This is a genomic window from Pseudomonas sp. 1 (assembly GCF_056626735.1).
This window is the reverse complement of record NZ_JBWXMQ010000008.1, coordinates 168,265-223,908: the sequence shown is the minus strand read 5'-3', so window position 1 is coordinate 223,908 and position 55,644 is coordinate 168,265. Positions and strand designations below refer to the sequence as shown.

Sequence of the window (55,644 nt, the reverse complement as noted above, 5' to 3'; positions counted from 1 at the left end):
ACGGTCGGATGGCTGACCCCCAACAGCTTGGCGGCGGCGCCCAATGACCCGCTTCGGGCAATCGCGAGAAAGACCCGCACATCACTCCAGTCCATGCTCTGCCCCCGTACAAAAATGAACAGTGAGAGTGCAGCAATGGCAGTGCCGTAGCAATCCCGTGCCCGACATACTTGTCTGCATTCACCGTCGTCGAATACCAACCGGAGACTGCAAATGAAGATTGGTTTTATCGGAGTGGGAAGCATGGGCAGAGCGATCATTCCACTGCTCGTCCGCGCTGGCCATCACGTCTCTGCATGGAACCGCAATTACGCGGCGATCAAGGATCTTGAAGGCATCAGCGCTCTCGAATCCCCAGCCTCGGCGTTCCAGCAAGAAGTGGTCATCACTCTTCTGGCCGATGATGCCGCCGTCAGACAAGTGCTGCTCTCCAGCGCTGCTCTGGAAACTGCAGACAAAGCTTGCGTGCATGTCGTGATGTCGACCTTGTCGCCTTCGCTGATGTTGGAGTTGCAGCGCGAACATGACGCCGTCGGCATGCCATTGATCGCGGCACCGGTCTTCGGGGTGCCTGCCGTGGCGGCCAAGGGCGAGCTGAATATCCTGGCGGCCGGACCGCAGGCAGCGGCCTCGACCGTCCAACCGCTGTTCGACCTGCTCGGGAAAAACACCTGGTATCTGGGCGACCAACCTGAACAGGCCTGTATCGCGAAAATCGCCGGCAACATGATGATCACCCAAGCCATCCAGTCGCTGGGCGAAGCCAGCGGACTCGTTCAACGCCACGGACTGAGTCCTTCGATTTTCATCAATCTCATGACCCAGACCCTGTTCGCCTGCCCCAGTTATCAACGCTACGGGCGGAACATCGTCACCAGCAATTTTGAACCGGGTTTCAAACTGTCGCTTGGCCTCAAGGATATAAATCTGGCGATCGATGCGGGTCGTCTCAAGGGGCTGGAACTGCCAGCGGCGGATGCCGTGCGATTGAAAATGACGTCGGCGGTAGCCCGGGGGCATGGCGACAAGGACTGGTCGGTTTTCGCTCAGCAGACGAATCATTGAGAAGCTCTTTCGAACACCTGCCACGAGGTCATTCATGGAAAACTCCGACATCGCGCGTCAACTCACAACATTCAGGAAAACCATCGACAATATCGACGCCGCCCTCATCCACCTGCTCGCGGAACGGTTTCGCTGTACCGATGAGGTGGGCCTGACCCCGGCGCCACTTATCGAAGCAATCAGACGAGCAGAACCGCATGAAATGGCCAACGATCGAGCAAATTCGCAGCTTTACCGATTTACCCTCCGGCTACAGTTGGGATTACCTGAAACGTGAGGAGATCAATGTCGCGACAGATTTTTTTCGCGCATGGTTTCCCTCCATTTCGGTGGGGTTGGGAAGCCCATTTCTGGACCCGCAGTTCTACGCAGACAACGTGGTGCTCGAAGACGATCCGGAGCCAAGAATAATCGCCATAGTCGTTCGCCAGAACGATGAGATTGTCGCTATCGCCACTTGGGAAAAAATTGACGGTGCTGACGTTATTTTCGGGAGGGTCGGCGCGGTAGCCAAACCGCATAGGCAAGCCAGTCTGGCCGTTGCGGCGCAGGACCTGGGAGAAAAAATCGGCAGGTTCATCGGTGCGGGGCTGATCTATGGCATGGCAACAACCCGCACGCCATATATGCAACAAGCCCTGGAGCAAGCCGGTTACAAGGCCGTTGGGATAATGCCAGGCCTCGATCAGGAAGAAACAGCGCCCGGAATCGTGCGCAGGATTTACGAAGTGATCTACGTAAAACGCCTCGCCCCACACGCCGACTTTCTGATTCCTTCCGCTCATAACCTTACCCCTACAGTCGCGCGACTTTACGCAGAGATATTTCAAGGTGATGACGACACGAACTGACGAGCCAGGGAATCTGCTGGGGTTCGCGCTTATGCAAGTTCGCGACGACAGTTGACGGGTCTATTGACGGGGCTGCCCTGCTGGGTAACACCAAGCAAGCCGGTCGCGGCGCTGAACACCGCGACCGGGTAATCGAGCACCTTAGGCGAATGACGTCTCGTGCTCGCTTTCATGCACGTAAATCCACGAGATTCCCGACGGCGAGGCCGGGTCGAGGCGCATGGCCAATGCGTCGTACAAAGGTTTTATGGCGCCCTCCGATTGGGAAGCCACGCCGCGCGACCACGGAAAAAAGAGGTTGTACCATCGATACACTTCCGCTTCGACGAGCGCAGTTTTATCCGGGGTTTCGAGTAGTTGCTGGTGCTCAGGGCCAGGATCTGCGAGAACTCGAAACACTGCCCGCGACCACTCCAGCAAATCCATTTCCCAGGCTGCCGGGCCTGGGCTACACAACGATACATAACCTCCCTTGGCACGACACATCCCAGGTACATGCCGATGCAAAAGTGTGGGCCATCGGAACCTGACGTTCCGACTCCCTCACTCACTCAGGCAGAGCAATTCATGATCAATCAAATCGACACCGTGCTGTACACCGGCAAGACCCGCACAACCGGCGGCCGCGATGGCGCTTCGCGCAGTTCGGACGGCAATCTGGACATCAAACTGTCACCACCCGGTTCGCACGGCAGCGGCACCAACCCGGAACAACTGCTGGCGGCAGGTTGGTCAGCCTGCTTCATCGGCGCCATGGGCAAAGCGGCCGCGTCGCTGAAGCTCAAACTGCCGGTTGATGTGGCGGTAGAAACCGAAATCGATCTGGGCAAGACCGGCGATGCGTTTTTCCTGCGGGCCCGTTTGAATGTCAGCCTGCCGGGGCTGGAGCCTTCGGTCGCCCAGGCGCTGATGGAAGCCGCGCACCAGACTTGCCCCTACTCCAAGGCCACTCACGGCAATATCGATGTCACCCTGCGCCTGATCTGAAACAGGTCACGCCGGTTTCATCCTCAAACGCCCGAGGCAGTGCCTCGGGCGTTTTGTTTTTTCGCGAACGCGATTTCACATTTTTTTCACGAATCGCTTTGTCGCTGTAAAAAACCCTGACACAATTATTGGCAATGATTCTCAACTGCTCTTTATTTGCTATTTAAAATCAGGGAAATTTCATGTCGCGTCCTACCTCGCAACATCGTTTCAACCCGTCACGCAACCTTCTGTCCATGGCCATCTGCATGGCCGTCATGACACCGGCGCTGGCCGATGAAACGCGCGAGACGCAGGACACCGCTCCACCCGCCACCCTCGAACTCGGCGCAACCGCCATCACTTCCACCCAACTGGGCAGCACCACCGAAGGCTCCGACTCCTATACCACCGGCACCATGGCCACCGCCACCAAACTGCCGTTGACCCTGCGCGAAACGCCGCAGGCCGTCACCGTGATCACCCGCCAGCGCATGGACGATCAGGCGATGACCAGCATCAATGACGTGGTCAACGCCACGCCGGGGCTGTTCCTCAACTACTCCGACGGCCCCGGCCGGCAGTCCTACAAAGCCCGGGGTTTCGACATCGACAACCTGATGTACGACGGCATTCCGAGCGGCTACAACGGCGTGAAACTCGGCTCCCAGCCGAATCTGGCGATGTTTGATCGGGTCGAGGTCGTTCGGGGCGCGACCGGTCTGGTCACCGGTTCCGGCAACCCTTCGGCAGCGATCAACCTGGTCCGTAAACGGCCATTGGCCGAGCAGCGTGTCACCCTCACCGGCGCTGCCGGGACGTGGGACAACTATCGCGGCGAACTCGATGCTTCCAGCCCACTCAATGACAGCGGCACCCTGCGCGGCCGGGTGGTCACGTCCTATCGCGACGCCAACAGTTTTATCGATGACGTGGGCGAGCGACACAACCTGTTCTACGCCGTCACCGAAGCCGACCTGAGCGATGACACCACGCTGACCTTCGGTTTCTCCAACCAGAAAGACAAAACCAACTACTTCTGGGGCTCGTCGATGATCGGTCTCGACGGTCATCACCTCGATCTGCCGCGCTCCTACAACCCCGGCACCTATTGGGAGAACAAGGATCAGGAGATCAACACCGTCTTCGCCGAGATCCGGCAGCAACTGGCCAATGACTGGAAGCTGCAGGTCAATGCCAACTACTCCGAACAGGACGCGCTGTTCTCCGGTTCGTACCAGTCGCGCTGGGTCAACAACACCCTGGCCCGCACGGTTTACCAGTCAAGGGCCGATGAAAACCAGGCCGGTCTGGACGCCTTCTTCAGCGGCCCGTTCGAGGCCTTCGGACGTAGCCATGAATTGGTGGTCGGCGCCAGCAAACGCATCTACGACCTGACCACCCACAACTATTCGCCGTACGACACCAACTGGCCGATCAACGCCGGCAAGCCGGACTTCGTCCACACCAACAACACGCGTGAAGTCACGACTCAGGACGGCGTGTACCTGACCACCCGCCTGAGCCTGGCTGACCCGCTGAAGCTGATCCTCGGCGGACGTCTGGACTGGTACGACTACGACAACCGTGATGGCGACGGCGACTACAAGGTCACCCGCAACGTCACCCGTTATGCCGGCCTGATCTACGAACTGGACGACCATCACTCGATCTACGCCAGCTACAGCGACATCTTCACGCCGCAAAGCAACAAGGACACCTCCGGCAGCCCGGTCAAACCGATCGTGGGCAAGAACTACGAGGTCGGCATCAAGGGCGAATACCTGGGCGGCGCGCTGAATGCCAGCCTCGCCGTATTCCGGGTCGATCAGGAAAACCGCGCAGTGCAGGTGTTCGTGCCGAACTGCCCGCAGTCGTCCTGCTATGAAGCCTCCGGCGAAATTCGCAGCCAGGGTATCGACCTGGAACTGCAAGGCGCGCTCACCGACAACTGGCAGATCGGCGGCGGCTACACCTACGCCCGCACTCATACCATCAAGGACGAAGCGAATCCGCAGAACGTGAACAAGCAGTTCGACACTGACACGCCGGAACACCTGTTCAAACTGACCACCCGCTACGACTTCCAGGGCCCGCTGGAAAAACTGCGCGTGGGCGGCAACATTTCCTGGCAGAGCCGCATGTACAACGACATCGAACTGCTCGATGGCGGCAACTACCGCCTCAAGCAAGGTGCGTACGCCGTGACCGACCTGATGGCCGGCTACCGGGTCAATGAGAACCTCGATCTGCAACTCAACGCCAACAACATCTTCGACCGCAAGTACTATTCCGCCATCGCCAACTCCGTCAGTTACGGCGGCGACAGCTACGGCACCCCGCGCAACATGATGTTGACGGCCAAGTACAGCTTCTGACTTGTTCTGGCGCAGGGACGCGCCAACCCCGCCAGGATTCCTCCCGCCACGCCCTACATACCAAAGCGTTAATTTCGAAAACCCATGTCTGGTTTTCAGCGGCTCTCCTTTGCCCAAAGATTGCCTTCGGCCAAGGCAGCAGCCCTTGCCGCCTGTGCGACTTAAACAACTCAATGGGTGTTCAAAATGACTGACGAGAAAAACGGGACCACGCGTCGTGGCTTGATCACGACCGGGGCCATGGCCGCAACCCTGGCGATGGCATTGCCGGCGCTGGCCACACAGCAGACACCGACTTCCGCGTCAGGGGTCAGCAAAAGCGCCGGCAACGGCAGTGGCTCGGGAATGTTCACCGTCAAGGATGGCACGCAAATTTTCTACAAGGACTGGGGTCAAGGGCAGCCGATCGTGTTCCACCACGGCTGGCCCCTTTCCAGTGATGACTGGGATGCGCAAATGTTGTTTTTCCTCGGCAAGGGCTTCCGCGTCATCGCCCATGACCGACGTGGCCATGGGCGATCTTCCCAGACGGCCAGTGGCAACGACATGGACACCTACGCCGCCGACGTTGCCGAGTTGATGGCGCACCTGAACATCCGCAACGCCGTCCACATCGGCCACTCCACCGGCGGCGGTGAAGTGGCACGCTACGTGGCGCGTCATGGACGCGGGCGGGTGGCCAAGGCCGTGCTGATCGGTGCCGTGCCCCCCATCATGCTGCGCACCGCAAAAAATCCCGGTGGCCTCGCGATGGATGTGTTTGACGGATTGCGCAAAGCACTCGCGCAGAACCGCAGCCAGTTTTATCGTGACTTCCCGAGCGGGCCTTTCTACGGTTTCAATCGTCCCGGCGCCAAGGTGTCTGAAGCGATTGTCGAAAACTGGTGGCGTCAGGGCATGAACGGCGGGATCAAGGCGCAGTACGACTGCATCAGCGCGTTCTCCGAAACCGATTTCACCGATGACCTGAAAAACATCGAGGTGCCGACTCTGGTGTTGCACGGCGAAGATGACCAGATCGTGCCCATCGCGAATTCGGCCCATCTGTCCATCAAACTGCTCAAGCACGGCACGCTGAAAACCTATCCCGGCCAGCCCCATGGTATGTGCACCACGAACGGCGACACCATCAACGCAGACCTTCTGGCGTTTATCAATGCGTGATGCTCCGGGGCCGCGTCCTCACGACAAATCACGTACGACCCTCTAAAAAGAAAAGCTCCGACCCAGTCGGAGCTTTTTTATTGGGCGATTGACACAGCCATTGCCATTTCCTACCGGGCGATCGTCAACGTCTGATCGAGGGGCAACGCCTGGCGCAACCTGGGCACTACCTGCAACTCAAGCGGTGTGCCAAAAAACGCCTGGCAACGCGAACGCAGCCAACGTTGAGCACAATCGTTGTGCGCAGCCGCGCGCCAGACCATGGAAAGCTCCCGCGATGGCAGTAACAGAGGGGCCGGTTCGGCCCTGATATCCTCCACGGAGGCCATGGCCTTCGCCACATAATCCGGCACGATGACCAGCATGTCGCTTTGCGCCAACAGTCTTGGCAAGGCGCTGAACTGCGGCACCGCCAGCACCACTTTGCGCCGACGCCCCAGCAGATCCAGGGCATGGTCGGTGTCATCCTTGACCTTGCCCATGGACGACACGATGGCATGCGGTCGCTCGCAGAACTCATCGAGTGCCAGCAGGCCCGGCCGCGTGTCCGAGCGCAAAAGCATCGGCCGGATCAATCGCAGACTTTTGCGTCGCGCGTTGGCTGGCAGATCGAGCGTAGGGCTGATCCCCAGAGCGATCTCGCCATTGAACAGCCGCTGCGCCATCTGCTGCTCATCGACCCGTAGCACCACCAATGCAATGTTCGGTGCCTCGATACGAAGCTGGCGTAACAGTCGAGGAAGAAGCGCGTATTCGACATCGTCGGACAGGCCAACCTGAAATGTCGCTTCGCTGGTGCCCGGATCAAACGGCTGGCAACGGCTCAACGCCGCGACCACGCCATCCAGCGCCGGCGTCAGATTGGCGAAAATTTCCTCGGCCCGAGCAGTCGGCTCCATCACCCTCCCCGCGCGCACGAACAAGGGATCGTCGAAAAGCACGCGCAAACGCCCAAGCGCCGCACTGATGGTCGGTTGGCCGAGAAACAGCTTCTCGCCGACCCGGCTGACATTGCGCTCATGCATCAGCGTCTCGAAGACCACCAGCAGATGGATGTCGACACGACGGAGATCATTTCTGTTCATGAAGTTCACCACCCGGCACGCGGCCATTGAGATCGACGGAGAGCAGGTAAAGGTTAAGGGCGTGCCTGCCGGGCGTCTGTGGTACTTGGGGACAGCGAGATCATGCGTAAGGTGAGTGTTTTGATACTTGCGTATGAACCGTTTGAACCTGACAGCTGCATCGGGCTGCGAATAGACCGCTGCGATGGCCGTTTTTTCGGGTTTTTTGTCCTAGCTGACGGAGTGTTGCCCCTCTACGATGCTGAACCGTTTATCTGCTCCCCGCCCAAACCTGCGGCGTGACCGTGTCTTTGGTCGGGCATACACTCGAAAGAGCAAACACAGGTACCCGGGCCGAGGGATAGGCATATTTTTGATGGGGCTTCACCGATACCACGACGAGCTCCACAACGTCACAACCTCTTGGGAAAAAAGCAATGAACAACAATCCCATCAGCAATAACCCCAGCGAGCCAGTGGTATTCATCGTCGACGACGATGCAGCGCTGCGTGAATCCCTCGGCAGCCTGTTGCGCTCCATTGGCCTTAAAGTCGAACTGTTCGGTTCGGTCGCCGAGTTCATGAAACATCAACGTCCCGACACCGTCAGTTGTCTGGTACTCGACGTGCGCCTGCAAGGCAGCAGCGGGCTGGATTTCCAGAATGAACTGGCCGCTGCCGGCATCAACGTGCCGATCGTGTTCATCACCGGGCACGGCGATATCGCCATGACCGTGCGCGCCATGAAAGCCGGCGCGGTGGACTTCCTGACCAAACCGTTTCGCGAGCAGGACCTGATCGATGCTGTCTGCGCCGCACATTCGCGAGACAGGCAACGTCGCGAGTCCGGGCGACATGCCGATGAACTGCGCGCGCGCCATGGGACGCTGACACCCCGTGAGCAGACGGTCATGGCGCTGGCAGCCTCAGGCCTGATGAACAAGCAGATCGCCGGGGAGATCGGCCTCAGCGAAATCACCGTGAAAATCCACCGAGGCCAGGCCATGCGCAAGATGGGCGCGCGCTCATTTGCCGATCTGGTGCGCATGGCCGAGGTCATCGCGGCGCAGCCTGTCAATCGGTGACCACATGAACCAGAACGGGACGGCTCAAGGGGCCGGGATGGCGCACGTTTGTGCCATCAGGCAAGGCATCGAAAGACTCGGCACAACTAACACTTAGGTATATCCCGTTCATACGTAGTCATACTTCGATTGACCCAATGCAGCGATGCCAGAGAATAAGTCTTCGAATAACATCTTTATTCAAATCAATATTAATCAATACAACGATTGGTGAATGACAGACAGTCGCCAACAACGGTCATGCCTGAAAAACAAGTTCAGACTTTTCAACCTCTTCATTAATACGCCCTTCATAGCATTTGCCTGTTTCATCGAGAGAACACGACCTGCCGTCCGATAGCAAAAATCTGGAAGAATAAATGTCTATCATCAAACGTCGCGCACAACTTCTTTGCTCAGACGCCTTCGCCTGGCTTGCCGCCATTGCAGTCGGCAGCATGATCTATATCACCAACGCTTACCTTGATCTGGACGTTGCGCCGACGTTGTTCTATATCACGCTGGTGTTCATGTCCGCGAACATCTTCCCGGTTCCGGTATTCCTGGCCGTTGCGCTGGGTTGCCTCACGCTCCTGACGGCCGACTTCCTGATCGACCAAGGCTATCGCGATCACAGAAGCATCGCCGGATTCGTCAGGTGCGTGATCGCGCTGACGACCATTTCCCTGTTGGCGCTGCGCAGTAAACGCGCCACTGAAACGTTGCGGCGCAAGGAAGCCTTCTTTCTCGGCGCACAGAAACTCAGCCACACCGGCAGCATCGGTTTCATCATCGATAAAAAGGTCAGCGTGTCCTTGTCCTGGTCGGAAGAATCCTCACGCATTTTCGAGTACCCACCGAACGTCACTCCGACTCTCGCCCTGGTCAAGTCACGCACCCATCCCGATGATCTACCGGTGATCGATCAGGTGCTGGACCAATTTGCGCGCCGCCAGGAGCTCATCGAAGCCGAGCATCGACTGGTCATGCCGGATGGTCGGATCAAGCATGTGCAGATGATCGCCAGCCCTTTGCCCAAGCATCGCGGGCGCACGCAATACGCCGGCGCGCTGATGGAAGTCACCGCCAGCAAACAGTCCGAAGAGGCGCTGTTTCACTCGCAAGCCACCCTCGCCCACGTCACACGCCTGACCTCCATGGGCGAACTGGCAGCCTCCATCGCCCACGAAATCAATCAGCCGCTGGCAGCGGTCATTACCAGCGGCGAATCCTGCAAACGCTGGATCAACCGTCCCGAGCCCAATCTGGAAGAAGCACGCCGTTCGCTGGACCGGATCATTCAAAACTCGGTCAGGGTCTCCGACGTCATCGCCTGTATCCGGGCCTTGTCGCGCCACAGCGAGGTGCAGCGCAATGTCGAAGTGTTTGACGAGATCGTCAGTGACTCGCTGACGCTGATGCAACACGACATCTGCTTTCACGAGGTTCGCCCGCACGCACAACTGGGCACTCGCGGCGCCCTGATCAAAGGCGATCGGGTGCAACTGCAGCAAGTCATCATCAATCTGATCATCAACGCCTGCCAGGCCATGGCCAACGTGCAAGAACGAGCCCGGACGCTACGGATCAACACCTCGATTTTGCACAACGAGGCTGTGCTTGAAATCGCCGATTCCGGCGTCGGCATTGCCGCAGACATCCTGCCTTCGCTGTTCGACCCGTTCTTCACGACCAAACCGACCGGCCTCGGAATGGGCCTCTCCATTTGCCGGTCGATCATTGAATTCCACGGCGGGCGCATCTGGGTCAACAGTACCGAGGGCGTCGGTACGCAGTTCGTATTTGCAATTCCCTTGGCGGCGCCCCAACACGATCAATGACTGTCATCCCCCCCTGAGGTCGCCGGCCGGCGATATGGAGATCCGCATTGTCTACTCAACGCACAAACCCCGACCCCGAATCCGAAAATCCGCTACGAGAACGAACCGTGGTTTTCGTGGCGTATCCGCAAATGGGCCTGCTGGATCTGACCGGTGCCCAGACCGTCTTATGGGCGGCAAGCTGCAGACTGGCGCAACTCGGCTTGCCCGGTTACGCCTTGCACACCGCAAGCCTGCATGGCGGGCCGGTGCAGACCGGCGAAGGCCTGGTGGTGCAAACCCGGCGGCTGGATGAGCTAAGCGGCGAGCCGATCAATACGCTGATCGTTCCGGGCTCGGCATCCATTCGCCAGGCCATGCTCGACAACGCGCCGCTGGTGGACTGGTTGCGCGTCACCTCAGCCACGGCCAGCCGTACAACGTCGGTATGCAGCGGCGCATTTTTCCTGGCTCAGGCGGGACTGCTCGACGGCCTGCGCGTGGCGACACACTGGCTGATGGCTGACACGTTCGAGCGGCTGTTTCCAAAGGTCGAACTGGATCGCGAAGCCATCTTCGTTCGCCAGGCATCGGTGTGGACTTCGGCCGGGGTCAGCGCGGGAATCGATCTTGCACTGGCACTGGTCGAGGCCGACAACGGCCGTGATGTGGCCATGCAGGTTGCCCGGCGTATGGTCGTTTACTACCGGCGCCCGGACAACCAGGAACAGTGGAGTCCGCTGTTGCACTCACAACATTCAATCGCGCTCGAGCGCTAGCTGGAGACGGTGGTCATGAACGCACCGCACAAACTGCTCCTGGTCAGTCACCCGCCCTGCGTCAGCCGCTACGGCACGCACACATCGCTATGCACCGCTGAGCGCGTGGAGATCATCGACGCGTTGACGCAGACTCTTGGCGCTACGCTGAATATTCTGGCGCGACTCAAACACAGCCAGCAGACATTGCGCACCGTCAGTTTCTTACCGGTGCAGACACTGTTGCGCAGGTTGCTGAATGCCAATACCCGATACGCCGACTTTCTCGTCACCGGCATCACGGATCTGGGTGGCCATGCCCAGCGTGACGCGCTATACCGCCTCAATGACGCGGCAGAACCGTTGTGTTTCGCCGACTGCCTGAAAGGCATTGATCGCGCCATACGCCGGCTCGGGGCCGCCGACGCCTTGTTCCGCGACTGTCGCGCCAGTGCAATTGCCAATAACGACTACGCCAGCCGACAATTTTTTGAAGCCTGCATTCGGCATAACGGTTACTTTCTTTCGTTAATCAACAACCACTTGTTTGCTGAACATTAATTAACTGTCGCAACTAACAAAAAAACCGACCAAACATACCCACGTATACTATTCCACAACTTTTGAAGGCGTATCTTGCAAGTATGGCGGGCGCTACAGCCACCCGCAAAGACGCAAGGTTTCCCCATGTTCAACTCAGCTATTATTTCAGTTGTCGATGATGACGAACTTGTTCTGGTTTCACTGGACAGCTTGTTGCGGTCTTGCGGTTATACAGTCAAGACGTTCACCAGCGCGTTTGCTTTTCTTGAATCAAGCGCGCCAGAGCAGACCGGGTGCCTGATCTCCGACATTCAGATGCCCGGCATGTGCGGGGTCGAAATGTACGAGGCGCTGGCGGCCAGGAAGATCCACATTCCGACTATTTTCATCACCGGCAAGCCGGGCCTGCCCCCTGAGTTCAGCAGCCGTGTGAAGACGCCGGAGGGCTATTTCTCCAAACCGTTCCATACCGACGCACTGCTGGCCTGCATCGAACAGGCCCTGATGCGCCGACGTTGAGCGGCCCCCTCGAACAAGGCGATGCAGAGCTGCCGCTGCCCGATCGATAAACCTCAAAGCAAAAAAAGGCCCCGCAAGCTCATCACTTGCGGGGCCTGACTTTTAGCGAGGCCGGCCAAATGCAGCCGGGCCGCCGACAGCCGATCAGTAATCCCAGAACGCTGCAATCCAGCGGAACGCGTCACCATCGACCGCTACTCGGCCCACCGAAGGGAACGGCAGGTGCGTGGCGACAAACCACTCACCGCTCGCCGCCGCCTCGCGCATCAGACGCACGCGCACCCGCACCGATTCTTCAGGGTCATGCTCGAAGCCGTTGTGCCATTCCGGGTGTTCGAAGGCCACCGGAAACAAGGCATCGCCGGCAAAGGTCAGGCGTTCACCGCCGGAGTTGACGTAAACAATGCTGTGGCCCGGCGTATGCCCACCGGTCAGCTTCACCACCACGCCCGGCGCCACCTCGTATTCATCGTCGAAAGTGCGCACCCGGCTCCGGTAATCGTTGATGAACTGATTGGCTGTCGCGCGCAGAACGTCAGGCACCGGCGCCGGCATCTCGGTCTGGGTGAAGTCCGGAGTTTCCCAGAACTCGACTTCTTTCGCTGAAACATGGATCCGCACATCCGGACGCAGCCGGCTCTTCACTTCGTCGACCAGCAGGCCGCCGACATGGTCCATGTGCATGTGCGTGATCACGATGTCGGTCACCGCTGCCAGATCAATGCCGGCCGCTTCCAGCCGTTTCGGCAGCTGGCCGGCCCGGGGAAAGCCGGGAAACTGCCCGCCCAGTCCGGCGTCGACCAGGATGATCTGCTCGCCGCTGCGCACCACCAGCACGTTGAGTGCCCAGTCGAACGCGTCCGGCCCCAGAAACATGTCCTTGAACCAGGCGGCGCGAGCCTGCGGGTCAGCATTGGTCGACATGGTCGAGGTCGGCAGCGGCAGGACGCCATCGCTGATCACCACCACGTCGATGTCGCCGACCTGCAGTGCGTAGCGCGAAGGCACCAGCTCCTGAGCCTGGCCGAAATTCGAGGTGAATGGCAGGCTGGTGGCTGAGTGGGTTTGTTGGGAGTGATTCAGATAGGTAGACATGGTCGCTTTCCTGTTGGCTGAGTCGAAATTGCTCGGAGCAATGCCGCAAGAGCGGCATAAAGCTCCTTAAAAGCGAGTGTGCATCGCGACCCTGACGACCAATACCATACGCGGGTATAGGGATTGCGCCGGATCGAGCGAGTACGGCCGGCGCTGAAGTGGCTGCGTCCCATACCAATGTATATTCGCGCTGGCGCCCGCAAACGCGGACACTAGGGCACACCGGATCGTCGAAAACTGGCGGTCACCAAGCCCTCAAAGCCGTCATGAACTCAATTTTTCATCACCCCGACCCACTCACCTGTCTGCTCGCACAGCCGCGCACGCTGGTGTTCCTGGCCTATCCGCAAATGGGCTTGCTGGACCTGACCGGCGCACAGACCGTGTTCTGGGCAGCGTCCAAAGCCAGGGCCGAACGCGGCCTGCCTGGCTACGCGATGCACACCGCAAGCCTCGCCGGCGGATTGATCGCCACCGCCGAAGGGCTGGCGGTCAACACCGTCCCACTGAACACCTTTGACGAAACCGCAATAGATACCCTGATCGTGCCCGGTGCACCGAACATCCGGCAGGCCATGCTCGACAACGTTGCGCTGGTGGACTGGTTGCGCGCGGCGTCGGTTAAGGCGGGACGCACCGCTTCGGTGTGCAGCGGCACCTTTCTGCTGGCCCAGGCCGGGCTGCTGGAAGGGTTGCGCGCGACCACCCACTGGGGGATGTGCGACATGCTCAAGGGTGGTTTTCCCAGTGTCGATGTCGACCTTGATGCGATCTACATCCAGCAAGGCAAGGTCTGGACTTCCGCCGGGGTCACCACCGGAATCGACATGGCGCTGGCACTGGTCGAAGCCGATTGCGGCAGGGCCATAGCTCTACAGGTCGCGCGGGAGCTGGTGGTTTTTCTCAAGCGGCCCGGCGGTCAGGCGCAGTTCAGCCAGTTGCTGCAATCACAGATCGACGACCGCGGCAGCTTCGACGAACTGCACCTGTGGATCAGCGAAAACCTCGGCGACACGGGCCTGAACGTCGAAACCCTGGCCCGACAGGCACAGATGAGCCCGCGCAATTTCGCTCGGGTCTACAAACGCAAGACCGGTCGCACACCGGCGAAGGCGCTTGAGCTGTTTCGCCTGGAAGCGGCGCGACGGATGCTCGAAGACTCCCAGCGCAACATCGACCAGATCGCGCAGTTGTGCGGGTTCGGCGACGAAGAACGCATGCGCGACACCTTCTACCGTCATCTCTCGGTCTCGCCTCGGGAATACCGCAGCCGATTCTCGCGCTGACGCCACACACCGCAAGGGCATCGGGCTCGCAGGCGTTCAAATACTGTCGCTATACACACGTATAAGTACGCCGCCGGATCGAGCGGCGTATCGTGCGGCAATGGCGGGCGTCCTCGACGGGCTACCCGAGATCAGCCCTGGTAAAGCAATGTCCCACACCGCTGTTGTTTCGGTTGTCGATGATGATGAATCCGTGCGCATGGCGCTGGACAGCCTGTTGCGCTCTCACGGCTACAGCGTGCGGCTGTACCCGAACGCCGAGGCTTTTCTGGCGATGACCGCACCGCCCCGCCCCGGCTGCATCATCTCGGATATCCAGATGCCCGGACTGTCCGGCATCCAGATGTACGACGCACTGTGCGCCCGAGGCCTGCGCATCCCGATCATTTTCATCACTGGCTACCAGGGCCCACCGCCAAAGGTCAACGCAGCATTTCCCGAGCCGCTCGCCTACTTCCCGAAACCCTTTCCCTGCGGCGAACTCATCACCTGCATCGAAAGCGCGTTCAATCGCACCGTTTGAATGCCCTCTTCCTATACCTGTGTATACCCGCCTCACACCTAAGCATGTCGGCGCTGACCCTATGTAGAAGTGTTCCGCCGCGCCTTCCTCGATAGCATTTTCTCCAGCGAATCGAACCGGTTCTGCGGTTGCTCACAACAACCTGCTTCGTGCAGACCGGGAGACGGTCACGCGTGAACAGTCAAGTCGTTCAACGATCAGAATTTCTCAGGAGTCATCCGATGAAACAGCACATTTTAGTGATAGGCGCAGGATTTGGTGGAGTCTGGAGCGCCTTGAGCGCCGCACGACTGCTGGACCAGCATGATCGTAACGACGTGCAGATCACCGTCCTGGCGCCCCAGGCAGAACTGCGTATCCGCCCACGCTTCTACGAGCCGAACGTCCACAACATGAAGGCGCCGCTGGGTGAACTGTTCGATGCGGTCGGCGTGAGATTCGTCAAAGGCATCGCCGACAACATCGACACCCAAAGCAAGCAGGTGACCTACAGCGATGCCTTCGGCGCGCAAGGCAAGCTGAACTATGACCGGCTGGTATTGGCCGCCGGCAGTCGCGTGATTCGCCCACCGCTCAAAGGCATGATCGAACACGCTTTCGATGTCGACCAGATAGAAGAAGCTGCCCGCCTCGAAGCCCATATCAAATCCTTGAAGAACCAGCCGTCGAGCGCTGCGCGAAATACCGTGGTGGTCGCCGGTGGTGGTTTTACCGGGATCGAAACCGCCACCGAAATGCCCGCCCGCCTGCGTGCCGCTCTGGGTGACGATGCGCCGATCAGAGTCATCGTAGTGGATCGTTCGCCGCAAATCGCCGCGACGTTGGGTGAAGGCATTCGCCCTTCCATCGTGGAAGCTTCCAGGGAGCTGGGCATCGAATGGATAGTCGACGCCTCGGTCGCCTCGGTCGATGCCGGCGGCGTGACCCTGGCCGACGGCCAACGTATCGAATCCAGCACCGTCGTCTGGACCGTTGGTTTCCGCGCCAGCCCGCTCACCGAACAGGTGCCGGGCAGCCGTGATCCGCAAGGGCGCCTGCACGTCGACGGCCACTTGAAAGTGCTGGGGCATGTGGATGTCTTCGCTGCCGGCGACGTCGCTTATGCCGCCACGGATGATCTCGGAAACTACGCCGCGATGTCCTGCCAGCATGCGATCAGCCTGGGCCGTTATGCCGGCAACAATGTGGCGGCTGACCTGATCGGTGTCGCGCCGATGACCTACAGCCAGCCCAAGTACGTGACCTGCCTTGACCTCGGCGCCTGGGGCGCCGTGTTCACCGAGGGCTGGGACCGTCAATTGAAACTGGTCGGGCAAGAAGCCAAAGACCTCAAGACTCAGATCAATACCGTTTGGATCTACCCACCGGCCGCCGATCGTGCAACCGCACTGGCCGCTGCCGACCCGTTGATTCCGGTGGCCTGATCCCGCGACGCTTGACCCTTCTCTACTGCTGCGCGCATTCCCAGGCGCCCGCCACGGTTTTTTTGGCGGGCGCTTTTTTTCTGCTCACGGAAGCAGAACGGAATCGGCCGGCAAGACAAACTGCACGACGGCACCGCACGGCTGATTGGCCTCGATCCACAATTGACCGCCATGGGTCTCGATGATCGAACGGCAGATCGACAGCCCCATGCCCAGCCCCGTGGGTTTGGTGGTGTAGAACGGCGTAAACAGCTGCCCGATCGAATGCGCGCCGAACCCCGGCCCCGAATCGCTGACACACACCCACACCTGCTCCGCTTCATTGGCTTGCGTGCGGATGCGCAGCTCTCCTTTGACGACACCTGCACCGCTCATGGCTTCCAGTGCGTTCATCACCAGATTGAGCACCACTTGCTGCAACTCGACCCGATCGCCATCGACCCGTGGCAAACCGGCCGCCATCTGCGCCTCGACCGAAACCCCGGCCTTCTGCGCCTGGCTCCGGGTGATCTCGATGACTTCGCCAATCACCTCATTGAGGTTGACCGGCTCCTTTGGCTGAGGGGCCTTGCGAATCAGCCCGCGAATACGATCCAGCACCTCACTGCCCCGATGGGCATCCCTGACGATCCGCTCCAGGCACAGGCGGGTTTCTTCGAGGTTCGGTGGCGCCGCACCCGACCAGCGCAGCGCTGCCTGGGCGCTGGCGAGTGTCGAGGCCAGCGGCTGGCTGACTTCATGGGCAATCGAGGCCGCGAGTTGCCCCATGGTCGCGACGCGGCAGGCATGGGCCAGCTCAGCCTGTATCTCGCGATAACGCTGCTCGCTTTCGCGGCTTTTGACCTCGCGCTCGGCGACATCGCGGTACAGGCGTGCATTGACCAGCGAGATCGCCGCCTGTGAGGCGATCAGCCTCAGCGAGGCGATCCGTGAGGGGCTGAACACCCGCGAAGTCAGGTTGTTTTCCAGATACAGCACGCCGATCAGTTTCGCCTGATTGAGCAACGGCAGGCAGAGTACCGAGCGCACGCGATGCTGGCGAACATACGGGTCGGCCGCGAACGATGGTTCGGCCAAGGCATCAGCCAGTACCAGGTTTTCCTGAGTGCGCAGCACCTGGTTCAGGACCGACTCCGGCAACAGCCTCGCAGCCACCGGCGCATCGCGCAGATCCAGTTGCGTCGCGTCGTCACGAGTGATCGCCTCGGCGACGATCCGCTGCTTTCCCTGCTCCGTCAGGATCAGCACGCCACGCTGCGCGCCGGCCTGTTCGATTGCGGTGCGCATGATCATGTCGATCAGCTTTTCGAGGACGATTTCACTGGAGGCCGCTTGCGACACCTTTAACACGGTCGCAAGGTCCAGGTGCTCCACCGGCGTGGCGATGGTACTGGTGGGACCGGGCAGCGGTTTTTCGACCCGCAGGAACGTGTGCTCGGCCTCCAGTTGTCGCACTTTGCCCTCGGCGCCCCAGCGCTGATAGCCGTAGCGCGCATCCTGAAGATAGACCCGGGCAATCTTGTGCAGCCCGCGGTTTTCATAGAAACGCGCGGCGAGCTCGTTGGCCAGCGCTTCGATATGCAGGAAGCCGCTGCGCTGAGCTGATTCGATTGCGTGTTCGAAGCAATGCTCGGCCTCTGGCAGCCGGCCCTCCAGACGGGCAATTTCACCCGCCAGCAATGCGGCGTGGCTGGCGAAATTGTCCGGGCAGAGTTCGGCCCAGACCTGCAATTGCCGGTGTTGCGCGGTGATGACGTCGAGTTGCGCCTGCCGTTCACCGGCGGGCCTGGTGCTGCACAGGGCAGCGAGGGTCAAGGCCTGGTAGAAGCAATATTCGGCTTCCTCAAGAAACGAGTGCGATGACCTGAGCAATTGTCGAGCGGCGGCGCCGGCCTCTGCCGCTGCTTCGTAGTGGCCGGCGAAATAACAGGCCTGCATGGTGCGAATCCAGTGCCAGCAAATGGCAACCAATGAGGTCTGGTGATCCTCGCAGTGGCGCTCGGCAAATGCGCCCGGGCCGATGCTGCCGAAAGTTGGCGTCTGGCCCCGGAGCATCCGGATAAACGCCAACTGCGTTTCGATGAAGTCGATGACCACGCCGAACCCGATTTTTCTGGCGTAAGCCAACCCGCGCTCGGCCTCCTCATGCAATTCGGCCAGGGGTTCGCCGGTGGCCAACAGGTTGGAGACCCGGCTGTTGCCGGTAAACGCGGCAATCGGCAGATCACCAGTGCGGTTCGCCACTTCAAATATACGGGCCAAAGGCTCAAGGCAGGTTCGTATCGGTTGAGCCCAGCGTTTGGCAAACAACCAGAACGCCAGTTGCGTACGTGCCTGATAGCGTTCCAGATCGCGCCGTTCGACCAGTCGACAGCCCAGCTCGGCGAACGCCACGCCGGCCGGATAGTCCGCAAACCGCCGCCCGGCGATCCGCGACACGTTGGCATAGGCCACGCACGAAGCATCGCTGTTGCCGTATTCAATGCTCAGATTGATCGCCCGGCACATGGCCAGGCCCGGAAGATTGCCGTCCATATGGACCGCTGCAACGATCAGCTTGGTCAGGGCTTCAAGAGTGGCAAGCGCGGTTTCATCCACCATGGGCGGCAGATCGATCAATGCTTCGATAGGACGCTCGCCGAGCCTTTGCCCGATCTGCCGGTATTCGTCACGCACCTCGTCGTCATCGGGATGAGGCGACCACTCGATCCCCAGATAACGCAGGAAAGCCAGGCAGACCGTCACCGCGTTGTCGCTCTGATTCAGAACCAGGTAGAGATCCGCTTGCAGGCAGGCGACCCGGGTGCGTTCGATCAGCGTCAGCGCACGGCGTGACAATTGCCGCAGACGCGCTTCGGCGCTCCCCAACTGGCGGGTAAGGAATTCGCAAAAGGCCCGGCCGGACTCCAGCGCAAACATCAACTCACGCTGATGTTCCCAGCCGCCCTCGCCCAGCAGCGCTGCGCCCTGGGCGAAGTACGTCAGCGCCGAAGCATAGGCCGTTGACGCTCTGGCCCGTTCGCCCGCCAGCAGGTTCAATTGCGACAGGTGTTCGCGCTCCTGTTGTCGATTCATCAGCGCGGCACCTCGATTGAGTTGGCCGACCATCTCGAAAATCTTTTCTGCATGCTTGTCTGCCGGCGTCTTCTCCACCAGCGAACGTCCGATCCGCAGGTGATGCTGCGCACGGGCAGCCTCATCAATCAGCAGATACGCCGCTTCCTGGACCCGATCGTGAACAAACCCATAAGTGCTGTCCTGACGCGTGATCAATTCATGACGAACCGCCGGCCACAACACCCCGTGAACCTCTGCGACAGGCAAGTCCAGAACGGTAGACAGGGAGGCGACATCGGCGAGGTTGCCCAGGCACGCCAGTTGCTGCAACGCCTGCTGCGTTTCAGCGGGCAGCCGTGCCATCTTGTCGAGCATCAGGTCGACCACATTGTCGGTGTAGCCCCTGGTGTGTATGCGCTGTGCGTCCCAGACCCATTGCCGGCGGTCATGATCGAAAGTCAGCAGATCCTGTTCGACCAGGGTTTGCAGGAACTGAATGACGAAGAAAGGATTGCCCTGCGTCTTGTCCAGAATCAGCTGCGCGAGCGGCGCGATGTACGACGGCTCGGAGCGCGATGACTCGGCGATCAACTGCTCGATGTGCGATCGGGCCAGCGGCAACAGGGTGATCTCATGTACCCGCCCCCCAGCCGCTTTGATGGCGCTCAACCGGGTGGTCAACGGATGCGAGGCATCCACCTCATTGCTGCGGTAAGCGCCGATCAGCATCAAGTGCTGCAAGTGGGAATGCGTCAGCAGTTCCTCCAGCCAATTGAGTGTCGCGACATCCAGCCATTGCAAATCATCCAGAAACAGCACAAGTGGATGTTCGGCGCGGGCAAACACGCCGATAAACCGTCGCAATACCTGCAAGAACCGGCGTTGCGCCTGTGGCGGCTCCAGGTCTGCTACCGGCGGCGTATCGCCGATGATCAGTTTCAGCTCCGGAATCAGGTCGCTCACCAGCCGCGCCTCGGCGCCCAGCGCTTGTCGCAGCGCGTTGCGCCACTCGGCCATTTGCGAATCGCTCTGGCCCAGAAGCGTGCGCACCAGCCCTTGGAACGCCTGGGCCAGAGTCGAGTAAGGTACGTCGCGTTTGTACTGGTCGAACTTTCCGCTGGCGAACAACCCGCGCACCGGCACCAGGGTTTGATGCAGCTCGTGGACCACCGAGGATTTACCGATGCCCGAATAGCCGCAAACCAGCACCAGCTCCGGTCGGTGGCTGACGGCAATCCGTTCGAACGCGGCAATCAGCGTCTGGACTTCGGGCTCTCGGCCGTAGAGCTTTTCGGGGATCAGCAAACGGTCGCACGTCCCCTGCTCGTCCAGCGCAAACTCGTCCATATTCTGCAGGTGCCAGCCTGCCAGACAACGGCGCAGATCCTGCTCGACGCCAAGCGCAGACTGATAGCGCTCCTCGGCGGTCTTGGCCAGCAGCTTCATGACGATTCGCGACAGCATCTCGGGCACCGTCGCCACGCGCGCACTCGGCGACATCGGCGTACGCGCGATATGGCAATGCAGCCATTCCATCGGATCGGCAGCGCTGAACGGCAGCGACCCGGTGAGCATTTGATAGAGCGTGACGCCGAAGGCATAGAGGTCGCTGCGCGAATCCACCAAGCGGTTCATCCGGCCCGTCTGTTCCGGGGCCATATAGGCCAGAGTCCCGGACAACGTTTCTGGCGGTTCCGCGGGCTGCCGTTCCCGGGGCAGACGCGATGCGAGGCCGAAACCGGTGAGTCGGGCGTGCCCATAGGGGCAGTTCACCAGAAGGTGAGCGGGCTTGATGTCTTTGTGAATCAGGCCACGTCGATGCAACTTGCCCAGTGCAACCGCCACGCTGATGGCCAGCGGCAGAAACGTCGCAACGTCCAGGGGTGCCGTCAGCAAACGGGCCAGCGGCACGCCGCCCGGGTCTTCGAGCACCAGCTGCAGGCGGCCCTCGTCATGCAACAACTCAAGGGGACGGGCAGCCCAGTCGCTCTCCAACTGGTCTTTCAGGGAAAACTCATGGGCAAGCCGCTCGACGCTAGCGCCCGAAGGTTGCTCCGTAGCGAGCGAGGCGATCAGGACATCAACCTCATGACCGCCAGAAGCACGTCTGCCCCGCAGGAGAATGCGTTCTGCGTCGTCCCACAGCATCTGCATGCCTTCATTCATCGCCGTCGCAGCCGTTGGTAATCGCTGGATCATGGGGCACCGTTACCTGTATGCCGTTTGGCACCCTTTGCTAACCGTAGCTGAGGGAAAGGCAGGGAGAAAAACCAACGAAAATCTTTGCAGTAAAACCGACGCGCGGCAATCAAACGAAGGTGTTAAGGGAATGGACCACGACCGGCGCGACAAACCTGACCCACCGGCAACGCAGCGACAGTAAACGGCAATCTAGCGCTGACTCGATGGCTGCGCCGCCAGAATCTCTTCCAGAAAGTCGATGAACACATTGATACGACTGGAGCCCCGATGATTGGGCAGGTACAACGCATTGATGCAGCAGCTCGCATTACCGGGGTTGACTTCATACCCTGCCAGCAGCCGCGTCAACCGACCCGCCTCGACATCGGCGCGCACCAGCCAGTCGGCCAGCAGGGTCACCCCGCGCCCCGCCACCGCTGCTTCGCGCAGGATGTCGGCGTTGTTGCTTTGCAGGCGGCCGTGCACATTGAGCTGGATGGTTTCCTCGTCGCCCTGGAATGTCCAGTGCTGGTGCGAACCACCGTAGTCGAAGCGCAGGCATTGATGCTCAAGCAAATCGCGCGGATGCAAAGGCGCAGCGTGATGAGTCAGGTAATCCGGACTCGCCACCACCCAGCGCTGGAAGCCGCCCACGCGCTTGCTGACGATATCGTCACTAACCACCGACGATCCCAGTCGCACCGAGACATCGATCTGCTCGCTCAGCAGATCGCTGACCTGATCGCTCAACGACACACTGACTTCCAGCCCCGGATGGCGGTCGAGCAAAACCCCCAGTTGCGGTGCAATGATCTGGCGACCGAACTCGACCGGCACGCTGATGCGCAGCCGGCCCTGCGCCTCGCTGCCACGGTCGGCGACAACCGCGTCGGCCTCGTCGATGGCATCGAGAATGGCCACCGCTTTCTCGAAATAGGTTTGGCCGGCGACCGTCACGCTGGTGTTGCGTGTCGTGCGATTGAGCAGGCTGGCGCCCAGCTCGTTTTCCAGCCCCGCCACCTGGCGTGTCACCGAAGAGGTGGAGATGCCGAGTTTGCGCGCCGCCGAGGAATAACCACCGCAACGGACGGTTTCAACGAACATCTTCAGTGCCAGCAACTTGTCCATAAGTGGAGCCCGATCGAAAGGAAACGGTGATGATTGTGCATCACCGTTCGCCAATCGTCTTGTAAGACCGTGCTTGATCGGACCTACCGGTGTCTGAGGCTCAGGCATCGGTCTTGCGGCTCAGAAACATCGCCAGGGCCAGCGCCGGGAGCAACGCCACGGTCACGGCGGACAGGTTCCAGCCGAAATGCTCGTAGAGCGGACTTGCGACCAGCGACCCCAGCGCGCCGCCGACGAAGATGCTGGTCATGTACACGGCATTCAGGCGGGCCCGGCTGTGCGGATCGATGGCGTACACCTCGCGCTGACCCAGAACCATGTTCAGTTGCACGGCGAAGTCCAGCAGCACCGCGCAAACCACCAGCCAGACATAACTGCTACCCGGCAGCGCGGCGATCAGCAAGGAGGCTGGCGCCAACAACAGTGCAACGAGCGTCCCGCGCCGACCGTGCCCGGCATCGGCCAACCGCCCGGCAATCGGCGCTGCAACCGCGCCGACGGCGCCGACCAGTGCAAAAATCGCCACCTGTGCCTGACTGAAACCGTGGTGCCGCATCAGCTCGATCGGTGCGAGGGTCCAGAACAGGCTGAAGCTGGCGAACAGCAAGCCCTGATACAGCGAACGCTGACGCAGGACAGCGTGCCGACGGGCCAGTGCAAACACCGAACCGATCAGCGCCACATACGTCGCCTGATGAGTCGGGACGCGGCGCGGCAAGGCAATCGCCGTGACCAGGGCGATGACGGCCATCAGCGCCGCTGCGCTGAAAAACACCCCGCGCCAGCCGAACACTTCCACCAACAGACTCGACAGTGGCCGCGACAGCAGAATGCCCAGCAACAGGCCGCTCATGATGTTGCCCACCACCCGCCCGCGGCTCGCCTCGGGCGCCAGATGCGCGGCCAGCGGCACCAGGATCTGTACCGCCACCGAAGTGAGGCCGATCAGCAACGACAGGACAAGGAACATCGACGGCGAATGCGTCAGACCGGCGCACAACAGCGTCACACTCGCCGCGAGGGTGAAGCCCACCACCAACCGACGGTTTTCCATCAGATCGGCCAGCGGCACCAGCAACAGCAGGCCCAATGCATAACCGAACTGCGTGAGTGAAACGATCAGACTGGCATGGGCACTGGACAGGCCGATTTGCGGCGCGATCAGTTCGACGATCGGCTGAGCGTAATAAAGGTTGGCCACGACCGCGCCGCAGCAGAATGCCAGGAACGCGACCATCAGGCCGGAAAGAGAAGCGGATTGTTCGGCCTTGGCCGCCGCTGCCGGATTGCCCGTAAGCATGATGACACCTCGATGAGTTTGGAAAGTGACGCCAAGGCTAGGGGCTGCGCCGGCATTCGAGTATCCATCTGCCGGGCAATTGAGTGATGCGCCAAGTGCAACGGTCCCCAGGCGTTGCACTTGGCGCAACGTGCTATTGCGCGGTCTGGCAATACTCGGACGGATGCACCTTCTCTACCCTTGGGCACTTGGCGCAGGGCTTTGCATCGGCGCCCTTTCCCGCTCTTTCAAGGAGTTGTCGAGATGCCGAATCCGTTCTTCACGCCCACCGCGTGCCTCTTGGGCAAATGCTCATGAACGGCCACTTCATGAGATCCAGAGCGCTGTGGATCAGCGCGGCAGCCCTCGCGTCGATCGGTGCAATCGCGGCCCTGGCGCTGATGTGGCGTCCGGCAATCGCGCCGGTCGAGCGTCCGCAAACCTTCGACTCCGCCCAACTGCAACGCGGCGCGCGCGTCGTCGAGGCGGGCGATTGTGCGGTGTGTCATACGCGGCCCGGCGGCCAATACCTGGCCGGCGGACTGCCGCTGGTGACACCGTTCGGTACCCTCTACAGCACCAACATCACCCCGGATCCACAGACCGGCATCGGCCAGTGGTCGTTGCCGGCCTTTGAGCGGGCGATGCGTGAAGGCATCTCGCGCGACGGCCACTTCCTGTACCCGGCCTTCCCTTACATTCATTACCGGCGCATGAGCCAGGACGACATCGCCGACGCCTATGCGTACCTGATGAGCGGCCCCGCCGTGGACTCGCCGCCACAACAGAACCGCATGAACTTCCCGATGAACATCCGGCCATTGGTGTCGTTCTGGAACCTGCTGTTCCTGCACGCGAAGCCATTGACGCCGGTAGCGCAGCAATCGCAGGCGTGGAATCGCGGGAGTTACCTGGTCGAAGGTCCGGGTCACTGCGCGGGCTGTCATTCGCCGTTGAACCTGATCGGTGCCGAGAAGTCCGGCGAAAGCCTGGCGGGCGGCAGCGTGGATGGCTGGGACGCGCCGTCACTGCTGGGCATGGCGCACCGGGCAAACCCGTGGAGCCGCGAACAACTGGTGAGTTACCTGCGGGGCGACGTGGTCGACGGACACGGCACGGCGGCGGGCCCGATGCGCCCGGTCAGCCTCGGTCTGGCGCGCCTGCCCGCGGAAGATGCCCAGGCGATTGCCGAATACTTGCTGAGTCTGCCGGCGAAAACTGCAATCAGCGAGACTCCGAACGTCAGCGCCAGCACGGAACCTGCGGATCGCTCCTCTGGCGCGCTGCTGTTCGCCAGTGCCTGCGCCGGCTGCCATGCCCAAGGCGCGCCGATGCGTGAAATCGACGGTCGTCCGGCACTGGATCGAACCTCGGCGTTGCAAGCCGCCAGCCCGCGCAACTTTTTGAAAACCGTACTCGAAGGCATCCCGGCAGAACCCGGCCATCCGGGCCCGGTGATGCCCTCGTTCGCCGCCAGTCTCGACAACGCTCAACTCACTGTTCTGGCGACCTGGCTGCGCCATCAAGCCAACGCCGAGCAACCCTGGACCGACCTTCCTGCCACCCTCCAAGCGCTACGTCAGGAGACGAAATGACTCAGATCACCCTCAACGTCAACGGATCCTCCCAGGCTCTCGAGCTGGAACCCGACATGCCGCTGCTCTATGCGCTGCGCAATCACCTGGGCCTGAACGGCGCCAAGTATGGGTGTGGCCTGGGCCAATGCGGCGCCTGCACCGTCATCGTCGATGACAAACCGGTGTTTTCCTGCCTGACACCCTGCGCCGGTCTCGAGGGCAAAAAGGTTCGGACGGTCGAAAGCCTGGGAACCGCCGAACGCCCCGGTTCTCTGCAACAAGCGTTCATCGATAAACAGGCCGCTCAATGCGGTTACTGCATCGCCGGCATGTTGATGCGTGCGCAGTCACTGCTCGAAAGCAATCCGCATCCCGACGAGCAGACCATTCGCGAACACATGGCAGGCAACCTGTGCCGCTGCGGCACACACTTGCGCATCATAGAGGCGATCAGCCTTGTCGCCCGGCAGAACGGGAGCGCGCAATGACGACAATCAACGAGGTCGATCACAGTCGCCGTGCGTTCCTGCGCGGGGGCGCTCTGCTGGTGGCGTTTGCTCTGGTGCCGGTCGCGCGCCGCGCCCTGGCCGACACCGAAGTCGATACCCTGGGCACAGTCGTGCTGGCGCCGGACCTGCCCGGCAGCCTGCGCACCAACCCTTGGCTCGATGCCTGGATTCGCGTCGGCGCTGACGGCATCACCGTCTACACCGGCAAGGTCGAACTGGGCACCGGAGTCAAAACCGCGTTGCTGCAAATTGCCGCTGAACGCCTGGAGGTCTCGCCGACAGCAATCAACCTGCTCACCGCCGACACCGCACTGACACCGAACGAAGGCTACACCGCCGGCAGCCACACGATTTTCGACAGTGGCACCGCGTTGTTCAACGCGGCGGCACAGGTGCGCGAGATGCTGCTGGAATCGGCCGGGCGCAGCTGGAACGTTGCGCCGGCACTGCTGACGACTCGGGACGGTTTCATTCTCGGTCCGACCGGGCAGCGCATGTCCTACGCCGATGCGGTCCAGCATGTCGATCTGCACCGCTATGCAAAATCCGAGTCGCCCTCGATGCCGCCGAGTTCATTCAAGCTCATCGGCCATTCGCTGCCCCGCCTGGATATTCCGGGCAAAGTCAGCGGCGGCGCCGCCTTCGTGCAGGACATTCGCCTGCCGGGCATGCTCCACGCCCGGGTCATCCGCCCGCCGCGTCCCGGCAGCACGCTGGAAACCATCGATATTGAATCGATCCAGGCGCTGTCCGGCGTGGTGCAGGTGATTCGCGACGGCAATTACCTGGCCGTGGTGGCGCGGGACGAATGGCAAGCGATCAAAGCCATGCGCCACGGATACGCTTCAGCACGCTGGAGCGGCGGACAGGCGATCCCCGAATCGCGGGACATCCACACCTTGCTCAAACGCCTGCCATCACGGCGTTATCCGATCAGCCATGAAGGTACGTCCCTGGGCGCGACCGACATCGAATATCGCGCCCGCGTGACCAAGCAATATCTGATGCATGGCTCCATCGGACCGTCCTGCGCCGTGGCCTGGTTCAAGGACGGTGCCCTCACCGTCTGGACCCACACCCAGGGCGTGTATCCGCTACGTGCCGGGATTGCCGAAATGCTGCGGCTGCCACCCGAGCGCGTGCGCTGCATCCACACCGAAGGTTCCGGCTGTTACGGCCACAACGGCGCAGACGATGCAGCGGCCGATGCCGCGTTGATTGCGATGCGCGTGCCGGGCACGCCGGTGCGGGTGCAATGGATGCGCGAGCAGGAAAACCTCTGGGAGCCCTACAGCTCGGCGATGGTCACCGAAGTGCAAGCCAGCCTCGACGCCCAGGGTCGTCTGCAAGACTGGAACTATGAGCTGTGGACCACGCCACACAACGAGCGCATCGTCAACGCCGGGCGCTTGTTGCCCGCACGCCTGCTGGCCCGGCCGTTCACCTCCGCACCCTCGGTGCCGATCGCTCAGCCCGAAGGCGATGGCGATCGCAACGCCGTGCCGCTGTACACCGTGGCCTCCTCGCGGATCGACATGAACTTCGTTACCGAGATGCCGTTCCGCACTTCTGCCATGCGCTCGCTGGGGGCGCACATCAACGTCTTCGCCATCGAAGCCTGTATCGACGAGATGGCCGCCAAGGCCGGAGTTGATCCGGTTGCCCTGCGTCTGGCGCACCTGACCGATCCCCGGGCAAGGGCCGTTGTCGAGCAAGTTCGCGATGCCGTCGGCTGGCCACAAAAAAGCAGCGAACCCGGCGCGGGCATTGGCTTTGCGTTCGCGCGCTACAAAAACATCATGGGCTACTGCGCCATCGCCGTGCGCCTGCAAGTGCATCCGCAGACCGGCGAAGTGCAGATCGATCACGTCGTCACAGCGGTGGACGTGGGGCAGATCGTCAGTCCCGATGGCCTGCGCAACCAGGTCGAGGGCGGGATCGTTCAGTCCACCAGTTGGACGCTGTATGAAAAGGTCGCCTATGACGCCGGCGGCATCCGCAGCTACGACTGGAGCGGCTACCCGATCCTGCGCTTCTCGCAAGTGCCCAGGAAGGTCGACGTTCACCTGCTCGACCAGCCGGGGCAACCGTTTCTGGGGGCCGCCGAAATCGTTCAGGGCCCCATGGCGGCAGCCATCGGCAACGCCGTGGCGAACGCCACCGGACGGCGCTGGTTGAACCTCCCTCTGACCCGCTCACAACAGCCTTCCTGAGTCGCGCCCTGTTGCATTTCACGCAATGCAGCGTGGCGTCGCGGGTGGATTATCAAGCGCCGGACAGCCGCTTAACGTAGGGCCATCCGGTGCCGGAGCCAATGTCCGACACCGCCCTGCCGACCCATTTCGAAGACTGGAGAACACCCATGACGCAGCATCTGTTCCGCCCCATCGCCCTCGGCCCCTACACACTTCCCCACCGGGTGGCGATGGCGCCGTTGACGCGCTCCCGTGCCGGGCAGCCGGGCGATATCCCGACAGCCATGAACGCCGAGTACTACCGCCAGCGAGCGAGTGCCGCGCTGATCATTACCGAGGCGACGCAGATTTCCCGTCAGGGTCAGGGTTATGCGTGGACGCCTGGCATCTACAGCAATGAACAGGTGCAAGCCTGGCGTGAAGTCAGCCGTCAGGTACACGAGGCCGGCGGGTTGATCTTCATGCAACTGTGGCATGTGGGCCGGGTATCGCACCCAAGCTTTCAAACGGACAACGCGCTGCCGGTGGCCCCCAGCGCATTGCCCGTACCGGGCAAGACTTTCATCGTCGATGCCGAGGGCAATGGTGTCTGGGGTGACGTGCCAGTGCCGCGCGCACTGCAGGTTTCGGAAATCGCCGACATCATCAACGACTACCGCCGCGCCGCACGCAATGCGCTGAACGCCGGGATGGATGGCGTGGAAATTCACGCCGGCAACGGCTATCTGCTGGACCAGTTCATCAACAGCAACAGCAACCAGCGCACTGACGGTTATGGCGGCACCCTGGAAAACCGCGCGCGTCTGTTGCTGGAAGTCGTGGCGGCGGTGGTCGACGAAGTCGGCGCTGACCGCGTCGGCGTGCGCCTGACGCCCATGGGCCGTTTCATGGGCATGGGCGATGAATCGCCGCAAGCCACATTCGGCTACATCGTGCGCTCGTTGAACCGCTGGAAACTGGCCTATCTGCATCTGGTCGAGCCGGCCGTGGTCGGCACCGTCAAGGACGAGAATTTCGACCCGCGCTGGGACGCGATCATCGCTCAGTTGCGTGAAGCGTGGGATGGCGTGTTGATGATCGCCGGCGGCTACGACCCCGAGTCGGCGGAACAGGCCCTGGCCGACGGTCGCGCCGACATCATCGCGTTCGGCCGACCGTTTCTGGCCAACCCCGATCTGCCTCGGCGAATCCGCGAAGGCCTGGCGCTCAACACACCGGACCCGAGCACGTTCTTTGGCGGCGATCAGCGTGGCTATACCGACTACCCGGTGCACGCCCACTGATACGCTGAACAGCGGACGCAAAAAGGCCTGCCAGATCGGCAGGCCTTTTCGTTTAAGCGACCGTTACTGCTTGAGAATCAACAAGGGCTCGCCCTTCTTGACGATATACGTCGCCAGCTCCGAACCCTTCTCGTTGCCGACATTCCTGGCGATATGCGCCACACCCGCCGGGATGAACAGCGAATCCCCCGCTTTGAGCGTCACCGGCGCCTGCCCGTCGAGCCGGTACTCGAACGTGCCGCTGATCACGTAAGCCACTTCCACACCCGGATGCGCATGGTTGGGCGACGTGACGCCCGGTTCGAAATCAACGCGAGCCTGAATCACCTCGCGATCCGCAGCGCCCAGGTCCTGATGCACCAGATCGGTACGGCTCAGGCCCTGCTGCCAGCTTTTCGCCGGGGCGGCGGATTGGGTGTCAGCCGCGTGGACAAGGCCGGTCATCGAAACAAGTACGGCGGCAGCGGTCATCAGAAGTGTACGGCGCATGGTGTTGCCCTCTTGGAAGTAGTGATGTGTCGGCACCTACTTTGTGCGAGGCATGTACGCGGGATGTGTCCTGAGGACGGGATTTGTTACCCGATTGTGTATGGCGGCGAGATGGATACACGGTCATACAAAGGGTTGGGCCAGCACCTGTGAAAGCCAGCTTCTGAACGCCACGATCTTCGCCAGGTCAATCCGAAGGGCTATCTGGCCGCGCTGATGCTGGACAAAGGTGAGGTGCTGACCGTAGGCCCGGAGATTCTGCAATACCTTGCCGACCTCCGTCGCGCAGTCAGGCGCCCGACTCCGGGTCGCTCGCCGGCAGGCCACGCGCTTCGCTGACTTCATCATCCTTGACGGGGCTCTGCGGGTCGGCGTTGGCGCTTGCTGAGCGGTTGCCGTCGTGTGGATGTTCAACCGCCACTGAATCGGTGGCGGCCACATCGCTCATGTCTTCCTCCAATGGCGCTTCATCGTCCGGAGGCAATGGGACTGGCGATTCATCCTTGCGGGGATCATGGCCGGTTTCATTGTCGGTGGTGCGGGTCACGGCCTGTTGCGAGCGGTTGCCGGGTGCATCTTCATCGATTTCCATGGGGCTCTCCTTTCTGCTACGGGATATGCGTACCTGAACGTATGAAACAAGCGCGTGATGGTTAGTGCCCCGTTTTGGACGAATGGCGCCCCGATTGCCGAATGCCCCGGCGCTTCTATAGTGAAAAGGTTCAAGCCCTCCTCCATCGAGCGCCCCATGGCCAGCACCGATCTACCGATCATCTGTGAGCATTGCGACTGCGTGTACGAAAAAGTCACGCTGGCCAAGCACCAGAAGACTCTCTGCGTGCGCTGCGGCGGCGTGCTCCAGCGCTACAACGGCCTGAGCGTGGAGCAACGTCTGGCCCTGAGTTTCACGGCGGCGATGCTGTGGCTGTTCGCCAATTTCTACCCGGTAATGAGCATCAGCATGAAGGGCCTGAAAAACAGCGCGACTCTGTGGGATTCAGTGTTGGCCCTGAGTCAGGGGCCGATCACCTTCATGGCGATGGTTGCGGCGATCTCGATCATCATCGCCCCGGCCTTTCAGTTGGTTCTGTTGATTTGGGTCTTGAGCTTCGCCCTCGCCTCGCGCCGTTCGCCGGGGTTCAAGCTGTGCATGCGCTGGCTGGAAACGTTGCGGCCATGGAGCATGCTCGAGGTGTGCCTGCTCGGCGCCATGGTCGCGGTGTTCAAACTGGCGGGGATGCTCGACGTGATTCCCGGCATCGGCCTGTTTGCGCTGGCCGTGCTCAGCCTGTTGCTGATCCGCATCGCCGGGCGCGACGTACGTGAACTGTGGGACATCCTGTGAAACGACCACCGACGGCAACCGAACTCAACCTGTGCCTGTGCCACAGCTGCGGGCTGGCCTGCGACATGACCGGCGAACCGCACCAATGCCCGCGTTGCGACGCACCGCTGCATCGGCGCAAGACCAATTCGCTTGCGCGCACCTGGGCCTACATGTTCGCCGCGCTGGCGTTCTACGTGCCGGCCAATCTGCTGCCGGTGATGAACACCACCCTGCTCGGCAACGGCGCCGACAGCACCATCATGAGCGGCGTGCTGGAGTTCTGGGATCACGGCGCGTGGGACATCGCCCTGATTATCTTCATCGCCAGCATCGCGGTGCCGGGAGTGAAATTCGTCGCGCTCACTTTGCTGCTGGTGACCGTGCAACGGGACAGCCATTGGGCGCGCAAGGAGCGTTCGAAGCTGTACCGCTTCGTCGAGCTGATCGGCTATTGGTCGATGCTCGATGTGCTGGTGGTTGCGCTGGTGGCGGCGCTGGTGAAATTCCAGGCACTGGGGGATATCGAACCACGCGTAGGGATTCTGTTCTTCGGCCTGGTGGTGGTGTTCACCATGCTCTCGGCGATGAGCTTCGATCCGCGTTTGATCTGGGACAACGCGCCGGACGAAGAAACGGAAGAACCCCGGCACTCGACTGAACAGGTGCCGGGGCATCAAGCGACTTGACTCAGATCTGATCAGATCTGCGCGGTGCCGCCGTCGACGAACAACTCGATGCCATTGACGAAGCTGCTGTCATCCGAGGCCAGGAACAACGCAGCCTTGGCAATCTCGCTCGGCTCGCCCAGACGCCCGATCGGCACGATCGACGCCAGTTGATCAAACAACCCTTGCGTGTGTTCCGCCGGCACCAGCCCTGCCAGACCTGGGGTGCGCACCGGGCCAGGGCTGATGGCGTTGACGCGGATGCGCCGTGGTTTCAGGTCCAGCAGCCACGACCGGGCGAAATTGCGCACCGCCGCTTTGCTCGCGCTGTAGACGCTGAAATTCTCAGTGCCCTGCACCGAAGTGGTCGATGAGGTCAGCAGAATCGAAGCGCCATCGCGCAGCAGCGGCAGTGCTTTCTGCACAGTAAACAGCGTGCCCTTCACATTGGCGCCGAAAATCCGGTCGAAGTGCTCTTCAGTGATCGAGCCCAGCGGCAGCATGTCTCCGCCGCCGGCGTTGGCGAACAGGATGTCGAGGTGCCCGGCCTTCGCGGCGATCTCGCTGTAGATGCGGTCCAGATCCTCCAGTTTTGCCACATCGCCCTGAATGCCGATGGCCCGTGGGCCGATGGCGGCGACCGCTTTGTCCAGCTCGGCCTGACGACGGCCGGTGATGAATACCGTGGCGCCCTGGGCGACGAATTCCTGCGCCGACGCCAGGCCGATGCCGGTGGTGCCGCCAGTGATCAGTGCGATTTTGCCTTCAAGTCTGTTGCTCATGATGAATCTCCAGTAACCGTTTCGAGGTAGGTGACGGGTCTTAGGTGAGCCGTTGAAAGCGACTTTAGGCTGATCGATTGAATTGAAAAATCCGCTAAATCGGTTTTGTTTGTACACAGACATGCACAATACTCAGCGCATCTACACCACTGAGCCCGAACCGATGAATCAGTTAATGGCGATCCGCACCTTCGCCCGCGTCGTGGAAAGCGGTTCGTTCACCAAAGCCGCCGACTCGCTGAACCTGCCGAAAACCACGGTCAGCAAACTGATCGGCCAACTGGAAAACCACCTCGGCGTGCGCCTGCTGCAACGCACCACCCGCCGCCTCACCGTCACGGCCGACGGCGCTTCCTATTACCAACTGACCCAGCAATTGCTGCATCAACTGGACGACATCGATCAGGGTTTCAGCCAGGCGCAAGGCCTGCCGCGCGGCAAGATCCGCGTGGACATCGGTGGCTCGACCGCGACGATGCTGGTGATCCCCGAACTGCCGAAATTCTTCGAACGCTATCCGGACATCCAGATTGATCTGGGTGTCAGCGATCGCCCGGTGGACCTGATCAGCGAACGCGTCGACTGCGTGATTCGCGGCGGCCCTCTGACCGAACAAACCCTGGCCGTGCGCCGCCTCGGCGAAGTGTCCTGGACCACCTGCGCCACGCCCGATTATTTGCAACGCTACGGCACCCCGAGTCACCCGCTCGAACTGGCCAGCCATCAATTGATCGCCTACCGCTCGGCCTCCACCGGGCGCATCCTGCCGTCGAACTTCCAGCGCAACGGCGAACGCCATCAAATCGAAGGCAAAGGCCTGATCAGCGTCAACGAGAGCAACGCGCACCTGGCGGCCGGCCTCGCCGGACTTGGGATCATCCACACCTTCAGCTACACGGTGAGGACGGCGATCGAGCGTGGCGAACTGGTGCCGATCCTCGAGGACTGGCGGCCGTCGGCGTATCCGTTTCATGTGCTCTACCCGCCGAACCGACATTTGAGCAATCGGGTGCGGGTGTTTATCGATTGGCTGGTGGAGCGATTTGCGCAGGTTGATTAAGGCGTTGCGGCGCATTGCTGATTTTTACGCAAAACACCTTTGACCCAGGGCCGGTTCTTCTCATGTCCGCAGACCGGGATACTGACGGCCATCGAAATCATGGGAACCGCACAATGCAAACCGATTACGCAGCCTGGGCCTGGACGTCCGGCCAAGGGCTGGATGGCCTGACACTGACCCGCAAACCCCTCGTGCAACCCGGCCCCGGCCAGGTGCTGGTGGCCAATCGCGCCATCGCCCTGAACCCGGTGGACTGGAAAATCATCGAGTGGGGCCATCCCGCATGGAGCACCGGGCGTGTGCCGGGTGTCGACGGCATGGGCGTGGTGGTCGCGGCCGGCGCCGGCGTGACGCTGCAACCCGGCAGTCGCGTGGCCTATCACCAATCATTGGCGAGCGATGGCAGCTTCGCCGAGTACTGCCTGCTGGACGCCGCCACCGTGCTGTCGGTGCCCGCTGCGCTCGATGATGCGGCTGCCGCATCGCTGCCCTGCCCCGGTTTGACCGCGTGGCAAGCCGTGGAAAAAGTCCCTGCCGGCGATGCCGCTGATGTGCTGGTGATCGGCGCCGGCGGCGCGGTTGGTCTGCTGCTGGTGCAACTGGCGGTGCAACGCGGCTGGCGAGTCTGGGCGACCGCGTCCGGCGCGCATCATGCAAAACTCAAATCCTTGGGGGCGGTCGGCGTATTCGATTACCGCGAACCGGACTGGAAAACCGCACTCACGGCCAGTCTCGGCGAACGTCGCTTGCACGCCGTGTTCGACACGGTCAGCGGCGCTCACGCAGCAGAAATGGCCAGCATGCTGGGCTACAACGGTCATCTGGTGTGCATTCAGGATCGTCAGGAAACCGCGCCGGTTCCGGCGTTCAGCTCTGCGATTTCGCTGCACGAAGTGGCGTTGAACAGCTACCACACCCACGCCAGCCTGCAGGATCGCCAGACGCTGCGCCGCAATGGCGAACAGCTGCTGCAAGCCCTGCTCGACGGCAGCCTGATCGGCCCGGCGCTGCAAACGTTCGACTTCCGCGAACTGCCTCAGGCTCTGCGCGCCTTGAAGGACGGCGCCGGTGGCGGGAAATGGGTGGCGCGTCTGCCCGCCGTTTGAAGCGCGTCAGTCGAGGCCTTCCCTTGCGCCTTGACTGACCTCCCGGGTCAGACAATCAATCAGCGCCCGCGCCGATGCCGACAGCTGCCGATGTGGCGGGTAGATCACCGAGAACGGTCGGGAGCGCCCGCCCGACTGTTCAAGCAATCGCACCAGCCGCCCGCTTTCGATCCGCTCGCGAACGATGAAGTCGTAGGTCTGGCAGATGCCCAGCCCCTGTTCCGCCAGCGACACGATCCCCAATACATCGTCGGACACCTGGATATTGGCGCTGGGCAGCCATTCGCGATCTGCGTCCTGCTCACGAAACAGCCACGGCCCGACGCGGCCGGTGCTGGGCATCACGAACGGCAGGCACGCATGCCGCTGCAGATCGTCGACACTTTGCGGCGTCCCGGCCCGTTGCAGATAATCCGGCGCGGCAACCACACACAAACGCGCATCTTCCAGCTTGCGCCCGATCAATCCGCTGTCCGGCAGCGCGCCCAACCGAATAGCCAGGTCGTACCCTTCGGCCACCAGATCGACGTTGCGATTGCTGATACTCAACTCAACGCGCACTTGCGGATATTGCCGGGTGAATCGGGCAAGCATGGCCGGCAAACGATAGTGACCGTAAGTGGTCGGCACGCTCAGGCGCACACGGCCACTGAGTTCACCGTCCTGCCCCTGGATCGTGCGCTCCGCATCATCGATCAGGCCGAATGCGGCTCGCGATTGCTCCAGATACAACACACCGGCATCGGTCAGGCTCAAGCGCCGCGTAGTGCGCCGCAGCAACTGCACCCCCAGACGCGCTTCAAGTCGCGAAATCGCCCGGCTGACCACCGACGGCGTGGTTGCGAGAAACACCGCACCGGCGCTAAGCGAACCCTTTTCCACCACCGTAACGAACACTTCGACGTCAGCCAGATAATCGAATCGGCGGCTCATCTTGATCTCCAGAGAACAAATGCTTTGCTGTGGCGAGAGTTTATCGCCGCCATGAGCATCAATACAGTGAGCCGCACTTTCCTTCACGTTCTGGAATCGCCATGCGCTCATTCACTCGTCTTGCTTTCGCCTTGTCTCTCTCCGTTGCCGCGTTGAACGCCCAAGCCGCCAATGTGCTGGTGGTGCTGTCGGATTCCGACCATCTCGATCTGAAAGACGGCAAGGTATTCAGCACCGGTTTCTACCTCAACGAACTGATGCAACCGGTCAAGCTGCTGCTCGATGCGGGCCACACCGTGACCTTCGCCACTCCGACCGGCAAGGCGCCGACGCTGGACCGGTCCTCCGACGACAAGATGTATTTCAACAATGACGTCGCGGCCCTGCAGACCCACAAAACGCTGCTGGATCAACTGAAGATCACCTCGCCCGGCGAGTCGCCGGTCATCAGCCTCTCGCGGGTCGAGCAAGTCGGCTACGACCATTTCGATGCCGTCTACATTCCGGGTGGCCACGCACCGATGCAGGATCTGTTGCACAGCCAGGCGCTGGGCAAACTGCTGAACGACTTCCATCAAAAAGGCAAAACCACAGCGCTGGTTTGCCACGGCCCGATTGCGCTGCTGTCGACCCTGACGGATCCGATCGCATTCACCCGGCAACTGGAAACCGGCAAAGCCACAACGGCGAACGACTGGACGTATGCCGGCTATAAGTTCACGGTCATCAGCAATCAGGAAGAAGAGATCGCCAAAGGACTGCTGAACGGCGGCACGATGAAGTTCTACCCGCAGACCGCGCTGGAAAAAGCCGGCGGTGTATTCAGCAGCAACACATCGGCGTGGGCCAGTCATGTGGTGGTTGATCGTGAACTGATAACCGGGCAAAACCCGGCGTCTGCACTGGGTGTCGGCAAGACGCTTGTTGAACGGTTGAAGTGATTGCCGGTTCCGGGCCCGACACTGGTCGGGGTTTGTCCAGGCTGACGTCATCGTGAGCTGGCTCGGTCCCACACTTAAACGCGTACTCCTGTGGGACCGAGCCTGCTCGCGAAGGCGATGGTTCAAACACTGCAAACTCATGGACATCCCCAACAAGTCCCCCGTTTCGGCTAACCTGACGGTGCACACGATGACCTTTGCCCCAGTCGGCGCATCGTTCCTGAAGCCCACGAAACGGAGAATTCCATGCTCAAGCGAACCCTGGCACTGACCGCAGGTCTGGCCCTGTCCTTTACCGCCGTGCTGGCGCAAGCCGCCGACGTGTTGAAGGTCAGCGCAATCCCCGATGAAGCCCCGACCGAACTGCTGCGCAAGTTCGAACCGCTGGGTGCTTATCTCAAGCAGAAGCTGGGGATGGACGTCGAGTTTGTGCCGGTGGCCGACTACCCGGCAGTAGTCGAAGCCCTGGCCACCAATCGCCTCGACATGGCGTGGCTCGGCGGTTTCACCTTCGTCCAGGCGCAACTGAAAAGTGATCCCAAAGTGATTCCGTTGGTGCAGCGCGAACAGGACGCGCAGTTCACCAGCAAATTCATCACCGCCGACCCGAACGTCAAAAGCCTCGCCGATCTCAAGGGCAAGACCTTCGCCTTCGGCTCCGTATCGTCCACCTCCGGCAGCCTGATGCCGCGCTACTTCATGCTCAAGGACGGCATCAAACCGGAAACCTATTTCAGCCGCGTCGGCTACTCCGGCGCCCACGACGCCACCGTCGCCTGGGTGCAGGCCGGCAAGGTCGACGCCGGTGTGCTGAACGCCAGCGTCTGGCAAAAACTGGTGGACGCCGGCAAGGTCGACACCAAAAAGGTCAAGGTCTTCGCCACCACCCCGGCCTACTTCGATTACAACTGGACCGTGCGCGGCACCCTCGACCCGGCGTTGGCGGCGAAGATCAAAAAAGCCTTCCTCGACCTCGACCCGGCCAACCCCGAGCACAAGAAAATCCTCGACCTGCAAGCCGCCAGCCGTTTCATTGAAACCAGCCCGGACAACTACAAAGGCATCGAGGAAGCCGCCCGCGCCGCCGACTTGCTGAAATGACGCTGCGTCTCAAACACGCTTTTTTGCACCACACCAATGGCGTCGCAGCGCTGCGCGGTGTGGATCTGCAAATTGATGCCGGCGAGCAGGTGGCGATCATCGGCCCGTCCGGCGCCGGCAAATCCAGCCTGCTTAATCTGCTGGCGACCGCCATTCGGCCCAGCAGCGGCGACATCGAAGTGCTGGGCGAACGCGCCTGGCATTTGTCCGCCCGTGGGCGGCAACGCCTGCGCGCCCGCATCGGCCTGGTGCATCAGGCGCCGCCTCTGCCGCCCCGGCAACGGGTGGTGACGGCGGTGCTGGCCGGCAAACTCGGCCAATGGAGCCTGGGCAAAAGCCTGATCAATCTGCTCCACCCGCTCGACGTGCCCGGTGCCCGCGCCGCACTGGCGCGGCTGGATCTGGCCGACAAACTCTTCAGCCAGTGCCAGCAACTGTCCGGCGGGCAATTGCAGCGGGTCGGCATTGCTCGCGTTTTGTATCAGGCGCCGGAGGTGTTGCTGGCCGACGAACCGGTCTCGGCGATGGACCCGGTGCTGGCCGGACACACGCTGTCGATTCTGTCGCGCCATGCCCAGGAACATAACGTGACGCTGGTGGCGAGCCTGCACGCAGTGGAGCTGGCGCTGTCGCACTTCCCGCGCGTCGTCGGTCTGCGCGAGGGGCAGATCCTGTTCGACTGCCCGTCCGCGCAGGTCAGCCGCGACATGCTCGACACCCTCTACGCCAATGAACAGTTGCAATCGCCGGCGCCTGCCGTCACCCCACTGATTGTGCAGATTCCGCGATGCTGAGCGCCGACACCCGCGACCCCGCCGCGCTGCCACGGTTGCTGCTGACCGTGCTGGCGATTGCCTTGCTGTGGCCCGGCATCCAGCTCAGCGAACTGGATCTGGGCGTGCTGTTTCATGCTGACAGCCAGAGTGAAATGGGCCGCTTCGTGTCGATGTTCTGGCCGCCGGCACACGACGAAGCGTTCCTGCAGATACTGCTCAAAGCCACCCTGCAAACCCTGGCCATCGCCACCGCCGGCATGGCCCTGGCTCTGTTGTTGGCAGTGCCGGCCAGCCTGCTCGCCAGCCGCGCTTTGTCGCTGACCGCCGCCTCCCGCAGCGGCCGCCCGAGCCTGTTGGGCCGCCTGCTACGCTGGCCGGTGCGCGGGCTGCTGATCTTCCTGCGCAGCGTGCCGGAAATCGTCTGGGCGCTGCTGTTCGTCCGCGCCGTCGGCCTCGGCCCGGCGGCGGGGGTGCTGGCCATCGCCATCACCTACAGCGGCATGCTCGGCAAGGTCTACGCCGAAATCTACGAATCCGCCGACCAACGCCCGGCCCACGCCCTGCTCCAGGCCGGCAGCGGCCGCCTCGCCAGTTTCGCCTACGGCGTACTGCCCAACGTCGCGGCGGAACTGCTCTCCTACACCGTCTACCGCTGGGAATGCGCCATCCGCGCCTCGGTGGTCATGGGCTTCGTCGGCGCCGGCGGCCTCGGCCAACAGATCGACCTGTCGATCCGCATGTTCGCCGGCGGCGAAGTCGCCAGCATGCTCCTGACCTTCCTTCTGCTGGTGCTCGGCGCCGACCAACTCAGCCGCCTGCTGCGCTGGAGGCTGACATGAAACGCCTGATCAACACGGCACTGATCCTCGCCATCGTCGCCGCCGTCATCGCCTCGTTCACTTATCTGGGTCTCGACCTCAAAGAACTCGGCAGCCCGACCGGCCTGAAACACATGGGCTCCTACATCGCCCGCTTCCTGAGCCCCGACCTCAGCCCCGGCTACCTGACTGCCATCCTGCGCGGGTCGATGGAAACGCTGGCCATGTCTGCACTCGGCACCCTCCTCGCTGCCGTGCTGGGCCTGCTATTGGCGCTTCCCGCCGCTGGCCGGTTTGGCTGGTTTTTTCAGAGTGCTGCGCGTCTGGTGCTCAACGCACTGCGCGCGATTCCGGAACTGGTGTGGGCTGCGTTGATGGTGCTGGCGGCTGGGCTTGGGCCGAATGCCGGGACACTCGCGCTCGCCCTACACACCACGGGCGTGCTGGGGCGGTTGTTTGCTGAAGCGCTGGAGAACACGCCACCGGAGCCGGCGGATGCGATTCGGTTGCAGGGTGGGAATCCGGTTTTGGCGTTCTGCTACGGCACGCTGCCGAACCTGGCGCCGCAGTTGCTGGCGTATTGTTTGTATCGGTGGGAGAACAATATTCGGATGGCCAGCGTGCTGGGGTTTGTCGGGGCTGGGGGGTTGGGGCAGATGTTGTATGTGAGCTTGAGTTTGTTTCAGGAGGCGCAGGCGGGGACGGTGATATTGGCTATGCTGATTTTGGTGTGGGGGGTGGATTGGCTGAGTGGTTGGAGTCGGGGGCGGTGGGTTAAGGCTTAGGTTGGATGGTGTTTGAAGTCGGGTAACACAAGTATTTGTCGAGGCCCCAGCCGGCTAGGAGCGGACACTCGCATTTCGAATCGCATGAGCTATAGTCGACTAAAGATGCACTGTCTAAGACCTCGTAATTTCGGGAGTGCCCTTGTCGATTTTTCTCTTTTGCCCTATCGCTTGCTAAAGAGCGAGTCAACTAGCTCAAATGAAGATGCGTAGATAACGAACGTTACGTCACGCCATTTTTTAAGATACGCTTTGTTTGTCGCCAGCTTATCACAGGGAGTAAGTATGCAAATCACCACCAATTTAACTCTCAGCGCTGCGGAAGAAGCAGAAATATCCGCAATTTTAGGCTGTAATACTGCCGATCTTAACGATCGCTTGAATTCCTGCCTTGGTGCATCAATCAACGAATATTTGGCTATGTTCCGTGGGCAAAGGGTCTTCAAGCGTGGTAGCGACATGCTAGAGTACCGACTGCTGCTTCTCATCGAAACTGCATTCAACGGCGTCATTCCAGACGAGCGGACAGTCAGCAGTTTGTTTCAAACAACATTGACAGAAAGTCGGTCGCTTATTCGGTCGGTAATTTCAAAATATCAGTACCAACTGAAATCTCACGTTGAGCGCACTTTGAGTTCATCACTGACCGCAGCGAATCGACAAAACAACACTCAAGACTACACGGTGGTTATAAACAGTCAGAACGTTGTTGATGAGTTAAATAAAGCCCTAGCGGATATTGACGGCAGCCTCTCGCCAGTCGGAAAAAAGAAGGGTAGCGTTTCCACTTATGAGATATCCCCCTCCTCGTACAATCGTCTTTGTGCAAAATTTAACGTTCAGCCTAACCCATAACTTTCCATGAGTGATCTATTGTCAGCATCAAGCCTACTTATGGCTATCGCGGCAATACTCTTCAGCCTTTGGTATGCGGATATCTCAAAGGCTCTTGAGATAGAGCCAAAAAATCATAGAGAAGACAACGTCGCGGCAAAAAAAACAGTTACAGCAATACTTCTCAGCAAAGCATTACCTGTAGCAATAATGGCGCTCACAGTGACGTTAATTTTTCTGCCAGACGCCATTAAAATTGCTAAGCAATCTTTTATCATTTACGCGACCAACGACTTCGACCTCGTTAAGTACGATGCTGTCCGTGCAGCATACTGTTTCGTAACATTATTATCTGCTGTTCTCTCTATTTATATGTGGGGATTAATCTGGAAACTTGCCTCATTGCGCGCACGTCTGAGTTAATGGTGTCTAGCGGACGCTTTAATAACCCCTTTTTTAAGTTTTAAATACAGCTCACTTCAATTTTAAAAAAACAAAAAAAGGAATAAAAAAGGGGACACAACAAAAAAGGGTGGCAGATTTATTTTTCCAAAAAAATAAATCTGCCACCCTTTTCTGGTTGATCTTTTAATGGACCAAGCGCAAGGAAGAATATTTTTTAGAATTGAATCTTGACGGACACATGATCCATATCAATGGACAAATACCGCCAATAAGAAAACAGAAACTAATAAACCAAGGATACTTATTTACCGACCGCATACAAAGGTGACAGACTCTGTCACCTTTCACTTAAGCACGAATATCATTCAAGAAACACTTGATCTTTTCATACTCGTCAAACGTCACTTCGTACGTAACCAAAATTTTTTGCCCCGGCCAATCCTTCACAACTAAAAACCTCTGCAAAAAACCCCACGCTGACGCTAACAAAGTCAACACCCCAAGATAACTAATCAAATAAAAACTAAATACAAATATCAGTTGCCACCCCTCACTGAAATCCAGCAGCGACGCCAAATAAATCAAACAATTGGTAGCCACTACAAACAACAGAAGAAAAATCCACACACAAAAACCGTGCAACCCGACTTTAAGTTTCGCGCCTTTCATTTTTAACCTTTCAGATAAATATAGCAATCACGCCCAACGCGTTCGCATTATCATCTACAACTCGACGACTTGAACAGCCAACACTTTACTCTCGAGCTTAAATAACAACACTTTCTCGAAAAAAGAATTCGAACCATATAAATACAGAAACGTCCTACAGCTCACCCTTAACTCTATGCAGTAATCTCGCGAGGCTTTAGGAATTGAGAAGGTGAAAAGATATATCCTCAGAACATTAGTCCGCTTCTCTTTTGTTGATCGTTGAAGGCATTGTGATAGCATTCGTCCGCTCCCCCCGGAGAGGGGGATTTTTTCTACATCCCGCAAGGAATATGCCCCGTGAAAGACTTCGTCATCAGCGTCAACAACACCGTCCTCTATCTCTCCCTGGCATTCATCTGGCTGGTCGCTATCGTCGCGATTTTCACCAGCGGGTTCTTGCCGGCGCTGGGTATCTTCGTGGCCGGCACCCTGTGCTGGTGCATCATTTCCGGCTTCTGGTTCGTCCAGTCGGCGACCTACGAAGAACTGCGCAAGCTGAACGCAGCCAATAAAGGCTGAAACGTCAGGGTGGGGCCACAAGTGCCCCGCCCTACCCTGAGTGCTTGGTTCCGTGCCAAGCGTTTCTCTCTGCTGCGAACTACTCGCACGCCCCCGCCTCCTCCGACCTGCAAATAACTTCGCCCTTTCCCTTTCAGCCAATAAGTGACCGGACTGCTTATCAGAAAATGAGCCCTCACCTTTGAGCGCTTAAACAGGTTCGTTTAAAGCAACCCGCCGTAACTTCCTCGAGGCTACAACGCCTTGCGTCATTGCCTACGACTACGCCAGAATCCGCCGGCTTGTGCGTCTGGGGTGCGGCTTTTATCGTTCCGGGGTCACTGAAAAACAGTGATCGGGTTTGGTAGCCCGGTATTTCCAGGCGCATAGCGCCACCTCTTTGCAGGGATCGTTCTCGTCTCTGCTTTTTTATGGTGGCCGTGCGCAGGGCTTCTTCGGAAGCGCCGGGTTCCTGGACCGGTCTACCAACCTGAGCATGGCCACCACCTCACGTTTGGTAGCGAAGGGTGATGGCTCCTAAATTGCTTTCCAGGAGATACATCATGATCAAACCAACACCCAACCCACCCGAAACCGACACCACCTCTCCCTACGAATCCCCCAACTCCAAAAAACTCCACGACGCCGCAGAGCGCGCGCTGGATCACTACCTCTGCCCCGCCGCCGGGATCATGTCGTCCTGCAACGAACCCGAGCGGATGTACCTGGCCAATCCGAAGTACAACACCGAATGCTTGCTGGCCAACGCCAGCGAAAACCTTGGGGCGGCCAGTGAGATGCTGAGCAATTTCGCGGCAACGCTCGATCCGTCCCATCGCAAGATGGCGATCGGTATTGCGCAGGTGGTGATGATTGCCGAGCTGGCGGTGAATCAGGCGCTGGATCACGTCGAGGCCGCGTAATCTCACGATGGCTGCAGGAGCAGTCCGTGGCTACTTCTACAGCGAATCATCGCGGTCCGTATTGTGACTGGAACAAGTGCGACTGAGGCCGGCACGACATATCGTGCCGGCCTCAAAATCGGCAATGAAATGAGGCAGATCTGTTATCCGGTAGCGGGATAAAAGGTCTGCCTCATTTTTTGCGTTAATGCCTGCCTCAGGCTTCAGTGCGATAACGTGCAGCCGCCTTACTCGACGACAAATTGGGCATGAGCTTCTGACGCGCAGCCTCATAGGCATCCAGATCGGCAATGTCCGGAAGCGCCGGAATGGTGACGAACTCGCCCTGATCGAGGCCGGACAGTGCCGCGTCCACCATGTCTTCCGCGCGCATCACGATGGCTTCCGGCAGATGCTCCAGCGGTGTGCCGGCCGCGCCCCAGAACTCGGTGGCCGTCGCGCCGGGCAGGACTGCCTGAACGCGCACATTCTTGTCCGCCAGTTCATGACGCAAGGATTGGCTGAACGCCAGAACGAAGGCCTTGGAGCCGCCGTAAACGCCGTTCAACAACTCCGGAGCAATGCCCACGATCGAGGCGATGTTGATCAGTGTGCCGCCGCCACGGGTGACAAACCCCGGAACAGCCGCGTAGGTCAGTCGCATCAGCACATTCACGTTGAGCGTGAGCAAGTTTTCGAGTGTGTCGACGTTCGATTCCAGCAGCGGCTGAGTCGCGCCAATCCCGGCGTTGTTTACCAGCAGAGAAATGCTGGCATCGGTCTTCAGCCGCTCCTCGACCCGTGCCAGATCGGCACGGTCGGACAGGTCAGCGGCCAAGACTTCTATGTTGCGACCGGTTTCGTCACTCAGTCGTTTGGCGAGGGCATTGAGGCGTTCGCGATTTCGCGCGACCAGGATCAGGTCGTGGCCACGTCGGGCCAGGCGTTCGGCATAAACGGCACCGATGCCGGACGAGGCGCCGGTGATGAGGGCAGTACCGAGGCGGGATTGAGTCATGTCGAGTCTCCAGGGTGGTGGGAAGCACTGGACGACAGCATGCGACGGCTAGGCGATATCTCAAATGACGTATAAGGTAGTGATTCAGGACATTCGAGATAAATCATGCATCGCATCGGCTATTTGCTCACTGACGGCTTTCAGGTGCTCTCGCTGGCAACCCAGGCTGTTTTCGAGTTCGCCAATCAGGTCGCCGAGGAGCCCTTCTACAGCGTCGAGAATTTCTCGCCGGACGGCGGCATGGTGCGATCCTCGCTGGGGCTGGCCCTGGAAACGCGTCCGCTTCAGGCGCCCGGGCTGGCCGATACGTGGATCGTGGTCGGGGTCAACGACCCCGTAAAAAATGAGACGCCCACGGCGGTGCTCGATTTCGTACGCAAGGCCGGCAGCCAGGCCAGGCGCACCGTCGGTATCTGCACGGGCGGTTTCATCCTCGCCGAGGCAGGTTTGTTGAGCAACCGACGTGCGACAACCCACTGGGCCTACGCCCAGACCTTGCAGAAGCGCCATCCCGAAATCAGCGTCGAAGTCGATCGCATCTATATCGTCGATGGCCCTTTCTGGACGTCAGCGGGCATGACCGCAGGCCTGGACCTTGCGGTCGGCATGGTGGAAAAGGATCTGGGGGCCGAGGTCGCCCGCTCGGTGGCACACAAACTGGTGATGCACCAGCACCGGTCCGGCGGGCAGTCGCAGCACTCGGAAATGCTCGACCTCGCGCCCAAGTCCGACCGTATCCAGAGCGCTCTGAACTATGCGCGAAAACATTTGAATCGCGCGCTCAGTGTCGAAGAACTGGCCGGCGTAGCACACCTGAGCCCGCGCCAATTCACCCGCATTTTCAGCGCGGAAACCGGTCAGTCGCCCGCCAAGGCCATCGAAGGCCTGCGATTGGAGGCCGCTCGTTTGATGATTGAACAGAGCCGGCATTCCCTCGATGTCATCGCCAGCGAATCGGGTTTTCGTGATCGCCGGCATATGCGTGAAGCCTTCATCCGAGGCTTCGGCGTGCCTCCGCAAGCGGTGCGGCGCGATGCTCGTCGGGTTGTGCCGGAACTGCATTCCTGACAGGAATGCCCCCATAAAAAACATGAATTTTATTTAGGGCGCCCAATCTTTTAGCGTGGCCACTCCGCATATGGAGATGACGCTATGAATGATTCAAGCCTGCGCCTTTACGTCGATGCTCAATTCACCAGTCCCTACGCAATGTCGTGCTTTGTGGCCCTTCGAGAAAAGGGAATCGAGTTCGAAATGAGTACCCTGGATCTGGACAAACTGGAGAACCAGGCCAGCGATTACGCCCGTCTTTCGCTGACTCAACGGGTGCCCACCCTCGTGCGGGGCGACTTTGCGTTGTCGGAGTCATCGGCGATTACGGAATACCTGGAAGACGTGTTCCCCCAGACACCTGTTTACCCTGAGGCCCCACAGAAACGCGCAGCGGCGAGACAAGTTCAAGCGTGGCTTCGGAGTGATCTTCTACCGATCCGACAGGAGCGCTCTACGCTTGTCGTGTTCTACGGCGTCAAATACGGCCCGTTGTCAGCGTCGGCTGAGGCTGCCAGGCAAAAGTTGGTTGATGTCGCTCAATGGCTGCTGACCGACAATCCGGATTACCTTTTTGGTGAGTGGTCGATCGCCGATGTTGATCTGGCATTGATGCTGAACCGGTTGATACTCAACGGGGACACGGTGCCGGCTCAGCTGGAGGATTACGCGCAGCGCCAATGGCAACGCCCGACGGTGCAAGAGTGGGTCAAGCTGCAACGACCTCGAATCTAGGAAAAAACGGGGACTCAGTGAAAATGGGGACAGTGAAAATGGGGACAGATTTAATTTTTTCAGAAAATAAATCTGTCCCCTTTTCTCTTCAGAAAATAAATCTGTCCCCTTTTCTCCGCCTTTTCTCCGAATTTCAATCAGATCACTCACCCCGCCTTCAACAAAATGATGCCGAGCCAGTTCAATCTTCGACGGTTCAAACTCGCTGCCGATCAGCACACCGCCGCCGCTGGAACGCCTGCGCACGCTGGTGCATGCGTTCATTCGTTCGGAGTGCGAGGAAGCGCAGATGCGTGGCGCGTTGAGTGATGCGGCGCCGCTTTATCGCGATGCGCCGCAGGCCCATGAAGTGCGGGCGGCGGGCAAGCGGATCTTTGCGACATTCATGGTGGAGTTGCTGCCCGGGGCCAGCGAAGCCATTCGCTCGCAAGCTGCGATCTGATCCTGGCCACGCTCAGTTCGGTGGGAAAGGATTTTTCACTCAGCCCGCGCACCGACGAAGAAATCACCGCCCGCGCCGAGGGAATGGCGGACATGTTCAGCGCTTATGTGCTGACACTCGAAGCCCGTCGAAGCTGCTGATACGCCGCCACCAGTTGCGCTTGATTGAACGCCAGGTTGCGGCCGCTGGGATTGGGCAGAATCCAGACTTTAGCGCCGCCGAACGTGTCCTCTTGCAGCCCCCATTCAATCGACTTCCTGCCGGATAAACCGGCGTACGCCGCCTTGCCGAGAAACGCCACGAAGCGCGGCGCGTAGCGGGCGATCTTGCGTTCGAAGCTGGTAGCGGCTGCGGTGAATTCCTCGGCAGACAGTTGATCCGCACTCGCTGTCGGCCGATCGACCACGGCGGTCAGGCCGCAGTCAAAGTGCAGAATCGAGCGGTCGTCTTCCGAACGCACTTCATGGGGTGTGAAACCGGCCAGGTGCAACGTGCGCCAGAAGCGGTTGCTGCGGCCGGCGAAGTGATGGCCCTGCTCTGCGGCCACTAACCCCGGATTGATTCCGCAGAACACCACGGACAAACCTTGAGTGAGGATGTCCTCAAGCCCGTTCAACCGCAGATCACCTTCACCGCATCGCGCGCCTGCCCCGCCAGTTCTTCGCGGGATTTACCGGCGCGGGCGCGGATCGAGATGCTGTGCAGCAGCGATGACGCGAGCATGGCTCGTGCGGCGGCATCCACATCGCCGGTCAGTTCGCCGGATTCAATCGCCCGTTGCAGGCGGGCTTCAAGATCGGCATCGAGCTGGCTCAAGCGCTGGGACAGCACGTTGCGGATTTCCGGGTCCTCGACCGCTTCGGTGGTCGCGGTGCCGATGGCGAAACAGCCGCGTGGCTGGCCGTCGCCGGAAAAATAGATCGCCAGTTGCCCTTCGTAAAAACCGGTCAGGGCCTGTTCCAGGGTCAGGCTGCTGTCGTTCAGCGCGGCCTGCATGGCGGCGTGGGCGGTGTCCCAATACTGGTCGAGGGCCTTGATGTAAAGCGCGTGTTTGTCACCGAACGCGGCGTACAGGCTGGGGCGGTTCATGCCGGCGGCGCTGGCGATGCTGTCCAGTGACGCGCCGGAATAGCCTGTGTTCCAGAACACGCCAAGTGCCTGTTGCAGAGCGGTTTGCGGGTCATAGGCCCGTGGACGGCCACGGCCTTTTCCTTCTGTCGGTTTATTTTGTGCCATGTCGTACAAATTCCTTGCAGGGAAATGAAGTCGCTCATATTCTTACACCATCGCACAAAATTAAGGAATCAGAAATTCCTTGATCGGCAGGTTTGTTGTAACAGCGCTCGAACCGAGGCTGGCGACGACGAAACAGCGGCAACAGAGAACCCCTCCTGCACCGCGCACTGACTTGATGACGCACCGCATTCAACGCCGCCCAGCACTTTGGAGAGAGCCGTTCATGAATCAGCCATTAGATCTCACCGCAGAACAAGCCCGCGCTCACCCCGTCGACGCGCCGCCGAAGAAGCCACTCAAGCAGCATCTGCGCCCCGTATTGATGTTCGGCGCTCCGGCGCTTTTCGCCGCGATTGGCTACGGCCAGTACGTTGCCAACGAGCCGTTCGTTTCCACCGACAACGCCTATGCCCGCGTGGCCAAGGCCTCGATAAATGCGCGGATTTCCGGGCAAGTGGTCGAGATCGCGGTCGACGACAACCAGCCCGTGCGCAAAGGCCAGGTGCTGTTTCGTATCGATCCCAAGCCGTTGCAGATCGCCGTCGACCGGGCCGAAGCACAACTGGCCAATGCTCGCTTGCGCATCGACGGCCTCAAGGCCAGCTATCGCCAGCAGCAAGCCGAGCTGCAATCGGCGAAAGCTTCGACGGATTACGACCAGAAGGAGTTCGCCCGCAAGAAAGCCTTGATCGCCACCGAGTTCGTGTCGAAGGCTCTTTACGAGCGCGCCGAAACCGACCTGAAAGTCTCGCGCCAGCGCATCGCGTCCATCGAGCAACAGATCGCCAGCACCGTCGTCGCGTTGAACGGCAACCCGGACATTGCCCTCGACGATCACCCCACCGTGCGCGAGGCCAGGGCGCAACTCGACGAAGCGCAGTTGTATCTGTCCTACGCCACGGTCACCGCGCCGGACGACGGCATCGTCGCCAAGGTCGATGATTTGCAGGTGGGCAATTACGTCAACAACGGCGCACCGGCGTTCGCGCTGATTTCCGACCGGGAAATCTGGATCGAGGCGAACTTCCGCGAGACCCAGGTGACGCACATGCGCCCCGGCCAGACCGCGACCATCACCCTCGATACCTACCCGGATCGCCCGTTCAAGGCACACGTGATCAGCATGAGCCCCGGTGCCGGTGCCGACTTCGCGCTATTGCCGCCGGAGAACGCCACCGGCAACTGGGTCAAGGTCGTGCAGCGGGTACCGGTTCGTCTGGAACTGGACGAGGCCGATCCTGCCTTGCCGCTGTTCTCCGGCACCAGCGCCACGGTCAAGGTTGATACCGGGCACCGCACGCCATGGTGGCATCCGCTCAAGTCGTTGTTGTCTGCGGGTAATTCGTGATGAACAGCTCAACAGCCGATGCGCGGGCACTGCGGTTTGTCGCCCTGCTCGCCACCTATATGCAGTCAGCCAACCTGCCGTTGCCGAACGCCGCGCTGCGGTTGATTCAGGGCAGTCTGTCGATGACCGACGATCAGGCCGGATGGATTTTCACCGCTTATCTGGCCGCGAGCGCGATCACGATGCCGGTCGCGCAATGGCTCGCCGGACGCTTTGGGTTGAAGCGGGTTTATCAGACAGCGCTGGTGCTGTTCGCCCTCGGTCTGTGGCTCGGCACGCTGGCCGGCGCGCCGCTGGAGTTCATCGCCGCACGCATTCTGCAAGGCCTGGCCAGCGGCGTGATTGCGCCGTTGTCGATGGCTATCGCTATGGAGTCACTGCCTGCTGAACACCGCCCGGCGTTCGGCCCGAAATGGACCGCGCTGGTGCTGTTCGGCATCGTCAGCGGCCCGAGCATCGGCGGCGTGATCTGCGAGTATTTCGACTGGCGCCCGATGTTCTACCTCAGCCTGCCGCTGACCGCGTACATCCTGATAGTGGTGTCGTTGCTGCTCGCCGAGAAGAAAGCAGACTCGCGCCCAGCATTTGATTTCTTCGGTTTCGCCAGCTTCACGGTCGGCATGATCGGCCTGCAGATGCTGCTTGATCGCGGCGAACGGCTGGACTGGTTCGACTCGCCGGAAATCTGGATCGAAGCGCTCGCCAGCGCCCTCGGCCTGTACCTGTTCGTCGTCCATGCGCTGACCCGCAAGACCCACTTTCTCAGCAAGGGTTTGTTCGGCGACCGCAACTTCATGTTGTCGACCGTGATGTTCTTCGCCCTGGGTTTCGTGTTGCTGTCGACCATGGCGCTGACCTCTCCGATGCTCGATGAAATCCTCGGCTATCCGCCGGACACCACCGGGTTGCTGACCGTTCCCCGTGGCATCGGGCTGGTGGGTGCGTTTCTGTTGATGATGCGAGCGCCGGCATGGATTGACGCGCGACTGTTTGTCGCCGCCGGCATCGCGCTTGTGGTGTACGCCAACTGGCTGATGCTCGGTTATTCGCCGCTGATGGACTGGACGCCGGTGGCCGTCACCGGGTTCATCCAGGGCGTGGGGCTGGGCATTCTGATGCCGGCACTCAGCAAGACCGCGTTCAGCACCATCGACCCCAAGCTGCGCCCGGAAGCCACCGGTTTCTTCAATCTGATGCGGGTCTACGGCAGCACCCTCGGCGTGGCCGTGGTGCAGATCTTTTTCTTCAACAACACCCAGGCGATGCACTCGGCGCTGGTCAGTCAGCTCACGCCTTATCGCCTGGCCATGCCGACGTCGTTGCCGGCGCTCGAAGGTCTCAACCATCTGGTCACCCATCAGGCGGCGTTCGTCGCGGTGATGGGCCAATTCAAGATTCTGATGCTGGCGATGCTCGTGGTGAGTCCGCTGGTGATGTTCCTGCGCAAGCCCGTTGCGGCCAACTGATGACGTGGAGTCTGAACCATGAAAGCTTCTATGCGCCTCTCACCGCTGGCGATGCTGGTGATGTTGTCCGCTTGCACCGTCGGCCCAGATTTTCAACGGCCTGCCGAGAGCCCGTCGCTGCATTACGATCAAGCTGCCGAACAGCATTTCACGATGGGCCAGCGACTCGACGGCGATTGGTGGTCGGCGTTTCGTTCACCAAAACTCGATCAGGTTGTGCGTCGCGCCATCGACGGCAATCTCGAACTGGCCGCCGCTGACGCGACTATTCGCCAGGCCGCTGCTTCGGTCGCGGCGGCGGAAGGTGTGCTTTATCCGCAGGTCGATTTCGGCGCCTCTGCCGGTCGCCAGCGTACGCACAACGGGCCGCAACCGGTGGTTTCCAATTTCTACGGGATCGGGCCACGGGTCGTGTTCGATCTGGACGTTTTTGGCGGCAACAAACGCACGATCGAACAGCAGCAAGCGCTGACCGATCTGCAAAAGCATCGCTACGAAGCAGCCTGGCTGACGTTGACCGGTGATGTCGCCAGCCAGGCTTTGCTGCTGGCCTCGGCCAACGCGCAGATCAACGCCGTGGAAACCCTGCTGGCCAACGACGCGAAAAACCTCGATCTGGTGCGCCGAGCCCAGGCAAGCGGCAGCACCACGCAAATCGACGTGTCGCTGGCCGAAACCCGCCTTGCTCAGGATCGCACGTTGCTGCCGCCCCTCGCCCAGCAGCGCGATGCAGCGCGTCATGCGTTGTCGATTCTGGCCGGCAAAGGTCCGGCAGACTGGATTGCGCCGGACTTCAGTCTCGACGAGTTCGCCCTGCCGTCGAACATTCCGGTCAGCCTGCCGTCGACCATGGCCCACACCCGGCCGGACATCCTGCAAGCCGAATCCGAACTGCACTTCGCCAGCGCGGCGGTGGGTGTCGCGACGGCCAATCTGTACCCGCATGTCGAGCTGTCGGCCTCGCTGATGCAAGCTGCCTCAGGCAATGGCGGCGCCGCGCTCTGGGGATTTGCCGCCGGGCTCACGGCGCCGGTCTTCAACGGCGGCACGCTCAAGGCTGAGCGCGAAGGCGCAGTCGAAGGCTACAACGCGTCGCTCGCCCGCTATCAACAAACGGTGATTCAGTCCTTCGGCCAGGTTGCGGACACCTTGCAGGCGCTCAACCACGGCGCCGAGCAAAACCTGGCGCAGGACGATGCCCTGCGCGCCGCCGACGCGAGCCTGCGCCTCAATCGCCAGGCCTACGCCCAGGGCGAAAACAGCCTGCTGCAGGTGCTGGAAGCCGAACGCGCCTATCAGCAAGCCTTGCTCGGACAGATTCAAGTGAAGACCGCGCGTTATCTCGACTCGGTGCGCCTGTTCGTGGCGCTGGGTGGCAACTCGGTGGGTGTGCTTGATCAGAAACTCGCCGCCCGCAAGACCTCATCCCTTCTATAACGGCAGATACCGGAGACACGACATGACTTACGAAGCCTTTCACGATGAACTTCGCGACACCCGCATAGCGTTGAACAACGGTGCTGGTTCGATGCCGGCCGTGGGGTTTGGCACGCTGTTTCGCGACTTGAGCACCACTACCGAAGCAGTCAAATGCGCGCTGGAAGTGGGCTTTCGCCACTTCGACTGCGCCGAGCGCTATCGCAACGAAACGCAGATTGGCGAAGCCTTTGCGCAGGTGTTTGCGGCGGGCCAGATCCGTCGCGAAGACGTGTTTGTCACCACCAAACTGTGGAACACCAACCACCGCCCCGAGCGGGTCAAACCGGCGTTCGAAGCCAGTTGCCAGCGGCTGCAGGTCAACTATCTCGACTGCTATCTGATCCACACGCCGTTCGCCTTCCAGCCCGGCGACGATCAGGACCCACGGGATGTGTTCGGGCACGTGATCTACGATGGCGAAACCCGTTTGATCGACACCTGGCGTGCCCTCGAAGCGCTGGTGGATGACGGTCGCTGCAAGTCCATCGGGCTTTCCGACATCACCCTCGCCGCGCTGAAGAACATCGTCGCCGCCGCACGGATCAAACCAGCGGTGGTGCAGATCGAATCCCATCCGTACCTGCCCGAGTGGGAGATGCTGGAGTTCTGCAAGGAACACGGCATCATCCTGCTCGCCTTCGCCCCGCTGGGCCATGGCATGGAGCCGAATGTGCTTGAGGATTCGGTGCTCACCGGGATCGCCCGGCACGTACAAAAAACCCCGGCGCAAGTGGCCCTTGCCTGGGCGGTGCAGCGGGGAACGGCGTTCCTGACGACCTCGGCGAACCCGAGCCGGATTCAGGAAAACTTCGATATCGCGACGTTGCCGCACCGGGCGATGCGCGAGATCAGGGAAGAGATCACGACGCGAATCCGCTTCAACTCGGTGGTCGAGACGGGCGTACCCGGTTTCATTCCCCGCAAAAAGTGACCATGGCGAAGGGGCGGTCTACTGTGAGGTCGCCCCTATATTCTTTCCACCTGCCTGTTGAGACGACACCGATGGACGTTTTCCAGAGCATGCGTTTCTTCATCGCCGTCGCCCAAAGCGGCAGCTTCACTGCCGCGGCCGAGTTGCTGGACACCAACACCACCAACGTCTCCAAAGCCATCTCCGCCCTCGAAGCGCGTCTGCACACCCGGCTTATCAACCGCACCACCCGGCGTCTGGCCCTGACCGAGGCCGGCATGCGTTATCTGGAGCGCTGCGAAAAAATCCTCGATGACGTGCGCGAAGCCGACGAAGAAGCCGGCACCGCCCAGACCTTGCCCGTTGGCCGCTTGAAAATTCACACCATGTCGGCCATCGGCAACCACTACGTGATCGACGCCATCGCCCGCTATCGGGAAATTCACCCCACGGTGATGTTCGACCTGACCCTGACCAACCGCGTCCCGGACCTGCTCGAAGAAGGCTTCGACATGTCCATCGTGCTGGCCCGCGACCTGCCGGATTCCGGCTTCGTCGCGCAACGTCTGGGCATCACCTACAGCATCCTCTGCGCCTCGCCCGCCTACGTGGCAAAACGCGGATTGCCGCAAACACCGGGTGAGCTTTGCGAGCACGAGTGTCTGCGCATCGTCAACACGGTAATGCCGGTGGAGAACTGGACTTTCGAAGGGCCCGAAGGCATGGAAACCATCACCATTCCCGTGTCGCCCTTTCACATCAACACCGCCGACGGCATGACCATCGCGATCGGAAAAGGCATGGGCATCGGCATTCAGCCGATCGCATCGGCCGTGGATGGCCTGAGGGCGGGAACACTGGTGCGGGTGCTGCCGGAATACCGGCTGGAGGAGTTGAACCTGTTTGCGATCTATCCGTCGCGCAAGTTCGTCGATGCGAAGATCAAGACCTGGGTTGAGTTTCTGAAGCAGTCGATCCCGCAGTTACTGGCATCGGATGAAGACGTGGTTGGAGCGAAAGCGGTTTGAGCGTGGCAAGTATGGAGTGTCGACCCTCCATCCTCTGCACCTGACTCAACTGGAACAGCCAGTGCCCATCACCTGATATTGCAGAACGTGGCGCTCGCCATGGGAATCTTCGTAGGTCATCTGCACCGGCACCGGGGCGCATTCGTTGGCCGGTTCGGTAATGGAGATGACGTGCTCGATATCCAGATTTGTCGAAGAACTGTAGGTCTCGACCGGGATATTCGCCGCGTCCGTGTTATCGGCGTAAGCGTGTGCACCGAAACTGCCAAGCATTAAAACCAGCGCGATTTTCTTGAAGCTCATGATGTTCACCGTCTCGTTGAGGACCGTGTTTGTTCACGGGTTGGAGACGATGCTAAGGGTTGGGGTGGCGAGGAAATATCGGCGGGTTGGACAAACACTGTTGCTGGATTTCGTATGAATCGGATCAAGCCTGCAAAACCGCCTTCAACGTCATCCATCGACCGTCCAGGTTGACGCACGCCCACCCGAATGTTCAGATGCCGCCCTGTTTCAGGTGTCCCATGCCGCCGTGCATGGGGTGAAACGGGAAACCGGTACGTTCTTTTCGAACAAGTCCGGTGCTGCCCCCGCAACGGTAGGCGCGTGATGCTTTCGACACACCACTGTGGCCAGACGGCCATGGGAAGGTGAAAGCGTCCAGACGCGCGAGCCCGGAGACCGGCCTGAAATGCTTTTGGCAAACTCCTGCGGTGGGCGGGCATGGGCCGGTGTCGGCGTGTGCGCGATGCCTTCTCTTGCATGCTCTTCTGCGAAGATCCTTTCGAGAAGACGATGATCAAACCTTTCAACACTCCGGCTCCATCCCTGTTGTTCGGCTGTCTGTTCAGCCCCCTGTTGCTGGCGGATGACACGCCGCTCGAACTCCATCAGCAAATCGTTTCCGCGCCGTCCGTGGAGTCCACCACGGTGGCCGACATGGCGCAGTTCGGCAGCAAGGTCGAGATTGTCACCCGTGAGCAGATTGAGCGCGCGGGCCCCAGCGCCGATGTCAGCCGCGTGATGCAGATGTTCATTCCCGGTCTGTACGTCGCGCCGAAAAACGGCCC

At 60.5% G+C, this 55,644-nt stretch carries 53 protein-coding genes, 4 pseudogenes and 1 riboswitch (2 of these 58 cut by a window edge); of the genes and pseudogenes, 41 read left to right on the top strand and 16 right to left on the bottom strand.

Going from position 1 to position 55,644, the window contains the following annotated elements; translation table 11 throughout:
• Window positions 1–95, bottom strand: partial view of a LysR family transcriptional regulator gene (locus AC1MDC_RS14560; protein ID WP_480393255.1) — the 5' portion only. It extends 766 nt beyond the left edge of the window; the window shows 95 of its 861 coding nt (coding positions 1–95); its start codon is at window positions 93–95; its stop codon lies beyond the left edge, outside the window.
• A 148-nt stretch (window positions 96–243) separates the two neighbouring features.
• Here AC1MDC_RS14560 and AC1MDC_RS14555 point away from each other — a divergent pair, with 148 nt between their 5' ends.
• The 3 genes from AC1MDC_RS14555 to AC1MDC_RS14545 are packed head-to-tail and all read left to right on the top strand — an operon-like array spanning window position 244 to window position 1,916.
• The gene (locus tag AC1MDC_RS14555) at window positions 244–1,065 is read left to right on the top strand and encodes an NAD(P)-dependent oxidoreductase (protein WP_480393230.1); all 822 of its coding nucleotides are present in this window, start codon (window positions 244–246) and stop codon (window positions 1,063–1,065) included.
• Between the two features lie 34 nt (window positions 1,066–1,099).
• Window positions 1,100–1,342, top strand: coding sequence for a chorismate mutase (locus AC1MDC_RS14550; RefSeq protein ID WP_085700772.1), 243 nt, complete (start codon window positions 1,100–1,102; stop codon window positions 1,340–1,342).
• The gene (locus tag AC1MDC_RS14545) at window positions 1,263–1,916 is read left to right on the top strand and encodes a hypothetical protein (RefSeq protein ID WP_139832629.1); all 654 of its coding nucleotides are present in this window, start codon (window positions 1,263–1,265) and stop codon (window positions 1,914–1,916) included. The genes AC1MDC_RS14550 and AC1MDC_RS14545 overlap by 80 nt, the downstream gene beginning before the upstream one ends.
• A 141-nt stretch (window positions 1,917–2,057) precedes the next feature.
• Here AC1MDC_RS14545 and AC1MDC_RS14540 read toward each other — a convergent pair whose 3' ends face one another.
• Window positions 2,058–2,342, bottom strand: a complete 285-nt coding sequence (locus tag AC1MDC_RS14540) for a hypothetical protein (RefSeq protein ID WP_234205042.1) — start codon at window positions 2,340–2,342, stop codon at window positions 2,058–2,060.
• A 141-nt stretch (window positions 2,343–2,483) separates the two neighbouring features.
• Between AC1MDC_RS14540 and AC1MDC_RS14535 the strand changes: the two genes are divergently transcribed.
• From AC1MDC_RS14535 to AC1MDC_RS14525, 3 genes are all read left to right on the top strand, one after another.
• Window positions 2,484–2,903: an organic hydroperoxide resistance protein gene (locus tag AC1MDC_RS14535; RefSeq protein ID WP_480393229.1), complete on the top strand. Its 420-nt coding sequence runs from the start codon at window positions 2,484–2,486 to the stop codon at window positions 2,901–2,903.
• A 182-nt stretch (window positions 2,904–3,085) separates the two neighbouring features.
• Window positions 3,086–5,260, top strand: coding sequence for a TonB-dependent siderophore receptor (locus tag AC1MDC_RS14530; RefSeq protein WP_085703869.1), 2,175 nt, complete (start codon window positions 3,086–3,088; stop codon window positions 5,258–5,260).
• Between the two features lie 345 nt (window positions 5,261–5,605).
• Window positions 5,606–6,424, top strand: coding sequence for an alpha/beta fold hydrolase (locus tag AC1MDC_RS14525; RefSeq protein ID WP_218191833.1), 819 nt, complete (start codon window positions 5,606–5,608; stop codon window positions 6,422–6,424).
• 110 nt (window positions 6,425–6,534) lie between these two features.
• On the opposite strand, the gene AC1MDC_RS14520 is transcribed toward AC1MDC_RS14525, so the two are convergent.
• The gene (locus AC1MDC_RS14520; protein ID WP_085700777.1) at window positions 6,535–7,509 is read right to left on the bottom strand and encodes a LysR family transcriptional regulator; all 975 of its coding nucleotides are present in this window, start codon (window positions 7,507–7,509) and stop codon (window positions 6,535–6,537) included.
• A gap of 416 nt (window positions 7,510–7,925) precedes the next feature.
• Here AC1MDC_RS14520 and AC1MDC_RS14515 point away from each other — a divergent pair, with 416 nt between their 5' ends.
• From AC1MDC_RS14515 to AC1MDC_RS14495, 5 genes are all read left to right on the top strand, one after another.
• Window positions 7,926–8,573, top strand: coding sequence for a response regulator transcription factor (locus AC1MDC_RS14515; protein ID WP_085700778.1), 648 nt, complete (start codon window positions 7,926–7,928; stop codon window positions 8,571–8,573).
• A 359-nt stretch (window positions 8,574–8,932) separates the two neighbouring features.
• The gene (locus tag AC1MDC_RS14510; RefSeq protein ID WP_480393228.1) at window positions 8,933–10,393 is read left to right on the top strand and encodes a PAS domain-containing sensor histidine kinase; all 1,461 of its coding nucleotides are present in this window, start codon (window positions 8,933–8,935) and stop codon (window positions 10,391–10,393) included.
• 107 nt (window positions 10,394–10,500) lie between these two features.
• On the top strand, window positions 10,501–11,151 hold the full coding sequence (locus AC1MDC_RS14505; protein WP_480393227.1) for an AraC family transcriptional regulator: 651 nt from the start codon (window positions 10,501–10,503) through the stop codon (window positions 11,149–11,151).
• Window positions 11,152–11,166: 15 nt separating this feature from the next.
• Complete coding sequence (locus tag AC1MDC_RS14500) at window positions 11,167–11,691, top strand: hypothetical protein (protein WP_085700781.1); 525 nt, start codon at window positions 11,167–11,169, stop codon at window positions 11,689–11,691.
• Window positions 11,692–11,817: 126 nt separating this feature from the next.
• Window positions 11,818–12,192 carry a response regulator gene (locus AC1MDC_RS14495; protein WP_227235393.1) on the top strand — a complete coding sequence of 125 codons (375 nt, stop codon included), beginning with the start codon at window positions 11,818–11,820 and terminating at the stop codon, window positions 12,190–12,192.
• 144 nt (window positions 12,193–12,336) lie between these two features.
• Here the strand turns inward: AC1MDC_RS14495 and AC1MDC_RS14490 are convergent, their stop codons facing one another.
• A complete protein-coding gene (locus AC1MDC_RS14490) occupies window positions 12,337–13,287 on the bottom strand; it encodes an MBL fold metallo-hydrolase (RefSeq protein WP_085703866.1) in 951 nt (316 codons plus the stop codon).
• A 266-nt stretch (window positions 13,288–13,553) separates the two neighbouring features.
• Between AC1MDC_RS14490 and AC1MDC_RS14485 the strand changes: the two genes are divergently transcribed.
• The 3 genes from AC1MDC_RS14485 to AC1MDC_RS14475 all read left to right on the top strand — a co-directional run bounded on the left by AC1MDC_RS14485 (window position 13,554) and on the right by AC1MDC_RS14475 (window position 16,520).
• A complete protein-coding gene (locus AC1MDC_RS14485; RefSeq protein WP_085703865.1) occupies window positions 13,554–14,573 on the top strand; it encodes a GlxA family transcriptional regulator in 1,020 nt (339 codons plus the stop codon).
• A gap of 148 nt (window positions 14,574–14,721) precedes the next feature.
• Window positions 14,722–15,096 (top strand): response regulator transcription factor, encoded by a 375-nt coding sequence (locus tag AC1MDC_RS14480; RefSeq protein WP_170929793.1) that lies wholly within the window; start codon window positions 14,722–14,724, stop codon window positions 15,094–15,096.
• A 221-nt stretch (window positions 15,097–15,317) separates the two neighbouring features.
• On the top strand, window positions 15,318–16,520 hold the full coding sequence (locus tag AC1MDC_RS14475; RefSeq protein ID WP_480393226.1) for an NAD(P)/FAD-dependent oxidoreductase: 1,203 nt from the start codon (window positions 15,318–15,320) through the stop codon (window positions 16,518–16,520).
• 84 nt (window positions 16,521–16,604) lie between these two features.
• Here AC1MDC_RS14475 and AC1MDC_RS14470 read toward each other — a convergent pair whose 3' ends face one another.
• From AC1MDC_RS14470 to AC1MDC_RS14460, 3 genes are all read right to left on the bottom strand, one after another.
• Entirely contained in the window at window positions 16,605–21,731 is a 5,127-nt protein-coding gene (locus AC1MDC_RS14470; protein ID WP_480393254.1) for a trifunctional serine/threonine-protein kinase/ATP-binding protein/sensor histidine kinase, read from the bottom strand.
• Window positions 21,732–21,968: 237 nt separating this feature from the next.
• Window positions 21,969–22,886, bottom strand: coding sequence for a LysR family transcriptional regulator (locus AC1MDC_RS14465; protein ID WP_085700787.1), 918 nt, complete (start codon window positions 22,884–22,886; stop codon window positions 21,969–21,971).
• Window positions 22,887–22,986: 100 nt separating this feature from the next.
• The gene (locus AC1MDC_RS14460; protein ID WP_480393225.1) at window positions 22,987–24,186 is read right to left on the bottom strand and encodes an MFS transporter; all 1,200 of its coding nucleotides are present in this window, start codon (window positions 24,184–24,186) and stop codon (window positions 22,987–22,989) included.
• Between the two features lie 308 nt (window positions 24,187–24,494).
• On the opposite strand from AC1MDC_RS14460, the gene AC1MDC_RS14455 reads away from it, so the two are divergent.
• The 4 genes from AC1MDC_RS14455 to AC1MDC_RS14440 all read left to right on the top strand — a co-directional run bounded on the left by AC1MDC_RS14455 (window position 24,495) and on the right by AC1MDC_RS14440 (window position 29,729).
• Window positions 24,495–25,760, top strand: a complete 1,266-nt coding sequence (locus AC1MDC_RS14455) for a c-type cytochrome (RefSeq protein WP_480393224.1) — start codon at window positions 24,495–24,497, stop codon at window positions 25,758–25,760.
• A complete protein-coding gene (locus AC1MDC_RS14450; RefSeq protein ID WP_266200548.1) occupies window positions 25,757–26,230 on the top strand; it encodes a (2Fe-2S)-binding protein in 474 nt (157 codons plus the stop codon). Before AC1MDC_RS14455 ends, AC1MDC_RS14450 begins: the two co-directional genes overlap by 4 nt.
• Entirely contained in the window at window positions 26,227–28,464 is a 2,238-nt protein-coding gene (locus AC1MDC_RS14445; RefSeq protein ID WP_480393223.1) for a xanthine dehydrogenase family protein molybdopterin-binding subunit, read from the top strand. The genes AC1MDC_RS14450 and AC1MDC_RS14445 overlap by 4 nt, the downstream gene beginning before the upstream one ends.
• A 149-nt stretch (window positions 28,465–28,613) precedes the next feature.
• Window positions 28,614–29,729 carry an alkene reductase gene (locus AC1MDC_RS14440; protein WP_480393253.1) on the top strand — a complete coding sequence of 372 codons (1,116 nt, stop codon included), beginning with the start codon at window positions 28,614–28,616 and terminating at the stop codon, window positions 29,727–29,729.
• Window positions 29,730–29,792: 63 nt separating this feature from the next.
• Here the strand turns inward: AC1MDC_RS14440 and AC1MDC_RS14435 are convergent, their stop codons facing one another.
• On the bottom strand, window positions 29,793–30,218 hold the full coding sequence (locus tag AC1MDC_RS14435; protein WP_480393222.1) for a cupin domain-containing protein: 426 nt from the start codon (window positions 30,216–30,218) through the stop codon (window positions 29,793–29,795).
• 174 nt (window positions 30,219–30,392) lie between these two features.
• Between AC1MDC_RS14435 and AC1MDC_RS14430 the strand changes: the two are divergent.
• A pseudogene (locus AC1MDC_RS14430) lies at window positions 30,393–30,527 on the top strand (thioredoxin domain-containing protein); the annotation flags it as partial.
• A gap of 94 nt (window positions 30,528–30,621) precedes the next feature.
• Here AC1MDC_RS14430 and AC1MDC_RS14425 read toward each other — a convergent pair.
• A pseudogene (locus tag AC1MDC_RS14425) lies at window positions 30,622–30,810 on the bottom strand (hypothetical protein); the annotation flags it as partial.
• A 156-nt stretch (window positions 30,811–30,966) separates the two neighbouring features.
• Here AC1MDC_RS14425 and AC1MDC_RS14420 point away from each other — a divergent pair.
• Both AC1MDC_RS14420 and AC1MDC_RS14415 read left to right on the top strand, forming a co-directional pair.
• Window positions 30,967–31,563, top strand: coding sequence for a paraquat-inducible protein A (locus tag AC1MDC_RS14420; protein ID WP_085703858.1), 597 nt, complete (start codon window positions 30,967–30,969; stop codon window positions 31,561–31,563).
• Window positions 31,560–32,231, top strand: coding sequence for a paraquat-inducible protein A (locus tag AC1MDC_RS14415; RefSeq protein WP_085703857.1), 672 nt, complete (start codon window positions 31,560–31,562; stop codon window positions 32,229–32,231). The genes AC1MDC_RS14420 and AC1MDC_RS14415 overlap by 4 nt, the downstream gene beginning before the upstream one ends.
• 11 nt (window positions 32,232–32,242) lie before the next feature.
• Here AC1MDC_RS14415 and AC1MDC_RS14410 read toward each other — a convergent pair whose 3' ends face one another.
• Window positions 32,243–32,992 (bottom strand): SDR family NAD(P)-dependent oxidoreductase, encoded by a 750-nt coding sequence (locus AC1MDC_RS14410; protein ID WP_085700797.1) that lies wholly within the window; start codon window positions 32,990–32,992, stop codon window positions 32,243–32,245.
• Window positions 32,993–33,155: 163 nt separating this feature from the next.
• Between AC1MDC_RS14410 and AC1MDC_RS14405 the strand changes: the two genes are divergently transcribed.
• Together AC1MDC_RS14405 and AC1MDC_RS14400 are read left to right on the top strand one after the other, a co-directional pair.
• The gene (locus AC1MDC_RS14405; RefSeq protein WP_480393221.1) at window positions 33,156–34,052 is read left to right on the top strand and encodes a LysR family transcriptional regulator; all 897 of its coding nucleotides are present in this window, start codon (window positions 33,156–33,158) and stop codon (window positions 34,050–34,052) included.
• Between the two features lie 113 nt (window positions 34,053–34,165).
• Window positions 34,166–35,158: a zinc-binding dehydrogenase gene (locus AC1MDC_RS14400; protein ID WP_480393220.1), complete on the top strand. Its 993-nt coding sequence runs from the start codon at window positions 34,166–34,168 to the stop codon at window positions 35,156–35,158.
• A gap of 6 nt (window positions 35,159–35,164) precedes the next feature.
• Here AC1MDC_RS14400 and AC1MDC_RS14395 read toward each other — a convergent pair whose 3' ends face one another.
• On the bottom strand, window positions 35,165–36,091 hold the full coding sequence (locus AC1MDC_RS14395; RefSeq protein WP_227235382.1) for a LysR family transcriptional regulator: 927 nt from the start codon (window positions 36,089–36,091) through the stop codon (window positions 35,165–35,167).
• Window positions 36,092–36,192: 101 nt separating this feature from the next.
• On the opposite strand from AC1MDC_RS14395, the gene AC1MDC_RS14390 reads away from it, so the two are divergent.
• The 9 genes from AC1MDC_RS14390 to AC1MDC_RS14350 all read left to right on the top strand — a co-directional run bounded on the left by AC1MDC_RS14390 (window position 36,193) and on the right by AC1MDC_RS14350 (window position 43,883).
• Window positions 36,193–37,032, top strand: a complete 840-nt coding sequence (locus AC1MDC_RS14390; protein ID WP_480393219.1) for a type 1 glutamine amidotransferase domain-containing protein — start codon at window positions 36,193–36,195, stop codon at window positions 37,030–37,032.
• Window positions 37,033–37,278: 246 nt separating this feature from the next.
• The gene (locus tag AC1MDC_RS14385; RefSeq protein WP_480393218.1) at window positions 37,279–38,133 is read left to right on the top strand and encodes a putative selenate ABC transporter substrate-binding protein; all 855 of its coding nucleotides are present in this window, start codon (window positions 37,279–37,281) and stop codon (window positions 38,131–38,133) included.
• A complete protein-coding gene (locus tag AC1MDC_RS14380) occupies window positions 38,130–38,927 on the top strand; it encodes a phosphonate ABC transporter ATP-binding protein (protein WP_480393217.1) in 798 nt (265 codons plus the stop codon). The genes AC1MDC_RS14385 and AC1MDC_RS14380 overlap by 4 nt, the downstream gene beginning before the upstream one ends.
• Complete coding sequence (locus AC1MDC_RS14375; protein ID WP_480393216.1) at window positions 38,921–39,748, top strand: PhnE/PtxC family ABC transporter permease; 828 nt, start codon at window positions 38,921–38,923, stop codon at window positions 39,746–39,748. The genes AC1MDC_RS14380 and AC1MDC_RS14375 overlap by 7 nt, the downstream gene beginning before the upstream one ends.
• Window positions 39,745–40,512 (top strand): phosphonate ABC transporter, permease protein PhnE, encoded by a 768-nt coding sequence (gene phnE / locus AC1MDC_RS14370; protein ID WP_480393215.1) that lies wholly within the window; start codon window positions 39,745–39,747, stop codon window positions 40,510–40,512. Before AC1MDC_RS14375 ends, phnE begins: the two co-directional genes overlap by 4 nt.
• A gap of 285 nt (window positions 40,513–40,797) precedes the next feature.
• Complete coding sequence (locus AC1MDC_RS14365; protein WP_480393214.1) at window positions 40,798–41,367, top strand: hypothetical protein; 570 nt, start codon at window positions 40,798–40,800, stop codon at window positions 41,365–41,367.
• 6 nt (window positions 41,368–41,373) lie between these two features.
• Window positions 41,374–41,769, top strand: coding sequence for a hypothetical protein (locus AC1MDC_RS14360; RefSeq protein ID WP_480393213.1), 396 nt, complete (start codon window positions 41,374–41,376; stop codon window positions 41,767–41,769).
• A 990-nt stretch (window positions 41,770–42,759) separates the two neighbouring features.
• Entirely contained in the window at window positions 42,760–42,981 is a 222-nt protein-coding gene (locus tag AC1MDC_RS14355) for a hypothetical protein (RefSeq protein WP_085690574.1), read from the top strand.
• Between the two features lie 542 nt (window positions 42,982–43,523).
• On the top strand, window positions 43,524–43,883 hold the full coding sequence (locus AC1MDC_RS14350; protein ID WP_085700267.1) for a DUF6124 family protein: 360 nt from the start codon (window positions 43,524–43,526) through the stop codon (window positions 43,881–43,883).
• A 196-nt stretch (window positions 43,884–44,079) separates the two neighbouring features.
• On the opposite strand, the gene AC1MDC_RS14345 is transcribed toward AC1MDC_RS14350, so the two are convergent.
• The gene (locus tag AC1MDC_RS14345) at window positions 44,080–44,880 is read right to left on the bottom strand and encodes an SDR family NAD(P)-dependent oxidoreductase (RefSeq protein ID WP_480393212.1); all 801 of its coding nucleotides are present in this window, start codon (window positions 44,878–44,880) and stop codon (window positions 44,080–44,082) included.
• A gap of 105 nt (window positions 44,881–44,985) precedes the next feature.
• Here AC1MDC_RS14345 and AC1MDC_RS14340 point away from each other — a divergent pair, with 105 nt between their 5' ends.
• Window positions 44,986–45,948, top strand: coding sequence for a GlxA family transcriptional regulator (locus AC1MDC_RS14340; protein WP_480393211.1), 963 nt, complete (start codon window positions 44,986–44,988; stop codon window positions 45,946–45,948).
• 84 nt (window positions 45,949–46,032) lie between these two features.
• Entirely contained in the window at window positions 46,033–46,665 is a 633-nt protein-coding gene (yfcF, locus tag AC1MDC_RS14335; protein ID WP_480393210.1) for a glutathione transferase, read from the top strand.
• A 126-nt stretch (window positions 46,666–46,791) separates the two neighbouring features.
• Here yfcF and AC1MDC_RS14330 read toward each other — a convergent pair.
• Window positions 46,792–46,902, bottom strand: a pseudogene (locus AC1MDC_RS14330) (O-methyltransferase); the annotation flags it as partial.
• Here AC1MDC_RS14330 and AC1MDC_RS14325 point away from each other — a divergent pair.
• Window positions 46,889–47,247: pseudogene (locus AC1MDC_RS14325) on the top strand (TetR/AcrR family transcriptional regulator); the annotation flags it as partial. The pseudogenes AC1MDC_RS14330 and AC1MDC_RS14325 overlap by 14 nt on opposite strands.
• On the opposite strand, the gene mug reads toward AC1MDC_RS14325, so the two are convergent.
• Window positions 47,211–47,723 (bottom strand): G/U mismatch-specific DNA glycosylase, encoded by a 513-nt coding sequence (mug, locus tag AC1MDC_RS14320; RefSeq protein ID WP_480393209.1) that lies wholly within the window; start codon window positions 47,721–47,723, stop codon window positions 47,211–47,213. The pseudogene AC1MDC_RS14325 and the gene mug overlap by 37 nt on opposite strands.
• Window positions 47,720–48,343: a TetR/AcrR family transcriptional regulator gene (locus AC1MDC_RS14315; RefSeq protein ID WP_085700272.1), complete on the bottom strand. Its 624-nt coding sequence runs from the start codon at window positions 48,341–48,343 to the stop codon at window positions 47,720–47,722. The genes mug and AC1MDC_RS14315 overlap by 4 nt, the downstream gene beginning before the upstream one ends.
• 223 nt (window positions 48,344–48,566) lie before the next feature.
• Here AC1MDC_RS14315 and AC1MDC_RS14310 point away from each other — a divergent pair, with 223 nt between their 5' ends.
• From AC1MDC_RS14310 to AC1MDC_RS14290, 5 genes are all read left to right on the top strand, one after another.
• A complete protein-coding gene (locus AC1MDC_RS14310; RefSeq protein WP_480393208.1) occupies window positions 48,567–49,691 on the top strand; it encodes an HlyD family secretion protein in 1,125 nt (374 codons plus the stop codon).
• A complete protein-coding gene (locus tag AC1MDC_RS14305; RefSeq protein WP_085703766.1) occupies window positions 49,691–51,157 on the top strand; it encodes a DHA2 family efflux MFS transporter permease subunit in 1,467 nt (488 codons plus the stop codon). The genes AC1MDC_RS14310 and AC1MDC_RS14305 overlap by 1 nt, the downstream gene beginning before the upstream one ends.
• Window positions 51,158–51,175: 18 nt before the next feature.
• Window positions 51,176–52,594: an efflux transporter outer membrane subunit gene (locus tag AC1MDC_RS14300; RefSeq protein WP_480393207.1), complete on the top strand. Its 1,419-nt coding sequence runs from the start codon at window positions 51,176–51,178 to the stop codon at window positions 52,592–52,594.
• Window positions 52,595–52,616: 22 nt separating this feature from the next.
• The gene (locus tag AC1MDC_RS14295; protein ID WP_480393206.1) at window positions 52,617–53,567 is read left to right on the top strand and encodes an aldo/keto reductase; all 951 of its coding nucleotides are present in this window, start codon (window positions 52,617–52,619) and stop codon (window positions 53,565–53,567) included.
• A 71-nt stretch (window positions 53,568–53,638) separates the two neighbouring features.
• Window positions 53,639–54,574 carry a LysR family transcriptional regulator gene (locus tag AC1MDC_RS14290; protein ID WP_085703764.1) on the top strand — a complete coding sequence of 312 codons (936 nt, stop codon included), beginning with the start codon at window positions 53,639–53,641 and terminating at the stop codon, window positions 54,572–54,574.
• A 45-nt stretch (window positions 54,575–54,619) separates the two neighbouring features.
• On the opposite strand, the gene AC1MDC_RS14285 is transcribed toward AC1MDC_RS14290, so the two are convergent.
• A complete protein-coding gene (locus AC1MDC_RS14285; protein ID WP_085700278.1) occupies window positions 54,620–54,877 on the bottom strand; it encodes a DUF2790 domain-containing protein in 258 nt (85 codons plus the stop codon).
• A gap of 195 nt (window positions 54,878–55,072) precedes the next feature.
• A riboswitch (cobalamin riboswitch) is annotated at window positions 55,073–55,278 on the top strand.
• A gap of 91 nt (window positions 55,279–55,369) precedes the next feature.
• Between AC1MDC_RS14285 and AC1MDC_RS14280 the strand changes: the two genes are divergently transcribed.
• Window positions 55,370–55,644: the 5' portion of a TonB-dependent receptor plug domain-containing protein gene (locus AC1MDC_RS14280; protein WP_266200559.1), read on the top strand. The gene runs 1,663 nt beyond the window's last position; 275 of the gene's 1,938 nt are visible here — the first part of the coding sequence; the start codon lies at window positions 55,370–55,372; its stop codon lies off the right edge, out of view.

Coding starts and splice junctions, on each gene's coding strand:
- AC1MDC_RS14555 (WP_480393230.1), top strand. CDS start 244: ATGGGCAGAGCGATCATTCCACTGCTCGTCCGCGCTGGCCATCACGTC.
- AC1MDC_RS14550 (WP_085700772.1), top strand. CDS start 1,100: ATGGAAAACTCCGACATCGCGCGTCAACTCACAACATTCAGGAAAACC.
- AC1MDC_RS14545 (WP_139832629.1), top strand. CDS start 1,263: ATGAAATGGCCAACGATCGAGCAAATTCGCAGCTTTACCGATTTACCC.
- AC1MDC_RS14540 (WP_234205042.1), bottom strand. CDS start 2,342: ATGGATTTGCTGGAGTGGTCGCGGGCAGTGTTTCGAGTTCTCGCAGAT.
- AC1MDC_RS14535 (WP_480393229.1), top strand. CDS start 2,484: ATGATCAATCAAATCGACACCGTGCTGTACACCGGCAAGACCCGCACA.
- AC1MDC_RS14530 (WP_085703869.1), top strand. CDS start 3,086: ATGTCGCGTCCTACCTCGCAACATCGTTTCAACCCGTCACGCAACCTT.
- AC1MDC_RS14525 (WP_218191833.1), top strand. CDS start 5,606: ATGTTCACCGTCAAGGATGGCACGCAAATTTTCTACAAGGACTGGGGT.
- AC1MDC_RS14520 (WP_085700777.1), bottom strand. CDS start 7,509: ATGAACAGAAATGATCTCCGTCGTGTCGACATCCATCTGCTGGTGGTC.
- AC1MDC_RS14515 (WP_085700778.1), top strand. CDS start 7,926: ATGAACAACAATCCCATCAGCAATAACCCCAGCGAGCCAGTGGTATTC.
- AC1MDC_RS14510 (WP_480393228.1), top strand. CDS start 8,933: ATGTCTATCATCAAACGTCGCGCACAACTTCTTTGCTCAGACGCCTTC.
- AC1MDC_RS14500 (WP_085700781.1), top strand. CDS start 11,167: ATGAACGCACCGCACAAACTGCTCCTGGTCAGTCACCCGCCCTGCGTC.
- AC1MDC_RS14495 (WP_227235393.1), top strand. CDS start 11,818: ATGTTCAACTCAGCTATTATTTCAGTTGTCGATGATGACGAACTTGTT.
- AC1MDC_RS14490 (WP_085703866.1), bottom strand. CDS start 13,287: ATGTCTACCTATCTGAATCACTCCCAACAAACCCACTCAGCCACCAGC.
- AC1MDC_RS14485 (WP_085703865.1), top strand. CDS start 13,554: ATGAACTCAATTTTTCATCACCCCGACCCACTCACCTGTCTGCTCGCA.
- AC1MDC_RS14480 (WP_170929793.1), top strand. CDS start 14,722: ATGTCCCACACCGCTGTTGTTTCGGTTGTCGATGATGATGAATCCGTG.
- AC1MDC_RS14475 (WP_480393226.1), top strand. CDS start 15,318: ATGAAACAGCACATTTTAGTGATAGGCGCAGGATTTGGTGGAGTCTGG.
- AC1MDC_RS14470 (WP_480393254.1), bottom strand. CDS start 21,731: ATGCAGATGCTGTGGGACGACGCAGAACGCATTCTCCTGCGGGGCAGA.
- AC1MDC_RS14465 (WP_085700787.1), bottom strand. CDS start 22,886: ATGGACAAGTTGCTGGCACTGAAGATGTTCGTTGAAACCGTCCGTTGC.
- AC1MDC_RS14460 (WP_480393225.1), bottom strand. CDS start 24,186: ATGCTTACGGGCAATCCGGCAGCGGCGGCCAAGGCCGAACAATCCGCT.
- AC1MDC_RS14455 (WP_480393224.1), top strand. CDS start 24,495: ATGAGATCCAGAGCGCTGTGGATCAGCGCGGCAGCCCTCGCGTCGATC.
- AC1MDC_RS14450 (WP_266200548.1), top strand. CDS start 25,757: ATGACTCAGATCACCCTCAACGTCAACGGATCCTCCCAGGCTCTCGAG.
- AC1MDC_RS14445 (WP_480393223.1), top strand. CDS start 26,227: ATGACGACAATCAACGAGGTCGATCACAGTCGCCGTGCGTTCCTGCGC.
- AC1MDC_RS14440 (WP_480393253.1), top strand. CDS start 28,614: ATGACGCAGCATCTGTTCCGCCCCATCGCCCTCGGCCCCTACACACTT.
- AC1MDC_RS14435 (WP_480393222.1), bottom strand. CDS start 30,218: ATGCGCCGTACACTTCTGATGACCGCTGCCGCCGTACTTGTTTCGATG.
- AC1MDC_RS14420 (WP_085703858.1), top strand. CDS start 30,967: ATGGCCAGCACCGATCTACCGATCATCTGTGAGCATTGCGACTGCGTG.
- AC1MDC_RS14410 (WP_085700797.1), bottom strand. CDS start 32,992: ATGAGCAACAGACTTGAAGGCAAAATCGCACTGATCACTGGCGGCACC.
- AC1MDC_RS14405 (WP_480393221.1), top strand. CDS start 33,156: ATGAATCAGTTAATGGCGATCCGCACCTTCGCCCGCGTCGTGGAAAGC.
- AC1MDC_RS14400 (WP_480393220.1), top strand. CDS start 34,166: ATGCAAACCGATTACGCAGCCTGGGCCTGGACGTCCGGCCAAGGGCTG.
- AC1MDC_RS14395 (WP_227235382.1), bottom strand. CDS start 36,091: ATGAGCCGCCGATTCGATTATCTGGCTGACGTCGAAGTGTTCGTTACG.
- AC1MDC_RS14390 (WP_480393219.1), top strand. CDS start 36,193: ATGCGCTCATTCACTCGTCTTGCTTTCGCCTTGTCTCTCTCCGTTGCC.
- AC1MDC_RS14385 (WP_480393218.1), top strand. CDS start 37,279: ATGCTCAAGCGAACCCTGGCACTGACCGCAGGTCTGGCCCTGTCCTTT.
- AC1MDC_RS14380 (WP_480393217.1), top strand. CDS start 38,130: ATGACGCTGCGTCTCAAACACGCTTTTTTGCACCACACCAATGGCGTC.
- AC1MDC_RS14375 (WP_480393216.1), top strand. CDS start 38,921: ATGCTGAGCGCCGACACCCGCGACCCCGCCGCGCTGCCACGGTTGCTG.
- phnE (WP_480393215.1), top strand. CDS start 39,745: ATGAAACGCCTGATCAACACGGCACTGATCCTCGCCATCGTCGCCGCC.
- AC1MDC_RS14365 (WP_480393214.1), top strand. CDS start 40,798: ATGCAAATCACCACCAATTTAACTCTCAGCGCTGCGGAAGAAGCAGAA.
- AC1MDC_RS14360 (WP_480393213.1), top strand. CDS start 41,374: ATGAGTGATCTATTGTCAGCATCAAGCCTACTTATGGCTATCGCGGCA.
- AC1MDC_RS14350 (WP_085700267.1), top strand. CDS start 43,524: ATGATCAAACCAACACCCAACCCACCCGAAACCGACACCACCTCTCCC.
- AC1MDC_RS14345 (WP_480393212.1), bottom strand. CDS start 44,880: ATGACTCAATCCCGCCTCGGTACTGCCCTCATCACCGGCGCCTCGTCC.
- AC1MDC_RS14340 (WP_480393211.1), top strand. CDS start 44,986: ATGCATCGCATCGGCTATTTGCTCACTGACGGCTTTCAGGTGCTCTCG.
- yfcF (WP_480393210.1), top strand. CDS start 46,033: ATGAATGATTCAAGCCTGCGCCTTTACGTCGATGCTCAATTCACCAGT.
- AC1MDC_RS14315 (WP_085700272.1), bottom strand. CDS start 48,343: ATGGCACAAAATAAACCGACAGAAGGAAAAGGCCGTGGCCGTCCACGG.
- AC1MDC_RS14310 (WP_480393208.1), top strand. CDS start 48,567: ATGAATCAGCCATTAGATCTCACCGCAGAACAAGCCCGCGCTCACCCC.
- AC1MDC_RS14305 (WP_085703766.1), top strand. CDS start 49,691: ATGAACAGCTCAACAGCCGATGCGCGGGCACTGCGGTTTGTCGCCCTG.
- AC1MDC_RS14300 (WP_480393207.1), top strand. CDS start 51,176: ATGAAAGCTTCTATGCGCCTCTCACCGCTGGCGATGCTGGTGATGTTG.
- AC1MDC_RS14295 (WP_480393206.1), top strand. CDS start 52,617: ATGACTTACGAAGCCTTTCACGATGAACTTCGCGACACCCGCATAGCG.
- AC1MDC_RS14290 (WP_085703764.1), top strand. CDS start 53,639: ATGGACGTTTTCCAGAGCATGCGTTTCTTCATCGCCGTCGCCCAAAGC.
- AC1MDC_RS14285 (WP_085700278.1), bottom strand. CDS start 54,877: ATGAGCTTCAAGAAAATCGCGCTGGTTTTAATGCTTGGCAGTTTCGGT.